Source organism: Companilactobacillus mishanensis (assembly GCF_003946505.1).
Classification (GTDB): Bacteria; Bacillota; Bacilli; order Lactobacillales; family Lactobacillaceae; genus Companilactobacillus; species Companilactobacillus mishanensis.
In genome coordinates this window covers 1-57,671 of the sequence record NZ_RHON01000003.1, presented here as the reverse complement: position 1 = coordinate 57,671, position 57,671 = coordinate 1, and the positions used below count along the sequence as shown (strand labels likewise).

The window sequence follows — 57,671 nt, the reverse complement described above, 5'->3', positions numbered from 1 at the left end:
CGGTTTTTAAATTAAATGGATTAACTAAGAATAAATTAACAGATTATCGTATTAAGCCAGAGGCATCGGTTTTGGTTTTGAATATTATGCCTAACAAAGTTGTTACGGAGAATCAAATCAGTCAGTTGTTTTCCGACATTGAAACGCCAGTCGCTGTTACTTTCATGTATCCAAGATCACATAATTGGCAACATGGTGACCAGCAAGATTTGGCATATCATTACGTGACGTTGGATGCAGTTCGAGAGCAATATTTTGATGGATTGATTGTTACAGGGGCCCCTTTAGAAAAACTTGAGTTCACGGATGTGGATTTCTGGGATGAATTTTTGGAAATACGGGAATGGAGCAGAACGCATACTAAATATCAATTGTTTACTTGTTGGGGCGCACAGGCTGCACTATTCACGGATTTTAATTTACCTAAGATAAACGTTGACAAGAAAATATTTGGTGTATTCGAAAATCAATTGAGTGACACTGAATTACCGAGTGGTTTTCGAATGCCTCAGTCTCGTTTCAGCAAAGTTGATTCAAGGATTGCTGGCGAGACTCCTAACTTGGAAATCCTTGGAGACAATAGTGTTAGTGGACCATTTTTCTTACGGTCAAAGGCTCAAAATAGTCTTTACGTTATGGGACATCCGGAGTATCAGGCGGACACTTTGGGGAACGAATACTACCGTGATTTACATAAAGGGACGCCAGTCGATCTACCACATAATTTATCGGTCGAGCATCCTGAAGAATCCTATGAACGTTGGCATAAGAACAGTATTTATTTATATCAAACATGGATAAACGAAATTTTGGAGGAAAAAAATTATGAGCGAAAACAATTACAAATTTGAAACTTTACAAGTACACGCAGGACAAACTGTTGATGAAACTGGATCACGTGCTGTTCCGATTTATCAAACAACTTCATACGTATTCAAGGATCCACAACAAGCGGCTGACAGGTTTGCACTACGCGACCCTGGAAATATTTATACTCGACTAACTAACCCTACAAATTCAGTCTTTGAACAACGTATCGCTGAATTGGAAAACGGAACTGGCGGTGTTGCCTTATCAACTGGTGCTGCAGCAATTACAGCTGCTATCGAAAATATTGCTAGTGAGGGTGACGAGATCGTTTCAGCATCAACTCTTTATGGTGGAACTTATAATTTATTCAATGTCACTTTACCTAAGTTAGGAATCAAAACTCATTTCGTAAATTCTGATGATCCTGAGAATTTTGAAAAAGAAATCAATGATCATACTAAGGCATTATATTTGGAAAGTATTGGTAACCCTGACATCAACTTAGCTGACCTTCCAGCAATTGCTAAAATTGCTCATAAGCATGGCATCTTGTTGATTGTAGATAATACTTTTGCCACGCCATACCTATACAGGCCATTAGATTTTGGTGCCGACATCGTTGTTGAATCAGCCACGAAATTCATTGGCGGACATGGAACTACCATGGGTGGAACGATTGTTGAGAATGGTAAATTTGACTATAAGGCATCCGGCAGATATCCAGAATTTACAACGCCAGATCCACAATATAACGGCTTAGTCTTCGCTGATTTAGGTGGCGGTGCTTTTACGACTAAAGTACGAGCTGAAGTTTTACGTGATACTGGTGGTGCAATCAGTCCATTCAATTCATTCCTATTACTACAAGGATTGGAGACATTGTCACTGCGTTTGGAAAGACACGTTTCAAATACTAGAAAAGTGATTGAATTCTTGAATAACCATCCAAAGGTTGCTTGGATCAAGTATCCAGAATTGCCAGACAGTCCATACAATGATTTAGCAAAACGTGATTTTCCAAAAGGGGTTGGCTCAATTTTCACGATTGGATTGACTGGTGGCGAAGAAGCCGGTAAATCATTGATCACGAAATTGAATATCTTCTCATTGTTGGCTAACGTTGGGGATGCGAAATCATTGATTATTCATCCTGCATCGACAACTCACGCACAATTGAATGAAGAAGAATTACGTGCTACCGGAATCACACCAGACTTGATACGTATTTCCATCGGTATCGAAAACGCTGATGACTTAATTGCTGATTTGTCACAAGCTTTGGATCAAGTTTAATATAAATAAAAAAAGCGAACAAAAGTTCGTTTCTTTTGATGGAAATAAGTATATATATGATATGGTATATTCAGACTTTGAAGTAGACTTAATTAACCTACGGAAAAGTTTAGTAAGTAAATGAATGATATCACCCCTCAATCAGTTAGCTGCTTACGGAGGTGATCATCACGAAAAAATTAAAATGAAAAGGTTGGATAGACTATAGAAATAGTCGTCTGTATCTGGATATTGTCAGAGGCATATTTAAACTATGTTAAAGCAATCCAGATACAAAAAAATCTAGACCAAAAGGACTAGATTTTTTCCACCATCATTCTAAGCTTACGTTTGAGGTCACTGGTCGCACCCAGTGGCTTCTTTTCTTTTATATAGTAACTGATATTTATGTTTATTTCAAACTGTTAGTAATACAAGTTCTACTGAATTTTGACTTTAAATTTACATTTACAACGTATTAATAAGTGGTTCTTGTTGTTAATATACTACTACCTAAGTATAATATGAGTATAAAAGCTACGTGGAGGTAATTATGATTAATAAACAATCACAAAAAAAGGCTAGAATTCAAGTCCAAGTTGATCAAGACTTGAAGGATAGTGCAGAAGAGGTTTTAAATGATCTTGGCATGAACTCTACAACTGCTATCAATGTTTTATTTAAGCGAATAGTTGCCACCGAATCTTTTCCAGTCAACCTTTCTTTAACTGAAAAGGAGAAAGCAACAAGAGAATTACAAAAATCAATTTCAAAGATTCCAGTAAGAAAAATACAAACTGATGAAGATGTAAGTAAGTGGCTAGACGAGACTTCTGATGATGAATAGTAATGACTTAATCATTTTATATGTTGCGTTTGCTAACAGTACATCTGGTAAAAGAAGACCAGTTTTGATTATTCAAAATTCTGAAAACAATGTGTTGTTTTTTAGGATTACATCCAAATTTGCCACGAAATCAAAATATTTTCAAAGCAAATATTATAGAATTAGAGAATGGAAATCAGCGGGTCTAAAAAAGGTATCGTATATAGACACTAGCGAAGTAATTGAATTCTCATTAGGAAAAATTCAAAAGATATACAAGATTGGTGAATTAAGTACGGGTGATATTAAAGGACTAAATGAATTCATTAAGAAAGGGTCCTAAACAAAAGGGCGACTGCAATAATATGCGGTCGCCCTTTGACATTGTTTTTATGTTTATTTCAAACTGTTTAATAATTAAGAATTCCCACTGGTTCTAATGAATCTTTAAAATCATAAAATTTAAATGTAACTCCAGGTAAATCCAAGAACTCAATATTGCTAATAGTATTTGATAAATCTAAATAGATTTCACTTTTAGTAACTTTGGAAATGGCGTCTTGTGATAACTTTGACACTTCTGCGAATAGGCCAGATAGGTTAACAAGTCTTTCGTCCAGTAATGTCTGCCTGATTTTTGTATCTGTGGAGTATTTTTGCATCAATTGATTATTCAATTCGGGATCATTCTCATCAGTAAGATTTTTGAACCAGTCGGCAACGAACAATCTATTTTCACTTTGAAAAACAACTGCTCGTTGATTCATTCCTGTTTCTCTTGAAGAATTTTCAATTACCCAGTTATAGCAGTAAATGAAAGTTTTTGCTTCTTTAGTATTCATAAGATAATTCCTCCTTATGAATAAACTATATTCTTCCTAGAGATTTATTTGTATTTATTGAATTTGAAAAATTATTTCTCTGAATCAAATACTTCTGGATGTTGGGCTATTAACTTATTGTAATAATTTGAGTAAGTGATTCCGTAGTAAGGTAGAATCCAGATATAGCCAATTCCTGAACTCATGTTACCTAAGATAAACCAGCCAATGAAACTTAAATTAAGTACGAAATATTCCCATTTGTGTCCACGCATCAATCTTCTACTCATCGTTATATATGAAATGAGACTGTATTTTTTAGCTTCATCTTCACCGCGACTTTGGACATCTTTATATAGAAAGAATGCTTGAGAATATGAAAACATTTTGATGATACCAGGAATAATTAGTAAAATTGACCAGAATATTACAAACATTGTTTGAAAAAACATAATTACGACTAATTGCCACCATGCTGTTTTCTTGAAACAACTGAAACTACTTTTTACTGGGTTAAATGACATTTCTGGATTTCTTATCCAATCTAAACCTGTAAATAAGATTGAATTTTGAAGTAACATTATTAGAGCTGAAAAAATAAACACTAGCAAGAACATTAAAATGGTCCATGCTCCGTGAACGGATTGTCCTAATGAGTAACCGAAACCGACGTATCCGAATTCCGGTGAAGATGGTGACACGCTGTTAGGTTGAACAAAAGTTAATGTCACTAAAAAGATAATCCCCAATATTAAGGGCACCAATGTGAGAAGGATACCTTTTTTCCAATTTCCTTCTAGTAAAGATTGAACCTCTTTTTTTATTTCAGCTCGATTTATTATTGTATCCATATTGATAAAATTTCCCCTTATTCTTTCCCTTGATTATTTCTTGGTTTGATAACGATCAAAACTATATCTACAAAAAAGTTGATGATATTAACATATGAATTAGATAACGATTGAAATACGAGTCCCCATTCGGATTTTTTGTTATCGCTTTGATGTTTTTCTAAATAATCAAGTTTCAAAAGTTGGTTGTTATAAGCAGTGAAAAGTATAGTTATAATCAAGTAAATAATAATAAAAAACACGAGTATCAATGAAGCCAGTGTAGAAACGAGTATTAGTGGTGTAATGAATAATAACGCAATAACGGCTTCTGCAATTAGAAATGGAAGTCTGGTTGAATCTGAATGTGTCAGGGCAGTAAAGAACGCGAACATAGCATTGACCCAAAACACCATTTCCATGGCGACTAGAGAACTCAAGATAAGGTACGACGTCATCGCATTGTTAAAACTTTCGAACAAGAGAACTGTAATTGGGAATAGCATGAGTATCCATCCAATCACGGCCATTAAAAGGCTGTCTTTTGATTTTGAAAGATACATTAATGCGATACTAATGACTAGCAAAATGTATGTGGACATGCCATAGTTGGCAGTCAAAAAATCCATTAGTGGAAGTTCAAGACCTTCCCTAAATGATATATAAGTAAAAAATGAAATGAGTCCAAGAACCATTTGTACGATAGTTAAAACTGAATAAAATTTGGCCAGGTGTAGTGAGAATGCATGATTTTCCTCACGTGATGGTTGAAATTTCATCATTTTGTTAATAAAGCCAAACTTTTCAGTATAGGCGTGATCCTTTTTTCCAAAGCCTTTTGCGAGCTCTGAATATGTATTAAACGTTGAATCTGACATATATATTATTGTCTCCCCTCGTGACATAAAAATTATTATATTATATGATTTATTTTATATTCAACATAAATCTAAATTTATAAGTAAAAAACGGTAAATAGTTTTGCGTTAAATCTTCAAAATGTGGGGAAAGCATAATGACAAAATTTTATATTGTCTTTGTCGTAGTTTGTATAATTCTTGGTAGGATCCAACAGAAATATACTGACAAGGATTATCGGAAATTTAAAGCTATGGTTAAATTTGCAAAAGGAAATGAGCCGGCAATCAAAGAGAAACTTATTTCTCAAGATATAGATAACAATATTACTTCGATTCAATTGAATTATCCGAAAACATTCAAGAAGCCACATGAAGTTTACGCAATTCCCGGATATGTTAATAATGATAAGAAATTGTCGTTTGAAGCTAATTTTGAAAAAAGTGAGCAGGGTGAAATAGTTTTGGATGATTATTCAATCAGTTTGGTTTTGAATAATTTGTTGAAGGATGAAGTTCGAACATTTTAGTTAGAGACAGATCGATTATTTTCAATTTATGGATTTGACACTAGGCGCAAAAAAAGATTAACAAACAATTTTGTTTGTTAATCTTTTTTGAGTTTAGTATGGTCTTAAATCTTTATATTTTTCTTTATCACTTTTAAAAATGTTCTCAGATTTTGGAATAAAGATTAAACTGCCATCATATGTTTTGGAAGCAATGTATTCAATACCTTCTTTAACATCAAACTTAGATGGTATTTCAATAAACAATTTGTTCTTTTGACGAGTAGTTTTCATATGGCATCTCCTCTTGTATGCGTTAAGAGTACCACCAAAACCTGTAATAAGCAGTTAAATTACGAGATTATTCTTCTAACTCACCAACAACATCATTATCTTCATCATCGACTTTTTTAGTTGGATGATTCTTAGCAAAGTAAATTATTGTCATAACGATCAAGAAGACGACTCCGACCATCAATGAGATTGTTGTTTCGGGATTCAAGAACATGAAAATAAGAATTATAAACAATGCAATGATTGATAAGTAGTTACTAATTGGGAACCAAGGCATTTTGAAGGGATGATCTGCCATTTTATCTTTATTGATTTTTCTAAACTTCAATTCACTGAATAAAATGACAAACCAAGGTACCATTCCTGGTAAAACACTGGAACTATACACGATAACGAAAACGTTACTTGATGTATGTAGGAGTACTGGCAATGAATAATTTAATATTAATCCTAACAAAATACCGATAGATATTGTCAAAACTGGAACCACGGGAACGCCATGTTTTGAAAGTTTAACGAATGATTTTGGTAAATGGTGTTCCAATCCTAATGTGTACAACATACGGCTGGAACTGAAGATTCCGGAGTTACATCCTGACATTGCGGCTGTCAACATAACGAAGTTGATGATCATGGCAGCTGCTGTGATACCAACTTTGGCAAATGTTTCAACGAAAGGTGAACCCATTGTTCCTAGCTTGTTCCAAGGATAGATTGAAACGATAACAAAGATTGCTCCAATATAGAAAATCAAGATTCTACCAACAATTGAACGGATGGCTCTAACAATATTCTTTTGTGGATCTTCAGCTTCACCGGCTGTGATACCGATAACTTCGATTCCTTGATAGGAAGCGACGACGATCGATAACGCGAATATGAATCCTTTGATACCACCTGTGAAGAAACCTCCGTTAGTCCAAAGGTTGCTGATACCAATTGGGTGTCCATGATTACCGACACCGAAGATAATTACTAATAGACCGAAAATGATCATCATAATGATTGTGACAACTTTGATCAAAGCAAACCAGAATTCCAATTCACCATATGCTTTAACTGAAGTTAGATTGGCAATACAGAGTGTAACGACGACAACAACGCCGGCGATCCATTCTGGCATATTTGGCCACCAGAAGTGTAGGTAAGTACCAACGGCAATAACCTCACTGATACCAACGACTAGATATTGGAAAACATTGCTCCAAGCAGTCAAATACCCAACTACCGGATGAATATATTCTCGTCCATATTTGGCAAAGGAGCCAGTAGATGGATCGACATATAACATCTCACCCAAGGCACGCATAACCATGTACAAAATAAGTCCCGCAAGTCCATAAGCAAGTAAAACTGAAGGACCTGTCCATTTGATTGTTGAAGCTGAACCCATAAATAGACCGACACCAATAGTTCCCCCGAGTGCGATCATCTGCATTTGTCTAGAAGATAAACTTCTACGTAGTGTTTCTTTAGCCATAAAAAACGTTCCCCTCAAAACGTGTTCACTATTTGTGAACATCTGTATAAGTATTGGGTTCTATATTACACTTTTGAACTTATAATTCAAATAATATTTAAAAAGTTTTTAATTGGTCACTAATCAACGTTTCAATAATTTATGAACATATTGAGTAAAAATACTGTCAGATTAAACCTCATGCTATGATTTTTACATAACAAATTGTGGGGATCAGGGATGAATAAAATATTTAAGGCAGGTGTGGTTGCAGGTTCAGTTGCAACATTTTTTGTGTTGGCTGGTTGTGGTAGTCAGTCGTTAGAAAAACAGGATCCAGCTTGGTCAATGTCGACCAAAGTGGATGATAATCATGATGATGAAAAAGTTAAGGAAATAAAACTAGCAGATAAAGGTTCACTTCATAAAAAGAAAAACAAAGAAAGTAAGATCAAGATAAAAAGTTTGTCAGAAGCTAAAAGTTTAGTATCAAACGTTGTAGGTATGAGTACTGAAAATAATGAAGCCTATACAGGTGCCAAAAAAGGCAGTAAATATTATGTGTATATTGGCCAGGCGAGTGTCAGTGAACCCTATGTCGTGAAGAAGAATGGCGATATTGTCGACAAAAATAATGTGCTGAAATACACCTTTGCTCAAGCATCGGTTGCTACTGTTACCAATCCCGATGGCTGGGGAAAATAATTCTTTGAGAATATAAATTTATTTGTTATCTTATTTAATAGAAGATTTCAGGGGGATTTATATGAAGGATTTTAAAGCAGAACACCTTAACAACCGCATTATTTCTTGGGTTGTTGGTGTTGTAATGGGAGTAGTGATACTTGGCGGAGGAGCATTCTTTGCTGTTTCGTCATATATGGTGCGACCAAACCCAGATAACATCATGACTTATTGTGGGAAAACAAAGAATGTCGATGAGGATATTTTATATACAGCATCATTAGCAGCACTAAAGTATGATCTTTCTGGTGATAAAGTTATTTTCAATAAGTTAAAAACAAGTAATATTCTGTATGTGGTCAGAGATAATCAAAATAATAGTGAAGTATTCAGGTACAAGGGCCGTAATGTATACATGATCAAGCAAGTCGTTGGCTATAAAGAAAGTGGCAAGCAACGGTATAATTTTCTAGCTGTCGGTATCAAGAAAAACAAAAATGGCAAGGTATTCAAAGAACGGGTAATAAGTGACAAATATTTTGATGATAGATCAGTTGAAAATGCCAAAGGTTATACGTTAAGGCAATACGGTAAACTTTCAAATCAAAATACAAAGGGTAAAACTTCAGCATCATAAAAAGACGCCATTATATATGACGCCTTTTTTGTTTACTCAAAAATTTAAGTATTTATTTTCGATATTTTAGGTAAAGTTTAACTAATATATTGTCGTATTAATTTATTTATGTAAAATATTTGTAGTGTGAATAAATCAATAATTCGGGGGAAATTATGAAACGTAAGGGATTAAGTATATTTGCTATGCTTGCGCTAGTTTTAGTTGTTTTTGTTTCTGGATGCTCGTCTAGTAATAAAGGATCTGGCTCAAATGATGGAGTAAGTGTAAAGATACTCAGAAAACAAGTCATGGTCAGAGATGATTTGACTGCTAAAAAGGGCAAAAAAGTTCTAGCTTTTAAAGTCAAAGTTAAAAATGAAGCAGACAAAAAATTGATTTTTGGTGCCAGTGATTTCAAGTTGAAAGATAGTGCTGGTAATTCAAAATCTACTGCAATCGTTGATTTTAGTTATCATGCCAAAGAGAATATTAAAGACATCGATGTAGGTAATATGTCCAAAGGGGAAAGCAAAACTGGATATGTATTCTTCGATGCCAAGCCAGGTGCTAAGTATGATTTAGTATTCAAACCAGTTCTCGGAGATAAGAACTCTACAAAGGACGTAACGGTTGAACAGCAAATAAATACTGCTGGTATCAAAGATGAATCAACGAAGGCTCAAAAAGCCGGTGACGCATATGTTCAGGCTGTGTTCTTTGACAATAACACTTCAAATTATAAGAAATACGTTGCCAACGATTTGAAAAAAGATCGTACCACATATGATAATCATGCAGCAGAACAATTTTTAAATATCGGTGGATATTCAATGGATCTGAGTGATAAAGAATCTGCCGATGTTATGAGAATCTACAAATCTGTAAACAAAAAGAAATCAGATATCAAAACAGACCTAGTTGCGATGAATGGTAAAACTGCCGTTTTACAAATTTCTGGTAAAACAGTCAAAGCTGATTCTGTTTTCGAAAAATACCATGATAAGTATTCAGATGAGGGTGACATTAATTTGGGAACTCTCTTGGATCAATATACAGATTTGATGGATAAACAAAGCACTAAATCTTTCATGGAAGCTGATTTAATCATGAAGAAAGATGGAAGTAAGTGGAGAATCGTCAACAAAGGGAACGATTACGAGTTGGTTGGCAACATCTTTAATGGAGATATCTTATAGAGTCTGGGGAAAATAAATGAAACAAAAGCGAGTTGAAATACTTCTTCTGGCGATTTTCGGAATTGTACTGTTTATTTCCGGATGCTCCAAAGAAGGAACCAATACAACAAATCAATCTAGTTCTAAAAATGTTACTTTAAAAGTCAAAAGTGCCCAAGTTATGGTTGCTGATGATGGTAATGACAAGGAAAATTTAATTGCTGTAAAAGTAAAAGTTACCAACAATGCCAAAGATGATCTTGAATATTCTCAAACTGATTTTGGTTTAAAAGACAGTCAAGGAAACGTCAAGTCTGGTATCGACACCCCATTTTTTGGAGATGCTGATGGCAGTATCAATGCTATTGACATGGGACAACTTTCGAATGGTGAAAGCCAAACTGGATATGTATTTTTCAAGGCTAAGCAAGGTCCCAAGTACACTGTTACATTCAAAGGAACACTCGATAATGACAATTCTGACGATGTAAAAATTTCGCAAGGATTGAATACAAAAGTAGTTATTGATAGATCTGATAGCTCGTTGAAAGCTGCAAAGGCCTATATCCAAGGAGTATTCTTCGGAGATCAGCCTGATGATTACGATGATATTGTCGAAAACAATGTTATCAAGGAATCTGCTACTTTTAATAAAGAACTAGCATCCAATATTTCAAAGCGCGGCTTCTTCAACAATGAGTTCTCTGATGAAGAGGATGACACCTTAGTTAAGGCATATCAGACTGCCAATGCAAAGAAAACTAGGATCAAGCCAACATTGAAATATTTGACTGGTAATACTGCAGTAGTAAACATCTCTGGATATACTTTGAGTTTGTCAGATGTTTATGACACTTATGATGATAAATATGATTCGGTCGAAAATGTTGATAACAAAACAGTTATTGACCGAGTTACAGACATCTTTAGTTCAGAAAAACCAGCTAAGATAAAAAATTCCGATGTCGATCTAGTACTCAAGCGACATGGGGATAAATGGGAAATCGATACTTCATCTAATCAATATGACGAAGTTGTCGATACATTTGCTGGAACAGGATTTTAATAATTAGATAGTGGGGAAATATTTTGAAAAATAAAAAGCAAACAGGAATAATTGCTGGCGTAATTGTTCTAATAGTAGTTATTGTTGCAGCTGTAATTGGTACAACTGTTCATAAACAAAATGTAAAAAAGGCTGACGAAAGAGCTGCACAAATTTATCGTGACAAGCATAATGTTAGTAAAGTTGTTCCAGGCAAAGTTTACAAGTTTTCAAGAAAATTTGGTGATAAAGAATCTAAAGGATATCTTTATTTCGGTGATAAAAAGACAAAGCATGCAGTTCTTGCATCAGTAAAGAAATCCGACATGAAAAATGGACTTAAGAATAAAAAAGATTTCAGTGATTCTGTTGATATGAGTGTAAAGTCAAAAACAGTTTATACTGCTTCTAAATCAACGTTGACTATCAAATCTCCCAAAGCAAAATTTACTGATTTAAAGGTAAAAGATAATGGCAATATTTCTGGAAAAGTTGAATCAAAATATGATTTAACTATTAGCCTTAAGCCAGTTAATATGAAAGTTGCTGAATATACAAAATAAAAAATGTCTAACCGTCAGGTTAGGCATTTTTGCTTAGATAACATCAAGTGGAGTTTCATGAGTTGGTTTTGGATAATAGCTATCCAACAGATCCAATTCATCTGGAGTAAATTCGATTTCAAGAGCTTTTAAATTATCTTCAAAATGAGATAAAGAACTAGTTTTAGGGATACTTAAGACATCGTTATTGCGTATCGCCCAGGCGAGTAGAAGTTGGAAAACAGTCACGTGTTTTTGCGCTGCAATATCTTTGATCTCAGGCTTTAATTTAAGAAATTCGTTTTTATCTGAGCCAAAAGGTGAGTAGCCAACGAAATCCACGTTGTGTTTCTTTTGCCAGGGCAGGATGGAGTATTCAACACCACGGCTAGTTAAGTTATAGAGATTTTCGTTGACGACACAATTTAGACCATCTGGAACTGAAGCTAATTCATTTAGGTCGGATAAATCAAAGTTGGAAACACCCCAATCTTTGATATATCCGGCTTTTTTGACATCTTCCAATCCGGAAACTGTCTCAGCTAAAGGAGTATTACCGCGCCAATGTAGAAGGTATAGATCCAGATAGTCAGTTTGAAGCCTGTTTAAACTTTTTTCAAGACTAGCTTTGATCAATTTGGGAGTAGCGTGATAAGGATAAAATTTTGAAATAATTTGGAAATCAGACCGGTCAAAGCTCTGAGTAGCCTTGCCAACAAGAGTTTCGGCTAAACCTTCACCATACATCTCAGCAGTGTCGATCACATTGATGCCATGATTCAAGCCGTAATGAATAGATTCGATTTCTTGTTTAGTAGTTTCAGCATTACCTTCACCAACACGCCAAGTTCCCATGCCGATTGGTGCAGTTTTTTGATTATGAAATGTAATTTGTTTCAAATGATCATCTCCTGCCATTAAGATATCATTATCCAATAAGGCTGTCAGTTACTTTTTCCCATAAAAAGTGAGAATATGAGGGTACGAATTATAATTTTAGGAGTAACTCATTATGAAAATTGTATTGGCACCCGATTCATATAAAAATTCGTTAACGGCAAAACAAGTTGCTGAGTCTATGCAAAAAGGATTGGAAAAAGTTTTACCAGAGGCAGAATATGTTCAAGTACCGATGGCTGACGGTGGGGAAGGTACAGTTCAATCGTTGGTCGATGCCAAGAAAGGACAGATTCTGACGGAAACAGTTACTGATCCATTAGGTAAGGAAACGCAGGCTCATTATGGATTGATAGATGATGGAAAAGTTGCCGTGATTGAAATGGCGGAAGCAAGTGGGATTCAATACATCAACAAAACCACAGCGAATCCTTATATTACGACTACTTATGGCACAGGAGAGCTTATCAAAGCAGCTATTGCTCACGGTGCCAGAACAATAATAATTGGCTTAGGTGGCTCAGCAACCAATGATGGTGGAGCAGGAATGGCTCAAGCATTGGGAGCACAACTTTTAGATAAAGACCAACAGCAATTATTGTATGGTGGAGAAGATTTGATCAATTTAGATCGCATCGATACTAGCAAAATGTTGCCAGAGTTAGCTGAAACAAAAATCGTTATTGCATCAGATGTTACCAGTCCACTTACCGGTGTTTTTGGAGCCTCATATGTTTTTGGAAAACAAAAAGGTGCCGATGAGCACATGATAAAAGTACTGGATCGAGCTTTGACTCATTATTCTGAAGTTATCAAACGAGACCTCGGTAGGGATGTAGCAAAGATAGAGGGAGCCGGTGCGGCAGGTGGTTTAGGTGCAGGACTCTTAGCATTCACCAATGCAACGATTCATTCCGGAGTCGAAATAGTAGTTGAATATACCGAATTGAAAGAAAAACTAAAAGGTGCCGACTATGTATTTACCGGAGAAGGTCAGATAGACTTTCAAACAAAATTTGGAAAGACACCATTTGGAGTTGCACAAGCAACCAAGTCAGTTGATCCAAAAATAAAAGTTATCGGAATCGCAGGTAGTGTCGGTGATAAAATCTCAGAATTGTATCCAACCGGCATAGATGCAATATTCAGCTGTGTACCTGGAGTTGAAGATTTGAATACAGCAATAGCTGATACAGATAAAAATTTACAACAAGTATGTGAGAATATCGGACGCTTGATTAGATAAAAAAAGACACCTGAGAATGAGATTCTCAGGTGTTATTTGTTATTAAAAAATTTTGTGATTTCAGAGCTGAACATTGCAATCAAAATTCCAGCTATAATGGCGACAATAGTAAATGAATCATTCATAAATATTCCCACGATCACAAGAAGCATACCCAATCCCATCAAAATTTCCGCATGATTATTTTTGCCAGTAGATTCAGCATCATCACTAGGTTTCATAAGATCGTCAATTGAAATATTATAGAGATCACTGATAGCAGCAAGACTGTCGGAGTCAGGAATGGTTTTACCAGTTTCCCAATTAGAAACAGTTTGGCGAGAAACATGAAGTTTTTCAGCAACGTCATCTTGCGTAAGATTCATTTGAGTACGACATTTTTGCATACGGTCTTTTAAGTCCATAATATTCACCCCTTGAATAAATCATACATTTAAGGCAGATTTTGTCTATCAAAGCCGTTTGACATACGAATGTTATAACACTAACAATTAAGCAATAGCCCTGATAGTGATAGAAACAATCAATCCGAAAATGATCAAAGAAGGAACGACAACCAAAAGAGGAATCAAAGAGCGAGTTTTAAATTTCTTATAGAGAAAAATGTTTACAGCCAACAAAATTGCAATAAGGAAGAAAGAATTCCATTGACCTAAAAACGATTCAGAAATAATCGCCGATGCAGTAAGGATAAAAATCAATCCATAATCGAGAGTGACAGCTAGAGGTTTCATTAATATCTCCTTAATAGTCTTTGGAATATTAAGATACCATATTTTTGATGAATGGGAAAATCGAAACAAGTAAAATAAACATACAGAAATATGAGGAAAATTTTTATTTATCGAGAGAGTCTAGATAATTACCATTTATAAAATGCCAAAAGTAATCATATTTGAGTGATATAATTATTTTTATAATGTGTTAAAAGGGGATATATTATGGAAAAAAGTATTATCACTTTGGGATTAATTTGTGCATTGGCACTAACAGGGTGCAGTAATAATAGTAGTTCTGAATCCAATGACAAAAATTCAAGTAATGAGAAAACAATAATTAAGAAGGATGCAGTAACAAAGTATTATCAAAACTTGAGTAAAGCTGATAAAAAGAAAGTTAATTTTAAATTTAGTTTAAAAAAGACGGAGAGGTGGCATTCGGTTTCAGTCAAAATCAGTAATAATTCTGATAAAACTGTTAAATTTAAATTGAATCAATTTTTTATTTCAGAACTGAATGGGAATAAAGTCGCCACTTTGAAAGAGGGAACAATTACAGTAAAGCCAAATAAGAGTCTTACTTATGATAAATTATTCGGTGAACTATCTTCCCAAATAATAAATAAAAAAGATGTATATTTTATCTACGTTGATCTTAATAATAAATTGGCAAAACTCAACTTCAGCATTCCGGATGATAATCCGAATAATTCTAATTCAAGTAATTCTAATTCAAGTAATTCATCAGAACTTAAAAAATCGACAACAGATCAAGCAACAAAAAAATCCGGTCATGTTATTACAAGTGCAGACATGGCTGAAAAGTTATATATGCATGCAATGTGTAAAGCACCTGGTATGGAGAAGTATCTAACTGTAACTGAAACACCAGCTGGATATAAAATTTCTGACAGTGATGCTATTCCTGCAGACATTACATATATCGATTATAAAGGTGAAGCTCAAGATGATCAGGGAAATATCACTGGTACATATGATCAAATGGTCGGACCGACTCAAATACAACCAGAAGGATTCGTATACAACGGACACCATTATATGAATGATAAATAGTCGAAAATTAAAACATGACTAAACCCCAATTTATGAGTTTTTCGTCATGTTTTTTTAGATTCTATTTAGATGTAGAAGACGAATAGATTTTGGCTCAGCAGCCAAATTTGACTTAGACTCGGAACGAGTCTTAGACAAAGATGCAGTTTGGAGACTCCCTGAACCTTGGGAGGCTACAAATGTATCGGCTGCGTTCCAGCCAAAAAATCTATTCGTCTTCGGAATCGGCATTACACATAAAACTACCAATTCTAAAGCAACATATCAACCAACTTCTTCAAATCCTGCTTTGCCGGAATATTAGGCAACATATTAATATCAAAAACAGCTTGGTCCTTATACTCCTTAACCATAACCTGAGCCGCATCAACCCCATTATCGATGATATACTCAGCAGTTTCAGCCAAAGCCTTATCGCCAGTGCGACCAGCTTCAGCAACCTTATTCATAAAATCAGGACCAGCTTTAGCCACAGCAAAAATGGTAGGTAAAGTAAACTCGCCACTTTGTAGCATATATAAAGGACCAAATTGATCTTCAGTAGTATTGATACCTATCAAATCCAAAATTTCACTCTTGATTTGGTAAGCCAATCCAATAGTGCGTCCGATTTGACCAGCAGAATCAATCAAAACATCGTCAGCGTGAGTAGCTTGAGCACCAAATCGACAGGCGAACTCAAACATAACGGCTGAACGTGCTTCAATACGTTTGATATACTCGCCAACATCTTCAACGGGTTTTACCATTTGTTCGTCGGCTAAAAGCTGATTAGTCGTAATTTCTTGAACAGCATCGATTTTTCCTTGTAGATCATCATCGTCTGCAGAACATTTTCTGAATTCAACATCGATCAAGTCAGAAAAGTACTCGACCATGAAATTCAATTTGATGGAGTCAGGTCCTGCGTTATGTTTACGCATCATTTCGTTTCTGATATAGAAGAGTTGCAATGCTGCAGCAGCAGATTGTAGGGAGTTGTCTCGTAAATCTTCAGAATCGGCATCCCCGAAATCGGAAAATAGATAGAAGAATGCTGCATGTAAAAAGCGTGAAGATTTTAGATATCCCTGAGCCTCATTGATAATATCGTCATGATTCAACTCAATCAGATGTAGCATATAGTCTTCAAGCCCAAGTAATTTGACATTTAATTTTTGAAATTGTTTAAAAGGTGATTCGGCAGCCATTTTTGTACCCCTATTTAAATTTGTCTACTTCTACTTCAAGGTTTTCAGCAATTGGTAGAAAGACATCATTGAAGAATTTTGCAACATTGAACTTTTCATTCTTTTCGATAATATCGTTACATTTTTTCCAAGCGTCAGTTCTCATCAAGGTAGCGAGATTCTTACGAATAGTATTCAGATGCTTTTTCAAATTAGCATTTGTACTTCCGAATGCTTGGATATAGAAATAGATAATTTCATTGAAGGTATTATCCAATACCCAGAAGAAGGTGTTACGTACTTCATCCAAATTCATCATTTGTGGGAATGGCATATCCTTGAGAAGTTGGCCTTTAACGAATTCTCCGGATGAAACCAAAATTGAGTTAACTTGAGCTAAATCAGCGATGTATGTGGCATAGTGATCGAATTGTTCCTCGCTTAACTTATAGCCAAGTTTCTTTTCCATTTGTTCATCAGTCATATTTTTGAGTTGTGTTAAATTAGTTTCTTTGACTTCTTGGCTCTCTTCGACTAATTTCTTTTCGATGTCACGAAGGATGGTTTGATTAGTATTCAAATATTTCATAACTACAGGCCAAAGCTTGTCATTAAAGGCATCGTGGAAGTGTTCGAATAAATCATCCGTATAAATATCCAGAATTTGTTTTTCTAATTTATATTCTTTAACGTGCGGGTCAAATTGGACGACAATCGGAGTTCCTTCTTTTTCATCACCGGTGGCGTAAGTCTTGCCACTTTCAGCACGTTTTTTGTTTTCCCATTCCTTCAACTCATTCAAATCAAGTAGACCCAATGGCATGATAGTTATTTCTGAATGTGTTGCCATCAATTGTAAAGCAAATGGAGTATCAGGCTTTTGAGTTTCGATGAATGACTTCAACGTAAGTCTTAATTTTTTTTGATTGTCTAAGTGGTCCTCTGGGTCAGCGTAAAATGCTGAAGATTGAATCGGTGTATTTTCGAAACGATCATTTATTTGGTTTTTTAAATCATTGATGTCCATAAATGCTACTCCTTGTTTGTATCTAATTTGTCTTTAAGTTCTGCTAAGTGTTTTACGCCAGCTTCAGTGAGTTCTGCTGTCTTCAAAGTGGCGGTTGCGAGAGGATAATTTTTGACGGTTTGTAGTTCAAGTTTATTGAACCAGCCCTTATCTTGAACCTCTTCAATTGTTTGATAGAGCATGGAGTTCTTATTTAATTGTCGATTAGATGTGAAGTAATTACGATCGACATCTTTCAAAAGTTGATAAATTGATTCTTCCATAGTTACGTTTTTAGCCATAATATTGAAATCCTCCATTATTCATTAATTATATTCTAAAGTCTTTTAGAAAATTTTGAAATTGGTAATATTACTAACTTAAAAGTGAATTAATGTTTGTTAGAATAGAGTCATCTTAAAAAAGGGGATATTTTATATTATGGCAAAGAAAATTTTGATCAGCGGTTTAAAATGTGAAAATTGCCCACGTCACATTGCAGAAAGATTGAGCGATGTAGATGGTGTCGACAAAATTGAAAAAGACATGACTAAGATGACTGCAACAGTTCTTGGAAATGCAGATGTTGAAGAAGTTCGTGATGCACTAGCAGACAAGCCTTTCACAGTTGAGGAGATTGCCGACTAATGAGCAACGGTTCTACAAATACAAAAAAAGCTCAACGCTTAGGGGTTGAGCTTAATTTAATTTCACTACTATTTAGTAGTATCAGTCCAGTATTGAACAAATTCTCGTTGGTAAGTTTGAACCCCATTATTGGTGGTGTATTTACCAGTGTCTTTGCTGCAATATTCAACTTTATTTTGATTTATATAATGTATCGTGATTTTTCCGTTATTAAAGATAAATGGGTCATTGCACTTGGAGTTACCAATGGTATTGGAGTTTTGCTCCAGTATGTGGCACTCTCATTGCTAAGTCCAGTAACAGTTACGTTGATTGCTAGAATTTATCTAGTGTACGTATTCGTGCTGTCGTATTTATTTTTGAAAGAAAAATTGACAGCAATGGATTATTTAGCAGTTGCAATGTGTATTACCGGATCAATTTTTGTTTCATCCGGTCGTATGGAACTCGACAACGTTTGGGGAATCGTCTGTGCCTTTGTTTACCCATTCATGTATGCTGCCAATAACATCATCGCTAAATATTTAGTTGAAGATAATAATCCCGGCAACGTGCTATTTTACAACCACGTTGTTTCAGCAATTTTCTTGTTAGTAACCGGATTATTCGTTAACGGAACATTCTCAGGAATCCAGGCCAAAGCAGTTACATTTAACTTCTTCGGTGCTTTCTTCAATGGTTTCCTATCACTGTTATTGTTCTACACTAGTTTGAAATTCATTTCGGCTGGTAAGGCGAATATTGTGCGTGCTTTGGGACCTATCGTAGTAATTATTTATTCATACTTCTTCTTCCCAATTGCCATCACAGCAAACATTATTATCGGTGCGATCCTATTGATTGCATCAACAGCAATCGTTACATTCACTAAAAATCGATCAAGTGATGCTGCATAGCAAAGTGGAGTAACTCACGTCTTGTCGAAAAACCTAATTTTTTCATGATATTAGTTTTATGTGCTTCAATGGTTTTTCTGGTAACAAATAATTTTTCGGCTATTTCTTGATTAGAAAAGCCCAAACATATTAGTGGTAATACTTCACGTTCACGTCTGGATAAGTTGATAAAACTCAACTTATCCAGTTTTTTTTCTTCAACTTCATGTTGTTCTTTGATACTTTTGTAGTCGTTTTGTGTCATTACAATGTTTTTATCGATATATGATTCATCCACATCTGCATGATCAAGCGCATGCAAAAGTTCCTGTTCATCAGAACTTTTTAAAATATATGACAACGCACCATTGGCAATAGCTGTGTTGATATATTCCGGTTCCTCATGCATGGACAGGACGATTTGTTTAACTTCTGGATGATAGTCATGTATCCGTTTGATAGTCACCAAACCACTCTCCCCGGGTGGCATGCTGATATCAATGATCACGATGTCGATGTCTTGGTTATCAATGATGGAATATGCCTCATTGCCATCATTTGCCTCGGCTGCAACGTGAAACTTGTTGGTGTTATTTATTGTATAGGCGAGACCTTTACGCAAAATCTTGAAATCATCAGCAATTAATACGTTTTTCATATTTTAATCATTCCTCGTTTTTGGTCGGTAAAGTTTTTATTACTCTACCTTTGTACCTTCATACGGAAACTCTGCGGAAATAGTAGTTCCTTCATTGATCTTAGAATCTACGAGGAAATACCCGTTCAATGATTTAACACGTTCGTTCATGTTGATCATTCCTAGGGAAGATCCATTATAGGATTTTTGAGTGTACATTTTGAAACCGACTCCGTCATCAATTACTTCAAGAGAAATCTTATTCTTGTGTGAAACTAGCATGATAACGATTGAACTAGCTTTTGAATGCTTGATGGCATTAGTCATGGCTTCTTGTACGATACGGTAAAGTGTCGTCTGAATATCCCCCGATAATTCAGATGTATCGCCGCTACGATCAATAAAGTCTAATTCTATATCTGTACTTGGTTGCATTCGTTTGATCAATGCGTGAATTGCTGGAATGAGACCAAAGTTGTCCAAAACAGCTGGTCTAACATCGACAGCTAAACTCTTGATATCGCTGAGAGTTCCACGTAGTTGTTCTTGAACTTGTGCAATCATTTTATCTTTTTCTTCGTCACCTGTTTTCATTCGATTCAATGTCATGATCGATGAATAAACTGATTGAGCCACACTGTCATGTAGATCCTCAGAAATACGTTTACGTTCGTTCTCTTGCGTACGATTGATCTTACGAACGATATCGTGGTTGTCTTCCATTTTCTTGAGTCGATCGACTGTGGCATTATTTCTGATAACGACCGAGTAAACATCGTTTTCAGAATCGATCAGATAGTAATCTAAAGTAAATGTCAGCTTTTGTAATTGATTTTTATCCATCACGTCGATTGGGACAGAATTGTGATGCATTGTTTCTTTAACAACACAGTTAAAACAATTGTTGGTAGCCGACTGATTTTCTGCCATGTCAGTTTGAACTAATTGAATCAAATAATTCACGTCAATATTTAGACCGTTGATCAATTGTTGGGCAGCATTATTAACTATAACTACCTGAGTGTCTTGCACAATCAAAGTAGCATCAGGTGAGTCCAAAAAGTTTTTTTGGATCCAAAGTGTGTCACTATTTTTCATGGGTATCATCTCTAATATTGAATTTCTTGATCAGCAAAGCTTGGGTCAGCAAATTGAGAATAATGTTCGTAATCTTTTTTGATCAACATTATTCTACGTTCCAATTTGTCGATAGCTTGGTCTTGTTCAAGAGTTCTTAAATCATCACGTTGCTCTTGCATATCATTTTCCAAAAGAGTGCGTTGGATCGTTAGATCGTTCATGCAAATGCGAATTAATTTTTGGAAGTCGCCGTCGCTCATTTCAGACTTGTTTTTCATTGTAGATCCTCCTGATAATTGATGTTCTTGATGTTTGAATTAGCTATATAAACAGTCTCACAGTTAGAAATTCTAAGTATATTTTGCCAACGATAGTTACGATTCCGCATTTGACGCCTGAAGTCATTGGAATTGATCTGGATGTGGCAGAACGTGTAGTAAGACTCTTCGCCACATTGAATGTAAGCGATTTTGTTGCTTATCAATTTTAGCACATTTTGATCAATATTTTTGTAATCAGTTGCAACAACTAACAAGTCTGCATCTTGATTGCCTGTTTCTTGAAAATATGACCATAAGGCAGAAACTGGTCCTTTGTCTATTAGTGGGGCTTGATCTTGTATAGTCGAGACACGATTGACGTTGAAGAAAAACTGTCTGATTGGTCTATTATTCGTTTCGTTGGTCGAAACATAGCAGTGTTCGACGAATGGTAGAACTTGTTTGGTCGTGAATTCGACATTTGTTAACACTCTAGTATTGAAGTGTGCCAGAGCTTTGTCACTTTGGTAGCGGGTGGATCTTCCGCCTGCCAAAATCAATCCATCTGTCATTGTATTTCCCTCAAAAAATTAATAATGAATTTTTTACGTTCGTCAGTATCCATCAAAGAAATGATATTTGATTCGTCTTTTTGGATACTAGCGAAAACTAATATTTGTGATATATCTGCGAAATCTGACTTTACTTCGTCTTCTTTAAGCAAAGTAATTTTGGGATAATCCAATTCTTTTAAACCTTCGATGATCAAAAAATCAGCGGGGCTATTTTTTTGCAATTCTGTAATTTGTTCTGAGGCAGTTTTAGCAATTTTTCTTTGGTAATGAATTGTTTGGCTGTCGTTTAGAAGTAAAACATCATCTGACTGCTGATAAAATTTTCCGGTGTCAGTATTGGCCGGGATATCCACCGGTCCATGAGTGTGCTTGACTACACTGAAGCTGTAACCAGCTGCTTTACCAAATTTGAGAAAGTCGTTCGTCAATGTAGTCTTGCCACTTTTTTTGTGCCCGATTATTTGAAAGGTAGTAACCATGTTCTAAGCACGCTTCCTGCGGGAGTTACTGAATCACCACGTGGTATTTCAAAGAAGCAAGTTGCTCGTTGTAAGTTATTTAGATTATCAGATTGGTCTCCACCAACTCGACCGACTTCAATGTGATCTGAATCGATATGATATTGTCCTCTGAGAATACGGTCATACATATTAGTTTTGGTATATTCTTCGTTCAAAGTACCTTGACACTCGATGCAACGGCTCTTTTGCTTTTGAAGTACGCGAAGGGCATATTCAACGTATAAATAGAATCCTGTGAAGCAGGCACCGGGGTTACCTGAAAGCCCAAAGTAGATGATACCTTTGTCAACGAAGGCAGTAGTAACACTACCAGGGCGCATTTGAATCTTGTTGAAAAGTAACTCGTCAGCTGACTTAGCAAGATCGGCGATAATATCGTAGTCTCCGACTGAGACCCCACCGTTTGTAATAATGACATCACATTTTCCTTGTAAGTCTTTAACAGCTTGTCTGAGTAATTCAGGATCATCTTTTATTTGTGTATATCCAACGACATCTGCACCATTCTCAGTACAAAGAGCTTTGATCAAGGGACCATTACTGTTGAAAATTTTACCGTTAACGATGTCTTCACCGGGATGTAATAGTTCTGAACCGGTAGTGATAATACCGATTCTTGGTTTCTTGTAAACAGTGATTTCGTGAATATCGAAAGCACTTAGTAAGCTTATTCCGCCGGGGTTGATTTCAGTATCCTTTGATAGTAAAACGTCACCTTGTTTGAAGAAGGAACCGATTTGGGTGATATTATCACGTTTTTGACGTTCTGAGATTTCCAAAGTGTCATCATCCAACATTTTGGTAGTTTCTAACATGACAACTAAATCTGCACCATCTGGAACGTAACCACCGGTCATTATTCTGACTGCTTCGCCAGAAACTAATGGACGGTCAAAATTTGCACCAGCAGGGATGTTTCCAACGACTTTTAGTTGGACTGGAAAACTTGTTAAATCGGAACTCAATAATGCAAATCCGTCATAACCTGAGCGACGAAATGTTGGTAGATCATGAGTGGCTGTCACGTCTTCAGCAATAATTCGATGATCTGAATTATCGACGTTCACCTTTTCAGTTCCTAAAGTTAGTTTTGACATACTTTCAGCAATTCGGTTTCGGGCCTCGTCGATAGTTATGTCATTTCTTTTGTCTACTGGTGTGTACATTATTTGGTTATCTCCTTAATTAAATGATCTAGGTCGGGTAAAATTACTTTTTCTAAAGCTGTTTGGCAAGCGTTGGTTGATCCTGGTAACAAGTAACACAATTGATCAGTTGCAGTGATACCAGCAGTAGCACCTGAAGCTAGAGCTCTAGTTCCGATTTCATCAAAACTTATTCGACGGAAATATTCCCCGAAGCCAGGTATCAATTTCACAAATTGTGGCTCTAAAGTTTCAATCGTGACATCACGGACAGCAATGCCGGTTCCCCCATTGACTAGTATCAATTCACAGTTAGTATCTATTAATTTATTGTACGCCATGAGAATTTCTTTGGCGTCATCTTTCACAATATATTTTGTAACAAATTTATTGCCAAGGGAAGTTAGCTTGTCCTGCAAATACTTACCAGATTTGTCAGTTTCCTCGGTTCTAGTGTCACTAACAGTGATAATTCCAAATTCGATCATTAATTATTTTCCTCCACAAATTGGGCAGTTTGATTGTTTCTTGACGTGTATTTTTCGGAAATCAAAATTCCAGTTGTCGATGACCATCAAATAACCTGGCTTGACTGATTCTGGAGAGGTGAGAAATTTGAGAGCCATTGATGCTTCCAAACTTCCTGAAAGAGCGACGATCATTGGATTAGTTCCAATATTCTTACTCAATCCTAAAGTCGAAATATCTTGATGTGGATAGAGACATTCTAGACAGGCACTGCTTTCTGAATTTACGAACATTACTTGACCTTGATTTCCGGCGCAAGTTCCAAAGATATAAGGCATTTTCTTATCAAAACAGTCTTTGTTTATTTGGTATTTAACTGGGAAATTGTCAGTACAATCGATCACTAGGTCATATTCGTCGGTTATCAAGTCGGCTGAATATTTTTGGTTTTTCACAATGATTGTAACGTTACTATTTGCGTCTTGTAAATGTTGTTTCATGGCGACTAGTTTATCTAAATAACGATTTACGTCATCTTCGGTATATAAATTCTGACGATGTAAGTTGGTCAATTCCACTTTGTCGAAATCAACTAGTGTAATTTTGCCGATACCAGCTTTAACTAATTCTGAAGAAACGTAACTTCCTAAACCACCAACTCCAATAACTAATACGTGAGATTTCTCGAACTTTGCTTGCCCTTTTTCACCTATTTGTTCGATTTTTAACTGTCTATCATATCTACTAGTAACCATTTACAATCCCTCCAGATTCGTGTTTATCAAAAAGGTTAGGGAAAATCCTAATCGAAGTCAACTCAAATACGTGATAGATTTATCATAAGTAAAAAAGTATTGATAAATTAGGATATTGGTAGGGAAATTGCATATGCTAAAATCGAAATTTTTTAAAAAAGTCGAAAAGTTTAATGGGAACTTCACTCAACTAGAGGAAAACTCTCGTCGTTGGGAAAAGTTATACAAGAAACGTTGGGCACATGATAAAGTTGTCCGCACGACTCACGGTGTTAACTGTACGGGTTCTTGTAGTTGGAACGTGTACGTTAAGCAAGGTGTTGTAACGTGGGAACATCAATCAACTGACTACCCATCTTGTGGACCTAACATGCCAGAATATGAGCCACGTGGGTGTCCTCGTGGTGCTAGTTTTTCGTGGTATGAATACAGCCCTCTAAGAATCAAATATCCATACATTCGTGAACGTCTCTGGAGAATGTGGGACGAAGCTAAGAAGAATACTGATAATCCAATCGATGCATGGGAAAGTATCGTTACAGACCCTGAGAAGACTAAGTCATACAAGTCTGCTCGTGGTCATGGTGGATTGATCCGTGTTAAGTGGCAAGATGCCAGTGAAATGATTTCTGCAATGTTGATCTATACCATCAAAAAATATGGTCCTGATCGTATTGCTGGATTCTCACCTATTCCTGCTATGTCGATGTTGAGTTACGCATCTGGAGCAAGATTTATTTCAATGCTTGGTGGAGAAATGCTTAGTTTCTATGATTGGTATGCCGATCTACCACCAGCATCTCCTCAAGTTTGGGGTGAACAGACAGATGTTCCTGAATCAGCTGACTGGTATAACAGTCAATACTTGATGATGTGGGGTTCAAATGTTCCATTAACTAGAACACCGGATGCTCATTTCATGGTTGAAGCACGTTATAAAGGAACAAAAGTCGTTTCAATCAGTCCAGATTATGCTGAAAACGTTAAATTCGCTGATAACTGGTTGTCTCCACATCCTGGTTCAGATGCCGCATTGGCTCAAGGATTCACTCACGTTATCTTGAACGAATTTTATAATAAGAAACAAGTACCATACTTTATTGATTACTCGAAGAGATTTACTGATTTACCATTTGTCATCATGCTTGATCAAAGTGAAGTCAATCCAGAACACGTTACTTCAGGAAGATTCCTCAGAATTTCTGATATTTCAGATGCTGAAGAAGTTAATGCTGAATGGAAACCTGTATTAGTAGATGAAACTGATCAAGAAATGGTCGTTCCAAACGGAACAATCGGTCAAAGATGGGAAAAGGGTAAGAAATGGAATCTTGATTTAACAGCTGAAGATGGCCATCAAATTGATCCTAAACTTTCATTTATAGATGAAGGAAAAACAGAAGTCATCGATATGCCAAGTTTCGATGCTGAAGGAAATGATGTTTTCCAAAGAACACTTCCTTATCATGAAGTCACTTTGAAAGACGGCACAAAACAAAAAGTTGCTACTGTCTTTGATTTACTTATGGCTCAATATGGTATTGCTCGTGTTGATGGTGATCCATATGCTGCCAAAGGATACGACGATTTGGATAGCTTGTTTACACCTGCTTGGTCAGAAAAAATCACTGGTGTACGTAAAGATATGATCGTCCAAATTGCCAATGAATTCGCAGAAAATGCTGCTGAAACAAAAGGTAAGTCAATGATTATTATTGGTGCCGGTGTTAACCACTGGTTCAACTCAGATATGACTTATCGTGCCGCTATCAATATGTTGCTATTAACTGGCTGTATTGGTGTGCAAGGTGGTGGCTGGGCTCACTATGTTGGACAAGAAAAACTTCGTCCTGCTGAAGGCTGGGCAAATATTGCATTTGCTAACGACTGGCAACCAGGTGGAGCACGTCAACAACAAGGTACATCATTCTTCTACTTTGCTAGTGACCAATGGAAATACGATGAGCTTGATAATGCAGCTCAAAAGTCACCTGTCAAAACTATCTCTCACAGTTACAAACATCCGGCTGATTACAACCAAATGGCTATCAGATTAGGATGGATGCCATCATATCCACAATTCAACCGTAATAGTTTGAGTTTCGTGGATAAATACAATACGAGAAACATGGATGAACTTTCAAAACATGTCGTTCAAGAGTTGAAAGATGGTAGCTTACAATTTGCTGCTGAAGCTCCTGATGAAGACATCAATCAACCTAAAGGTATGTTCATCTGGCGTTCAAACTTATTCGCATCATCTGGTAAAGGACAAGAATACTTTATGCGTCACTTGCTAGGTGCTGAAAATGGTTTGCTTGCTAAAACAAATGGTAATTTCAAGCCTGAAGATATGGAATGGGATGACCACAGTATCGACGGTAAATTGGACCTAGCTGTTACATTCGACTTCAGAATGGTAACAACTCCACTTTATTCAGATATTGTTTTACCAGCTGCAACTTGGTATGAAAAAGAAGATCTTTCAAGTACTGATATGCATCCATTTATTCACCCATTCAATAAGGCTGTTGATCCACTTTGGGAATCTAAGAGTGATTGGCAAGCCTTCAAGGGTATTGCAAAGACATTCTCAGAAATGTCGAAGAAGTACCTAAGTGGTGTCAAATATGATTTGAAGACTCAACCACTTGGCCATGATTCACAAGGAGAGATTTCACAACCATTAGGTGAGATCAAAGACTGGAAGAAGGGCGAAATCGAAGCCATTCCTGGTAAGACAATGCCTAGTCTTTCACTTGTTGAACGTGACTACACTAAGATTTATGACAAATTCATTTCACTCGGACCTAACGCTCGTGGAAAAGTTGGAGCCAACGGATTCAGTTACAGTGTTGCCGATGAATATGATGAATTGAAAGACATCATCGGTACATACACAGACGGAATCGAAAAGGGATGTCCTAAACTTGATCAAGATATGAACGTTGCTGAAGCGATTCTTCATCTATCAAGTGCTTCAAATGGACATGTTTCTCAAAAGGCTTGGAAGAATGCCGAAGAGATCACAGGTGAAAAACTTGCTGATATTTCTGCCGGACAAGCTGAAAAGCAAATGACCTTCAGAAGTATCACTGCTCAACCTAGTGAATCTATTCCTACTCCAATTTTCTCAAGTGCTAAACATGATGGAGATAGATATTCACCATTCTCAGTAAATATCGAACGTAATGTTCCATTTAGAACACTTACTGGTAGACAGTCATATTACTTGGATCACGAGATTTTCCAAGAATATGGTGAAGAGTTAGCAACATACAAACCAACACTTCCACCATTCGTAATGGCACCTACTGATACACATGTTGAAAAAGCTGATAAAGAAATCACTCTTCGTTACTTAACACCTCATGGGAAGTGGAATATCCATACTACTTACCAAGATAATCTTTACATGTTGACCCTATTTAGAGGTGGTCCAACAGTTTGGTTGAGTTTAGACGATGCCAAGAAGATCGGTGTTGAAGATAACGATTGGGTAGAACTTTACAACAAGAATGGTGTTGTTACAGCCAGAGCTGTTGTTTCTCAAAGAATGCCTGATGGAACAATGTACATGTATCATGCTCAAGATATGGAAATTGAAGAACCACTTTCAACTATCACAGGTAACCGTGGTGGTAGTCATAATGCGCCAACTCAAATCCACGTTAAACCTACACAAATGGTTGGTGGATATGGACAATTAAGTTACGGATTTAACTACTACGGTCCAATCGGTAACCAAAGAGACTTATACGTAAATGTTAGAAAATTAAAGGAGGTTAAGTGGAATGAAAGTTAAAGCACAAATTTCCATGGTCTTGAACCTGGATAAGTGTATCGGATGCCATACTTGTTCGGTAACATGTAAGCAAACTTGGACTAACCGTCCCGGTGCTGAATACATGTGGTTTAACAACGTTGAAACTAGACCTGGTGTTGGATACCCTAAAAAATGGGAAGATGAAAGTCACTACAAGGGTGGCTGGAAGTTGAATAGAAAAGGTAAATTGGAACTTCGTGCTGGTAGTAAACTAAACAAAGTTTCACTTGCTAAGATTTTCTACAATCCAGATATGCCTAACCTTGATGACTACTACGAACCATGGACATACGACTATAAAACATTATTTGGCAAAGAATCAAAGCATCAACCAGTTGCTCGTGCAAAATCACAAATTACTGGAAAACCAATGAAGCTTACTAATGGTCCTAACTGGGACGATGATTTAGCTGGATCAGACCGTAGTTTTGGTGAAGATCCTAATATGCAAAACATCGAAGCAGATATCAAAGGTAACTTCGAAAAAACTTTCATGATGTACTTACCTCGTTTATGTGAACACTGTCTTAATGCTGCTTGTGTTGCTTCATGTCCAAGTGGTGCTATGTACAAGCGTGACGAAGATGGTATTGTTTTGGTCGACCAAGAACGTTGCCGTGGATGGAGATTCTGTATGACAGGATGCCCATACAAGAAGGTTTACTTCAACTGGAAGACTAACAAAGCTGAAAAATGTACTTTCTGTTATCCAAGAATCGAAGAAGGTCTACCAACAGTTTGTTCAGAAACTTGTGTTGGCCGTATTCGTTACATCGGTGTTATCTTGTATGATGCTGATCGTGTTGCAGAAGCATGTGAAGAACCAGATGATACAAAGCTATATGAAAGACAATTAGATTTATTCCTAGATCCGAATGATCCAGACGTAATCGACCAAGCACTCGCTGACGGTGTGGATATGGAAACAATCAGATCTGCTCAACGTTCACCTATTTATAAGATGGCTGTTGAAGAAAAAATTGCATTCCCATTACATCCTGAATACCGTACAATGCCAATGGTTTGGTATGTGCCACCGCTATCACCAATCATGAATTACTTTGAAGGTAAGAACTCAATCAAGTATCCTGAACTTATCTTCCCAGCTATCGAAGAAATGCGTATCCCTGTTGAATACTTAGCAAATCTTCTTGCTGGTGGAAACACTGAAGTAATCAAGAATGCGTTATATAAATTAGCAATGATGAGGCTATATATGCGTGCTAAAACAAGTGGAAAAGATTTCGATCCTGAAAAACTTGACCGTGTTGGTTTGACAGAAGAATCAGCAACTTCACTATATCGTCTATTGGCAATCGCTAAATACGACGACAGATTCGTTATTCCTAAAGCTAAAAAGGAAAAAATCGAACATGTTGAAGACGATCAAGGTGGATTAGGTTACGAAGAATGTAACGGCTGTGCCTTAGCTCCAGAACATGGCAGCATGTTACGTAAAGCTAAAGCAGGAATGTCATCAAAAGATATCTATGCAGAAAGTTTCTATGGAGGAATCTGGCGTGATTAATATTGAAAAGTTGGATAGTATGAAGGGCGGATTTATCTATTTATCTCGTTTGATAGATTACCCAACTCAACAAATTCTTGAACCTCAGTTTTTGGATGATTTTAAAGCAAATTATTCAGATACTCCGGAAAAGGATGAATTGATCGACATTATCACTGCAATGGAAGCTTATTCACTTGAAGAGATAAAAACTCATTATGTATCGCTTTTTGAATTGAATAATCGTTATACTTTATACATGACGTATTACAAGATGACTGATTCCAGAGAACGTGGCTCACTTTTGGCAAAGCTGAAAATGCTTTACGAAATGTTTGGAGTCCAAATCGATGGAACTGAGTTATCGGATTATTTGCCACTGATGCTTGAGTTTTTGACGTATAGTGATTGGAACGACGACTATCGTCAACAAGATTTGGATTTGTTGTTCTCTGTTATTGAGGACGGAACATACAACTTATTGCAGAACTCAAAAGAAGAATCTGATGATTTATACTTTAGAGTTATCAGCATAATCAGAACTGAATTAAGATCATGTGTTGAACAATCTCAGTCTGAGCAATCAGGTATTACGCAAACAGGGGGAGAATAAGGATGAATGATATAGGAGCTTTCTTGTTATGGTGTGTCTTTCCGTATCTTGCACTCGGATCATTTATTTTTGGAACTATCATCAGATTTACTTGGTTTAGAGGCGGTATTACTGCCAAATCAAGTGAGTTACTTGAGAAAAAACAATTGATGATCGGAAGTATATTGTTCCATGTCGGAATCATTTTCGTGTTTTTCGGACATGTTGTCGGTGTACTTATTCCAAAAGCTTTTACTGACTGGCTGGGTATTCCAAATGAGGTCTATCATATTGGAGCCTTAGTTATGGGTGGACTCGCCGGATTTATGGCTTTGGCAGGTATGTTATTACTGACCCATCGCCGTTTCGCAAATAAGAGAGTATTTTCTGCTAGTTCATTTAGTGATTTAGTAGTAAATCTTTCACTGTTGATCATTATTATTTTAGGATTGACGGCTTCCCTTGTTGAAGGACCATTGCATCCAGAGTTTAATTATCGATTAAATCTCTCAGTTTGGGCCAGACAATTATTCTACTTCAGACCAGATTTTCATCTGATGTTGCAAGTACCAATTGTATTTAGGATCCATGTTATTTGTGGATTATTGATATTTGCATTCTTCCCATACACGAGACTTATTCACGCTCTAACATTGCCTTGGCAATATATCTTTAGACGTCCAATAGTTTATCGTAGAAAACCAAGTATTAGAGGGGATCAAAATCGTTAATAAAAGTCACAAGGACAGAGTATTCATGCTATTAGCAGGATTGCTTCTTGTTGTATTGATCATCATCTCAATGATGATGGGGCGATATAATTTGTCCGTAAGCGATGTATTCAAATATTTTACAGGTAGTGCAAGTAGCTCAACACAGTTGATACTTAAACTACGATTCATCAGAATTATAGCTGTTATATTAGTTGGCGCGGGTCTTTCCATGGCCGGCGCCACTTTTCAAGCTGTTTTTAATAATGGATTAGCCTCTCCAAACATATTAGGCGTAGCGACGGGATCTAGTGTAGGTGCCGCCTTTGCTATTTTATACGGGATGCCAATTTATGTTATTGAAATCAGTGCCTTTGTTATGGGCCTTATAACAGTCTTTTTAACTTTGCTGATAGATAAATTTTTACACAGTAATTCAGGAATAAGTTTAATTCTAGCCGGAATTATTATTGCTGGTTTAATGCAATCCATTTTGGGATCAATCAAGTATATAGCTGACCCGGAAGACCAATTACAAAGTATCGTTTATTGGGAATTAGGAAGCTTTATGAAAGTTGATCTCAATGCGCTTATTTCAGTGGGTCCAATTTTAGTTATCGGAATCGTCTTTTTGATATTGGCTAGATGGCGCTTGAACGTATTATCGTTGGACGTTGCTACTGTCAAAACAATCGGTATCAATCCCAAATTGAATCGCAACTTAATGATATTGTTTGCGACATTATTAACAGCTGCTTCGGTTTGTTTATGCGGGGTCATCGGCTGGATCGGTTTGGTAGTTCCTCATATTAGTCGCAGTATCGTTGGCGGAGATAATCGAGTTTCCGTACCTATGACAGGTATCGTTGGAGCTATTTTGTTAGTGATTGCAGATACGTTGGCACGAAGTATTTCAGTCAACGATATTCCTTTGAGTATCGTAACTGGTTTCATTGGAGTTCCAATATTTATTTTTATTCTACTGAGAAGGAAGAGTTCAATTGTCTGAGATATATACAGAAAATTTGAGTTTTGCATATCAAACTGAAAAAATTATCGGCAATGTCGATCTCAAAGTAGATAATGGGCAAATTTTAGTTATTTTGGGACCAAATGGAATTGGTAAAAGTACACTACTGAGTTGTTTGAGTGGTCTGCATGGCAACTACCAGGGCAAAATCCAATTAGAAGATGAAGAATTAAAGAGTATTTCTAGTCGAGAGCTTTCACACTCACTGGCGTTTGTCAGTCAGGGTGTTAATGCCAAAAGTAATCTGACACTTTATGATTATTTGCTACTTGGAAGAAGTTCGTTTCATTCAATTTTTAGTCAACCAGATAAAAAAGATCGAAAAAAAGTTGAAGCTGTTTTGGAACAAATTGGATTATCTCAATATCGGGCTAAAAGTGTGTCGGATATGTCAGGCGGACAGCGTCAGCTCACTCAAATTGGACGTGCCTTAGTTCAGGAACCAAAACTGTTGATTATGGATGAACCTACTTCAGCTTTGGATTATAAAAATCAAATATTAGTTTTAAAATTAATAAAAGCCCTTTCACAAATTGATATTTCTATTATAATAAGTACACATGATCCAAATCAGGCAATGATGGTCGGTGACCAAGTTGGACTGTTAATTAATAACCAGACATACTTGCAAGGTGAGACCGAGGAAGTTCTTACTGAGCAAAATTTGACTGATTTGTATAAGACACCAATCGTTTCAACCTATAATTCAAAACTCAAGAGGGACATCTTTGGAACGAAGATGGAGTAGAGGTAATTATGAAAAAAAGGAAACTAATAGTATCTGTCTTGTTGACAGTTATGCTATTTTTCACATTCAGTGGTGTACACCAGTCGCTTGCGGCCAGCACCAGAACTGTGACCGATAATACAGGCAAGAAAGTTAAAATACCCAAGAAGGTCAAACATATCGCTGACCTTTGGCACGCCAACAATCCGATTTTGTTGATGCTAGGTGGAGAAAATAAGCTTGTCGCTACAACCAAATTGACACACGACAATGCTTTATTGACGGACCTTTATCCTAAGGTCAAAAAGTCTGCTGTTCCTTTTAATGGAGAGAGTGTAAACACAGAGGAACTGATCAACCAAAAGCCAGACGTTGTTATTAGTGCAGATAAGGGACAAATAGAAACAATCAGAAAAGCTGGTATTCCAGCTGTGAATTCGATGTTCCAAGACTTTAAAGGTTTGAAGAAAACGGTTACATTAACTGGTAATGTGTTAGGTGGTAAATCTAAAACTAATGCTAAGATTTATAATGAACAATTAGATGATGATATTGCCGATGTTAAGAATCGTGTGAAATATACCAAAGAACCAACAGTCTTGCACATTGTAAACAAGACAGATTTGACCAAAGTTGATGGACGAAACACAATCGTTGACGAATGGATCAAGACTGCCGGCGGAAAAAATGCTATGAAGTCTAAAGGCAATATGATCGAAGTTTCTGCTGAAGAAATAATCAAGGCAAACCCAGATGTGATTATTGTTGGTAATACAACTGACAAAGCAGCGTTGAAGGCATTGAAGAAAGATTCACGTTTCAAAACCTTAAAGGCAGTCAAGAACAAAAAGGTTTATGGAAATCCAACTGGAATATTCCAATGGGATCGCTACAGTGCTGAAGAAGATCTTCAAATTTGGTGGGCAGCTACCAAATTACATCCTTCAGAAATGCGAGATATAAATATCAATAGTAAAGTTAAAGCGTTCTACCAAGGATTCTTCAATAAAAAATTCAGCAATAAACAAGTTAAGCAGATTCTTAACGGGGAGGTCATTAAATGAGCCTCATTAAGATCGTAGATGAACCAATAGATACAGAAGTATTGACGAAAAGCTTGATCCATAACGAGTTCGGTGGTGTCGATATTTTTATTGGTAACATTCGACAATATACTGACGATATCGAAACAGAAAAAATTGAGTATAGTACTTACAAAGCTATGGCCGAAAAAGAAATGCAAAAATTGGCCGACACAGTTTTAGCTAAAGGGATGGATGTAGTGATGGTTCATCGAGTTGGCGAATTACAACTTGGTGACATTGCAGTATTCATCGGAGTGGCGGCACCTCATCGAGCGGAGGCGTTTGAAAATTGTCAGATGCTGATCGATAGCTTGAAGAAGACCGTTCCAATTTGGAAAAAAGAATACGATAAAGACAAGATTCGCTGGGGAGGCCTTGAATAATGAAAGTGAAATTATTTTCAGTTTTGGCAGAAAAGATCGGTCCAACAATTGAGTTAGATTTACCACAAGTATTTAAATCTTCTGAAGTTTTGGATCAAATCAAAGAAAAGCATCCTGATTATGCTGATGTTTTGAATCAATCGCTTGTCGCAGTTAACGAAGAATATACCAATGAGGAAGATATTTCTTTAGACAGTGTTGATGAGATTGCAATTATTCCACCTGTTAGTGGTGGCTAGAATTAATTAAAGAGGGGTATGTAACATGGAAAGTAAGAGTAAATCGATACTTGCCTTAACGATGGGTACACTATCAATGATGGTTTGTTTTATGGTTTGGCTAAGTTTGTCACCAATGGTCGATCCTATTTTGGATAACGCTGGCGTACATATTTCTGAATTCCAACGTTCATTCTTATTAGCTACACCAATTTTGTTAGGTTCAATTATGAGAATTCCAATGGGTATTCTTTCCGATAAATACGGTGGTAAGAAAACATATATTGCCCTAATGCTATTCTTGATCATTCCAGTTTTGATGCTACCAAGAGTACATTCATACGGAATGTTGATTTTTACGGCACTATTGCTAGGTATGGCCGGTACATCTTTCGCTATCGGTATTTCTTACGTAACAGGCTTCTTCCCACCAGAAAAACAAGGACTAGTTCTTGGTATTGCTGGTGTTGGTAACATTGGTACAGCATTTTCAGCTTTCTTCTTACCAAGATTTATCAAGACAATGGGCCTTGTAGATATTTTCTATATTCTCGTTGCTTTGCTAGTAATTTTTGCTATATTGATGATTTTCTGTCCAGAGTCTAAGACTAATAGTGAGGCCAGCATGGCAAAGTCACTATCAGTTGCCAAAGAAAGAGATACTTGGTTCTTGGCATTGTTTTACTTCTTAACATTCGGTATGTTCATGTCAATGACTAACTTGTTACCTACTTTCATGACAAAATTATTCAGTAATTCATTGGTTGAGGCTGGAATTTGGGCTGCTATTTTTGCAGTTATCGGTACTTTATTACGTCCAGTTGGTGGATACTTATCAGATAAGATCCGTCCAATGACATTGTTGAAATATGATTTTATTTGTTTAATAATTGTCGCAATCGTTCTTGGTATCTTCTTGAAGACACAAGGAATCTTCCTAACTATTGTTGTCTTGATCGCAATTCTAGTTGGTTTAGGAAACGGAATTATTTTCAAAATGGTTCCATTCGTTTCATCAGGTAACACTGGTGCTGTTACAGGATTTGTTGGTGCCATGGGTGGCCTAGGTGGTTATTTCCCACCTATCGTTTTAGGTGTTATCAAACAATCGACCGGTGGTTATGAAATCGGAATCTACCTCATTGCAGTTGTAGCCGTAATTAGTTTAATATTGTTACAGAAGGAATATATTTCCGGTAGCCGCAAGATCGTTAAATAGGAATGAGGTTTAAATATGAATGAAACAGAAACAAAACAAGCAAATGAAGTTATGGATGCACTAGAAAGCGTTATTGATCCGGAACTTGGTATTGATATCGTTAATTTAGGATTGATTTATGGGGTCGAAGTTGAGGGGACACAATGTACTATCACAATGACTTTGACAACTATGGGTTGTCCTTTGAGTGACATGATCAATAACGATATTACCCAAGCTACTGAATCAGTTGATGGCGTTGAAAGTTGTGACATCAATTTAGTTTGGTATCCAATTTGGGATATGACGAAAATGAGTCGATTTGCTAAAATCGCTCTTGGAATTCATGGATAATATTTTGCATAATAAAAAAACTTGCTGACCTTTTTGATAGGTGAGCAAGTTTTTTATGCTAGATACCGGTTTCGACTTCTCGATCCGGTTCGTGCGTTATTCGATTTCTGAAATCACGTCTGAATACTTCAATTGTCCATGCCCAAACGGCGTGGCCAAGTGCTTCAGAGAAATGTTCTGAAAGTGGTTGGTTCCATACAGCAGGAACAGTTCCCATTAATGGCATAATCAATAAGTGGAATGCGATCCAGATTACGATACCATAAACAGTACCTTGTCCCATCTTGACCTTTGGAAAGTACTCTGCGAGTACACAATAAATAATGGCAAAAGTAATTGAAAATCCAAAGTGCATGATGAAACTTACCCATGGCATTTGTTGACCAGAATAAGTGTAAGTAAGGTGTGTGATTTTTTCTGGCATACCAAATTGTTGCAATAATTCTTGTGGAGGATTGGTCAAATTTCTAGCAATCGTACGTGGTGGAAGCAAAACTTCCCAACCAAGTTTGACGATACCGGACATGATACCTCCAAGAATACCGGCAATAACTGCGGCCCAAATTCTAGGCTGTCTTTTTCCGGCTATGTTCATATTAAAGCCCCCTAAGTGTGGTACAACCTTGTTTATACAACTTTTTGGAAGAATAAACAATTTAAAGTAGTGAATAATTTAACATTTTTTAGTAAAATTTATATAATGATAAAAGATGTATAGACCGTTTTTTAAATAATATAGTGTTTCGAGGAGATAAAAATGAAAGCAGTAGTAATCAACGAATATGGTGATCGTAGTAAGTTACAGATGACCAACATTGCAATTCCAGAAACTGCAGATGATGAGGTGTTAGTCGAAGTTAAGGCTACCTCAGTCAATCCGATCGATTGGAAATTACGTGAAGGATATCTCCAAGAAGGCATTCCTTTGAAGTTCCCAATTGTTTTAGGATGGGATGTTGCTGGTGTTATTACCAGAACAGGTTCTGAAGTTAAGGACTTTCATACCGGGGATAAAGTATTAGCTCGTCCAGATTTGACTAATCGTGGTACATACGCAGAATATACCGCTGTAAAAGAAAATAAGTTGGCCAAACTTCCAGACAATGTCAGTTTCGAAGAAGCCGCTGCACTCCCACTTGCAGGATTGACTGCTTGGCAAGGAATCTACGATAAACTTAAAGTTGAGTCAGGTCAGACAGTTCTTATCCAAGGTGGTGCCGGTGGTGTTGGTATCATTGGAATTCAGTTGCTCAAGCATATCGGTGCTAAAGTTATCACAACAGCTAGTGCCGCTAATACTGACTTTCTTAAGGGTCTAGGAGCTGATCAAGTCATCGACTATCATACTGAAGATTTCAGTGAAATTTTGCATAATGTTGATGCTGTATTTGATACAATCGGTGGCGATACTTTGACCAAGAGCTTCGACATTATCAAACCAGGTGGACGTCTAGTTACAATATCTGGTCAAATCGATGAAGCTTTAGCTAAAGAAAAACAAGTTGAGGCTGAGAGCATGTGGTTGATACCTAACGGTGAACAACTAACTGAATTAGTCAATTTGGTTAGCGAGGGAGTCGCTAAAGTAGTAATCGATAGTGTTCACCCGTTTAGTGAAGACGGTGTGAAAGCTGCTCAAGAAGTCAGTGAATCACATCATGCTAAAGGTAAAATTGTTATCAAAATGGCTGATTAGATGCGTAAAAAGTTAAAAAATTAAAGATAAAGTTTCGATTAATTTCGGAACTTTATTTTTTGTGTAAGAATTAAGTATTTTATTGTTAGTTACCTATACAGATTTTAATATGGGTGTACTGAATATTTTATTTTTAGAGGAGCAAGTATGAAAAATAATAAATCATCTATCTTAAAAGGTTTGCTATTTTCTGGTGTCATTTTGGCTTCATTTGGTATCTCCACAAATGTCGCTCAAGCTGCTGACACATCAAATACAAGTACAACTACATCGGCTGATACAAAGACCGCTAAAGTTACAAACTCAATTATTTTTGAAAGTGGTGGTACAGAAATTGGTACCTCTGCACCAACAGTAACTGGAGCAAAAGTCGGCGATTCTGTCGATATTTCCAAAATTATTCCAAGTGGATATCAAGTTGCTGACGGATCAACTTCTGTTAAGCTACAAGCAAATGGAACTAGCCAAGCTGTGAAATTAACAAAAATTGCTACCGTAACTGCCAGAGTTCATTATATCTATAATAGTGGAGTCGTTGGCACTGAAGAGTTAACAGGTGCCGCTGGAAGTACAGTTGCAGTTTCCAATGTGCCCGCCGGATATTTCTTAACAAATAAGAATACCGGAAACGTCATCTTGGGATCAGGAACTTCTGATGTCTATCTTGATGTGACTCACGAAATCAGCAATAGCGTGAGATTTGTTTTGGATGACACAGCTAAAACTGAAGTCGGTTCAACAACAATTGTTGGTGAAAAAGCTGGCGACAAAGTTACTATGACCAGTGACCAAATCCCAGCCGGATATGCTTTGAAGAACGCAGCTGACATGACAGTGACATTGCAACCAGATACAAACCGTCAACAAGTGACAGTTACAGCAGTTTCAACAACTGAAGATTCAAAAGGAACAATAGCAACAAAGAATTCAACCGCACCATTGTATTCAGAAAGTGGAGCAAAACTCGGTTCAAGAGCCTTGGGGGCAAATAGTGACTGGGCAACCGATAAAAAATTAAGTTTGAGTGGACAAACATATTATCGAGTATCAACTTCAGAATGGGCAAGTGCTGGGGATGTTTACGTATATACATCAAATCCCACAACAGTTACCGCAAAAGCTGGAAGCATTAGATATTTGTATGATATCGATGGAAAGAAAATCGAAACAAGAGCCGTAGCCGGAGGTTCCGCATGGTATTCAGATAGAACAACCATGATCAATGGCCAAAAGTATTATCGAGTATCGACATCCGAATGGTTGTCAGCTGAAGATGTTCAATAGAATAAAGTAAACTCCTCACCTTTTGGGTGGGGAGTTTTTTTGTAGATATATGAATTGTGAATATAAAATATTTCTCTGAAAATAATGTGAGTGATGAATTTGACATATTGAAAGTTATCATTAGCATAAGTAATTTCTTTAACATATATTGTAATTAGTGATGTTAAAAATCACAATAAAATGTGGGTGGAGAAGAGATGAAAAAGAGAAATATATTTGTAAGTACCATGCTTTGCGGAGTTGTGATGAGTTCCGTAATTACTCCTAGTGCTGTTCAGGGAGCTGCTGTTTTGGATAGTGGTGAGGTTGGTAATCAAGAAAATTTGGTTGTCACAAATAAAATTCAATTTCGAAATAATAATGGCTCAAAATTTTCCGAAAGTATTATTCAGATTACCGGAAAGATTGGTCAAACAATTTTGCCGGATCAAATTAAAGTTCCAAATGGATATGAGATATCTGACGTTTCCAATCTTGGGACATTAATGGAAGATTCAGAATACGTTCATAATATAGTAATTGAGCCTGTAGAAAAAAGCAGAATTGTAAGATTTGTTGAATCCAGAACTAACAAAATCATCTCTGAGAAAATCATTCGAGGTAAGATTGGTGAACAAATCCGATTAAATGAAAAGATGCTCATGAAGGGATATCGATTTAAAAGTTCAAACATTGTTACAATTTCTGATAAAAAAGAAATTGAGTGTCTTGTTGTCAATAAGGCAAATTTAATTGAAAAAGAAATACAATTTGTAACCTCAAATAATGAAATAATCGGATCACCCAAATACTATTACGGTGAGGATGGTGAATATATAAAAGTAAGTACAGATGATATTCCGCTTGGATATCAATTAACACGTGATGAGACTAAAATACATTTTGATCGTAATAGTTTTATTCAGAAAATATTGGTGGAACCGAAACAAGTATCCGTAAGTATAGACTTTGTAGATATTGATACTAAAGAAGTAATAAGTGAAAAGAAAAATGTTACTGGTGTGGTTAATTCAAGATTATTGCTGGATTTGAAAGATATAAAAAATGGGTATGAATATGTTAATCAAGAACAAATATTATTAAATCACGAATACACTAAAACATGGATATTCGTCCAACCCAATAGGGATAATTATGTTGTATATGTGCAACGAAAATTGAATACCAATCGTGTTATTATGGAAAACCGATTAGGAAATAAGGTTGGAGAATTTGTTGCAAGAGGTAAGGAAGGTAAAACCAAGATAGAAATTCCAGAATATTTAAACTTTAAAGGAATTGATGACACATATATAGCAAAAGATAAATCCGTTGTTTATTTGAAGGTTAAAAATTTATATGTGAAAAAGAGGTTATCTTTTGTGACTCCTGAAGGACTAGAGGTAGAGTCACTAGATTTCTCAAAATTGAAAGTAGATAATTTTCAAAGAATTGATATAGCTTCAATTTTAGAAGGCTATGAATTAGGTTCATCCAGTCCTGATTTCAAGGGCTTCAATGTTGATGATGATGGGGAATCTGTTATTGAAGTTCAGGTAGTTGCCAAAACAATCTCAAAAAAAATTAAGATAGTTGATTACGAGAACAAAAATAAATGTTTTGGAGAAATTATTGTTTCTGGAAAAATGGGTGAGTACATTGAAATACCCTCAAATAAAATACCTGCCGGATATGCACGAGTTGCAAGAGATATTTTTGGAAATTATGACGAAGAAGAACAAACAATTTATGTTAGCAAATGGATTATGAATTTTGTCCAATTTGTTTCCGCGAATGGAGAATTAGTACAGGAGAATAGTATCTATGGAACAATAAGAGATAAAGTAAAAATTTCTGTACCAGAGGGGTATACTCTAATATCAAGCAAGGACGAGCTACTCCATATGCTAAGGGATAGATCAATAAATATTGTTCTGGTACGTCCAATCCGTAATCCGATAAATTCCAATAGTAACAATAATTTTCCTTCATCACAGGAATCAATAAAGGATAATCAAAAAAAAGAAACAACAATAACTAATGTAAAAATGGTAATATCAACTCACCTTGATATGGTTACAGATGTTTTCAATATCAAGGGTAAGCACACTGGACGTAATCTAGCTAATAATACTGACTGGGCCGTTGATAAAAAGGCAATGATCAGTGGGGAACTTTACTATCGTGTCTCAACCAGTGAGTGGATCAAGGCTGCACAAGTATTTGAATATAAAAATAAGATTCAAACTGTGATTACTAAACATGGGGATGTTTCTTCACTCTACAATTCTCGTGGCGAAAAGATACGTGCTCGTTCTTTAGCAAATAATACAGGTTGGTATTCTGATCGGACTGCAATGATAAACGGTAAGTTGCATTATCGTGTTTCTACTGCAGAATGGTTGTCAGTTGAAGATGTTCAATAGAATAAAGTAAACTCCTCACCTTTTGGTGGGGAGTTTTTTTGTAGATATATGGATTGTGAATATAAAATATTTCTCTGAAAATAATTGAAAAGATGAATTTGACATATTTTCAATTATCATTACCATAAGTAAATTCTTTAACTTATATTGATATTAGTGATGTTAGATTGTCACAATAAAATACAGGCGGAGAAGAAATGAAAAAAAGGGATATGTTCATTTGCACCATGCTTTGTGGTGCAGTGTTGAGTACCACAATTACTCCTAGTTTAGTTAAAGGGGCAGATACGTTTGATAGTATTCAAAATAGCGAAATGCCACAACAAATACTACCAAATGATGAAGAAACTGAATCTGACAACCAATCAGATTCCGGTGAGACTGAAGAGATAAATGCAAGATGGGGTATTGGCCTTCCTCACTGGGAGCTACCGGATATTCTAAAAAAAGACATTTCCAACAGAATTCAATTTGTTACAAAAGGAAATGTACCCGTAGATGGCAATATTTATACTGAGGATGGTAAAGTTAATAATGAAATCAATTTTAGAAAACTTATTCCAAATGGATATGAGCTAGTTGATAAAGATCTTGTTGTAAAGTTCAATGACAGTAAGGATTATCTTTATAAAATATTGGTTAAGCCTATGAAGAAAACTCAACATATAAATTTCATAGACTCGGTAACAGATCAGATCGTTGGAAGTACCGAAATTCAAGGATTTGTTCGAGAAGAAAAATCTTTATCATTTCAAATGCTACCAGATGGTTATCGTCTTCCTCAAAATATTAAGCAACCAATTATTATTTCACCAGATAAGGAATCAATTGATTATCCAGTTGTTCATGAATCATTAATTATACAAAATGAAGTGAAGTATGTTGATAAATCGGGATTCCCTGTATGGGGTGGGAAACAATATTTTCATGGACAAGTGGGTGAGCAAATTGACATTAGACCTATTGATTTACCTCAGGGATACGAATTTGCAGATGATAAGCATGGGTTTAAAATTGACAAGCTTGATACTCCACATAAAGTGGTCGTAAAAGGTAAAGAAGTAAAATTGACGGTCAGATTTATCGATGCGGAAACTAGGAAACAAGTTGACGAAGATAAAACGATTAACGGAAAAGTCGGAGGTTACGTAAAACTTACTCTCTCTGATATATCCTCTAAATATGAATTTGAAAGTAATGAGTTAGAGAATGAGTATGAACAAAAGGGTCTTTATATCACCCAAGATAAATCTGAATATGAGATTCTTTTAAGAAAAAAGCGGATAACTAATACAATTGTCTTTCTTGATAATCTTGGAAAAACGATACACTCTTTTGAAATTAAGGGCGATGAAGGTGATTTAATTAACGACAAATTGAGTGGCCATGTTAGCCCTGATTGGCATATTTCAAATGACAAACAATATTTCATGCAATCTCAAGGGAAAACTGTAAATATATTCATAGATAGACTTAACGTGTTTAAAAGTATAAAATTTTTGGATTCCCAAAACAAAGTGATATCAGTTCAACCCACTACTAAATTTAAAGTTGGATCAACCCTTACAGGTATTGAAGATTTAATACCAAAAGGATACAAACTTCCGAAAACTTATCATTCTATTCAGATAAAAGATGATGGAGCTGAGAATATTGAGATAAAACTTGATCCAGCGGAAATTAAAAATCACATCAAGTTGATTGATAATGAAAATAAATCTGACGTTCTAAAAGAGATTGATTTAGTCGGAACGGTTGGAACCTCAATTAAATTAACGAAAGGGGAATTGGTTGAGGGTTATAAGCAAGTCGGTCCATATTTGATAACCACCAATGATGAAGAAAAAATTATCTACGTCAGTAAGATAATTTCCAACACAATAAATTACTATGATCAACAAGGCAAATTGATTGTTTCTAAAGTAGTTTATGGATCTTTGCAAGATACAATTAAACTGAATACTCCAAAAGGTTATATTAATCCAGATAATTTTAATGAATACATACCTTTCAAAAAAGATAAAACTATAAGAAATATTAGGGTTGTTCCCAAAATTGCGACTGGTTCGACATCAGTGACGGATAACAGTGGAGAAGGTACAACTACTGAGACAAACGGTAGTAATAAACCGGAAGGATCAACGCACTCATCAAATAATTTTACCGTGAATGAAAATAGTTCAAGTAATAGTTCATCGCTTCCGAATATAAGCGAGACGAATTCTGGAACAAATGCTGCAAATAATGTTCCGGATATGAATTTGGATAAGAATATAGATGAGAAAGAAGTAGAAGATTTTGAAACTGTAGTTTCAACCCATATGATGAATAATTCTATTCCTATTTTTCAGATCAATGGTAAGCAAAGCGGTCGAAATCTTGCAATCAATACTGATTGGGTCGTTGATAAAAAAACCATGATTAATGGTGAACTTTATTATCGTGTTTCAACAAATGAATGGGTCAAAGCGGCCCATGTTTTTGAATATACAAAGGTAATTCAAAACGTGAATACTAAGTCAGAGGGCATCTCATTCCTTTATAATTCTCGTGGAGAAAGGTTGACTGCGCATTCATTAACTGCGAATACTAGTTGGTATTCTGATCGAACTGCAATGATAAACGGCAAATTACATTATCGTGTTTCTACTGCAGAGTGGTTGTCAGCCGAAGATGTTCAATAATTATATTCACCCGTCATTTATGACGGGTATTTTTTTGTTTATCCAAAATATTATAAATTTTTGAATTGAAAAAATTTCAGAGCATAAAAGACATCATAAATTTGGGAAATATATGTTAGTAATGCAACAATAATACGTAATATGTCTATTAAATTAATTAGATATTTCAATTATCAATTTTTTAAACTAATGGAAAATATTCGAAATATATAATTTAAGAATTCCCGATTTTTCAAGGTTTTTCCGGTCATTCATAACGTTATATAAGAAATAAATTATAGGTGCATTTTTTCACTAAATTGAAAATTCACTCAATATTTATATTCAAATAATAGTCTAATCATTGATATATTAATAAAAAGTAACTAAATAAGAATGTTTATTTATACTATTGTATCTTTCTTATAAGAATAATATATTAGTTATGCCTTATCAATTAGGCACAATTACTACCAAAAGATTGGGGAACGAATACTATGAAAAAAGATAGAGGCTTTTTTCTTAGATCAGTTCTAGTGTCAGGAATTGTTCTAAGTTCAGTCGTTACTGGCGCTGTTATGCCTTTGGAAAATGCCAAAGCTGCAGAAGATGCAAGTAATGCTACAAGTGCTGCTTTACCACCAGCCTTGCAAAATAGTTTTGATGAAGTACAAAAAGAGTTAGGCACATCCTACGTTGGAGGATCAGCCCAAGAATTTTATTACGGACCTAGTGAAGCTGCTAAATTGGGAGAGTCTGATGGCGTATTTTCACAAAGGTCAGAGGAGAATCCTGATTCTGTAGAGGTTGATTCTGCTACCACAGATCAACCATATTCAGGTAATGAGGAAGCGACAGCAAGAGGATTGTTAGGAAGACAGGAGACAATTCATTTTGTTGACGAAGCCGGACATTTCATTGTACCTGCTGTAGAAGAATCTACCCCTTGGGGGGACGTTAATGTAAAAAAACACGTTCCTGATGGATATCAATTGGTAAACCAAAGCGATGCTCATTTCAACGTGTTTAAGCATGGTGGTCCATGGGCAAACAAAATCATCAATGTTCAAATTAGTAAAAAAGCAGTGACGAATACTGTTGTTCTTTACGAGAAGAAAAAGGGTATGATATCTTCGTCAGAAAAGGAAATCAAAACGATTACTGTTTCTGGAAAAATTGGAGAGGTTGCATCAATTGATAAGTCACAACTTCCTGAGGGATACTTTCCTGCTGAAGGATTTGGTTATAAGTTAGTTATCGGAATTGGCGATGTGGATTCGAAACATAGAGTTCAAATTGTAAAAGCTTATACTAACAAAATTGGATTTTACAAAGGTTTCGGCGTTGGTAAATTTAAAATTTGGAAACATGTTGGTGATGTTAATGTTACTGGTAAGGAAGGGAGTTTGGTCGATTTTACTATCCCTTCAGGATATGTGTTGGACACAAATGAATTTGTAGATGGTTTTAGAATTCAAAACCCAGAAGGTCATAATGACTTCGGTATTCACGTTCGAGAAAATAAAGATGTCAAGATTCCTACCATAATTAAAGCAAAAGTTTCTCCGGATCCTGATGAAACAATTCAAGGAAACACGCAACATTATATTCCTTGGGATCCAACTACATCCTCGGGACATGTAGGCTTAGTGAACGGTATGTTAAACGTTCTAGCTCCAAGTACTTTGTTCGGTGCAGGCCAACAAATAGTTGAATTCGTTGTCTCTTTTGTTAACAAAATAACAGGGGCAATTGAGGGGATTCAAAAGGTTACTGGTACTGCCGGATCGTTACTCCATTTACTTCTACCAAAAGGGACTACTTTAAGTGGTGCTATTGGTAATCTGACTACATTGATCGGTGCGGGTAACAAACTTGTTGTTCCAATCCTAAATCAAAGTCAATCTTTCAATCCTATCAAGGTTCTTGGTAACATTTTTATGCATAAGCCAAGCGCACGTACTAGATCAATCAACACATTTAGTGACGACGGTGTGATGAATGGTCGAGGTATAAATCCAAATACTTCTTGGAAATACGATGCTAAACAAGTTATTGATGGCGTAACATACTTACGTGTTGGTGATGATAATTGGATCGATGCACAGGATGCAATTGAATATCAACCAGTTTCAAAAACAATAACTACGTTGGGTGGCAATTCCAAGACATTATTCAAATCAACTGGTAACTATGGAACTCGTGGATTAGATCATGATACGGCATGGCACACTGACCGTACTGCTACAATCAACGGGGAAACATACTACCGTGTTTCGACTGATGAATGGATTGCGGCGAAAGATGTAAAATAATTTTTATGATATTTTAGTTAGATTCGCGCATACACTTGTATGCGTGTTTTTTTTATGAGTATAATTATGGTACTAAACATCAAGAATGTCGGGGAAATCACATGGTATTGAACACTATTTTAGTTTTTGCAATTATGATTCTTCAGTATCAATTTGGGAGGATTCACAGCATTATTCTAGGCTTGTTAATACCCATAATTTGGGTCGCAATTTATGCGGTGATTTTGTATTATAATGACGTGAAATGGTATTCAATAGACTGGTTGTTTCCTGTTGTTATGTTAATAATACTCTGGGCACTATGGCGTCTTGGTAGGGAAGACCATCTCAAGAAAATCAATCAAAATAAGGCAAAATAAAAAGGACATCGAAATTTTCGATGTCCTTTGTTGTTTATATATTTTATCCAAAGAATAATGACCAAACTTGTACGGCGCAGATACCACCTAAGATTGGTGCTAATACTGGAACCCAGCTGTATTCGAATTGTGATGAACCTTTATGTTTCAAAGGTAAAATTGCATGTAATAGTCTAGGTCCGAGATCACGTGCAGGATTCAAAGCTGGTCCTGTTGCACCACCTAATGAGATAACTAAGACCATAACGAGTAGTCCTAAGGCAATGAAGTCTGCTCTTGGATCGATTTTTTCACTTGTTAATGCTACTGCACCTAGTACCAATACGAAAGTGCCAAGGAATTCGTTGATAAATCCATTTAAGCGGCTATGTGCGTTATCGATTGTAGCGAATGTTCCGAGAATTGAATCGGCATTCATTGTGTTGTTGTAATAAGGCTTGTAAGCAGCAACGACACAGGCTTGTCCGAAAATTGCTCCCAACATTTGGGCTAATAAGTATGGTCCAACTTCTGCCCAAGGGAATTCATTGTTAACGGCTAATGCTAAAGTCATTGCTGGATTGATTTGTGCTCCGGAAATTGTTCCGAACATCATAGCAGGAATCATAACACCGACACCGTATCCGAGTCCTATCAAGACCCAGCCCCCATGGTATCCTTTGGTTCCTTTTAATTCTACGTTTGCAACAGAGCCATTACCGAGGGCGACCATTAATGCGGTCCCGATAAATTCAGCTATGCAGCGAATAAATAATGTGTAGTGCATCGTTTCTGTACCCCATAAACATTTATTTGCACAGCCAAATTTTATCCAGTTTTCAAGACACAATCAGACCGCAACGATTAATTATAGCATATGATATACGGTCGAATATGCTGTGATTATTAGTTTTTAAGAATTTTTTGTTGAATTTGTAGCGGAGTTTAAAATTATCATGGCAATAATCAAAAACAGCAATAATAATATAAATGAGTTTTGAGATCCAATGGCAGTTCTTGCTGCGTAACTTTTAGCCGCGGTGGAATTTTGAGAGAGTGCCACGATTGTCGATACAATGGAAGTTCCAACAGCTCCAGCAAATTGTTGAACCGTGTTAAACCAGCCGTTACCGTCCGCGTTCTTTTCAGCAGGCAATTGTTGGAGTCCGTTCGTCATGGTATTTCCCATTACTAATCCCATACCTAACATGAAAAGAATATAGAAAATAAGGATAGTAGTTTCAGAAAGCTGTCTTCCGAAGATTGAGTAAAGTACCATTGCCAATATCTCGAAGATTATGCCGATCATGATTGGCTTTCTGGCTCCAAATTTATCTAAAATTGAACCACCAAGGGGAGCAAAGATGGCACCTAAAGCGGCACCTGGCAATACTACTAAGCCGGCTATAAGTGCTGTTTGATGATTTACTAGTTGAATGTAATTAGGAAGCACAAATGACATTCCTAATGCCCCAATTTGGACTAAGAAAAATGCTCCTAAATGTTGACGATATTTCTTGTTTTTCATCACAGATAAATCAATTAATGGGAAATTACTGTTTTCAGAAAAATGAATGAATAACAATAAACTTATTATTCCCACTAACATTGGAATCCAAAATCCTAGAGGATTTTTTCCAACTGACGAAAGATTTGAAAAACCCAAAATAAGACCGATAAAAGCGATTGAAATAAATAATAGTCCAACTATATTCAATTTAGTTTTAACAGGCTCTGAGACCTGATGAATGGCATATGAGCCCATGATCAGTGCTAACAGCACTATCGGTATCAATATAATGAAAATACTTCTCCATCCGAGCACATTTACTACCAGTCCACCAAAGGTAGGACCGATCGCTGGGGCAATTGCCGTTATCAGTGTTCCGATTCCCATTAGCAGTCCGATTTTTGAAGATGGGGCTTGTTCCAAAATGATGTTGAACATGAGTGGTAATGCGATACCAGCGCCGATTCCTTAATAATTCGGCCAAGCACTAAGACGGGGAATATTGGTGCAGTTGCATCTGCGATGAGCCCAATAAGAAATAGTACAGCCGCAGTGATGAAAAGCTTTTTTGACGTAAAATTGTGCTTTAAATATGCTGAAAGTGGCATCATGATCGAAGCCACTAACAAGTAACCAGTCGTCATCCATTGAACGGCAGATGTGTTGACGTTGAATTCGTTCATTAATGTTGGAAAAGTGACGTTTGTCGCTGTCTCTACGACTACTCCGCAGAATGACATTAAGCCGGTTGCGATAATCGATAGACTGAGTTTTGAATTTAATTTTTGTTCCATATTCCCTCCTAATTGTTAGAATTCGAACTAATCCAAATAGTTATAACATAATTACAGAAGGTTGTGCTAGTATAAATTTAGTTAGAAATCAAACTACGAGGCTAAATAATGGATAGAATATTTGGAATTTTAATCAAACAAGCAAACAACGTTATTGCTCGTGATGCTGATAAATTCGCGCAAACACTTGATTTGACTGGTATGCAAATTAGTATCATTGATTACATATCACGTTATGAAAATGATCAGAATATTTTTCAGAAAAATATCGAAAATGAATTCAATATTCGTCGTGCCAGTGCAACAAGTGCGCTAAAATTAATGGAGAAACGTGACCTGCTAGTCAGAGTTCCAATGCAAAATGACGCCAGGTTGAAGAGATTGATTTTGACGCCAAAAGCACGTCGATTATCAGAACAGATACATACTTATTTCTCTAATACTGAAACAAAAATTTCTGAAGCTGTTGGTGTAGAGAATGTTGCAGCTGTGAAACAGGGGCTAAAGAATATTTCAGGGATTTTTGAGGATTAGAAAATAGTTCAGGGGGACAAGGATAATGTCAATACTTATATCTTCTGGAGTTATCGTTATTGCGATTGCCATAGCAAATATTTTGGCAAAGTTTACTCCGGGAATATCAAACACATACATAAATCTAGCGATGGGAATCCTCTTGGGGCTTATTCCATTTACAGATAAACTAATTTTAGACTTTAATAATGAAATATTTATGTTTGCAATCATTGCTCCATTGCTATTTTTCGAAGGTCAGGGGACTAGAAATTTCACCGTGAGGACACAAGCAAAAACCATTATCGGAATGTCAGTCGTTCTTGCAGTTGTCACGGCGATTTTAGTTGGATGGTCGATCAATTTGGCTTTTGGATTAGTATTTCCATTTACGTTGGTTATGGCTGCCATCAGTACACCTACAGATGCCACCGCGTTTGATTCCGTAGTTGAAGGACGAAAGATTCCTGAAGGAGTCGGAAATAATTTGAAAATGGAATCATTATTCAACGATGCAACTGGAATTATCTTGTTGGCAGCTGGGCTTACATGGCTACAAACTGGGCATCTATCATTCGGATTGAACGTATCCAACTTCTTGATTTCAGCAGTTGGTGGGATGGTTTTTGGAGGCGTGTTCGGTTATTTAGTCATGCTGTTTAGACAAATGTTGGTTCGTACGAAAGTAAACGTAATTTCATCACAGACGATCATCTTCTTGCTAACACCGTTTCTGGTTTATTATTTTGCTGAAGAAATACACGTTTCCGGAATCATTGCAGTCGTTTGCGCCGGATTGATCAGCAATAGTGAAGCTAGTCGTAGTCGATTTTCTTCATCGCATCAATTTCATTTGGGAACTCAGTTGATGCTATTTATTTCAGAAGTTTTGAACAGCTTTGTTTTCGTTACTTTAGGTATCACATTGGTTCGCATCGTCAGAGATAACTTTCATGAAATTACGGACTCCCTGGACTGGCTGTGGATCGGAATTATTATTTATCTAGTTTCACTGATAATAAGATTCGCTTATGCAAAATTTATCATCCACAATACTGTTAATGATGCGGTCGTTTTTGCACTTGGGGGAATTCATGGCGCCGTTACACTGGCAATGGTATTCAGTGTAAGTAGCCAAGTTGTGGGTAAAACTAACTATGATTTATTGATTTTGATTGAAACCATCGTAATAATTTTGAGCATGATAGTCCCAACCATATTGTTCAAATTTATTCTTCCTGGGATTCCAGATGATTCAGACATATTGAAGCAAGTCGATGAAATTCGTGATGAAATGGTCAAACGAGGAATTGCTTGTGTTAATGAAATGGATATTGATAAAAATGTTCGTAAGTCTGTCATTTATGATTTAAGAGATCAAAATACTAAAAATGGTATGCGTGACTTTTTACATCAGTGGCGTGCGGTCAATCAGAATAGATTCAATTTTGATGAAAAACAGCGTCTAGATGAAAGACGTGCTTTGATGTATGCATTCGATGTTGAACGTGAATATTTACATGATGTTTCGTTAGAACATCGTTTTGACAATAACTATCTCTACGCATTACACAGTGAAATCCTTTTATCGGAATCATTAGTGTTGGATCCAATAAATCAACAAGATTGATATTTCATTTGACAAAATTAATAAAGAAATATAATGTTAACTCATAAATCAACTGGAGGAGTTCAATTATGGCTTACACAAACGTACAATTTAATAATTGTTGTTGTGGCTCGCATCTTATGCGATCCACTGGTTTGTGTGCCTAATTTTCTCTTTAGGTAAAACTTTAAATCAGACAATCGTGTAGGGTGCAGATTCGTAATCGAATTTGCACCCTTTTTGTATCTTTTGAAAATTGGAGAGGGAAAAATGTTAGTAAATAATATTTATCAAACAATTGGTAATACGCCATTATTAAAGTTAAATATTGACGCACCCAATAACATAAAGATTTTTGCGAAATTAGAAATGTTCAACCCTGGTGGATCTGTTAAGGATCGATTGGGGATGAATCTGATCGAGAACGGACGAAAGATTGGCAAGATAAAAGATGGTACTACAATCATCGAACCAACTGCTGGAAACACCGGCATAGGAGTTGCTTTGGCAGCTCAACAATATCATTTACCAGTTAAGTTGGTTGTTCCTGAGAAATTCAGTCAAGAAAAGCAAACCTTGATGAAAGCTTTAGGAGCTGAAATAATTCATACTCCATCAGAAGATGGAATCAAGGGTGCGATGGCTAAAGCAAAGGGACTTTCAGCTGAAATTGATAACTCATACGTGCCAATGCAGTTTGAGAATCCTGCCAATCCAGAAGCTTATTACAAAACATTAGGTCCCGAAATTCTCGATGATTTAAAAGATACAACGATTGATGCATTTATTGCTGGTTCAGGAAGCGGTGGAACATTTGTTGGTGTAACACAATCACTGCAAGAAAAGTTTCCTGATATGAAGGCAGTTACAGTTGAACCTGAAGGCTCGATTTTAAATAGTGGTGAGGAACATGATCATCGCACTGAAGGTATCGGGGTGGAATTCGTCCCACCATTTTTCGAAGATATCACAGTTGATTCTGTTAAAACTATTAGCGATGACGATGCGTTTTACTATGTAAAATGGTTGGCTGACAATGAGGGAGTGTTTGCTGGTAGCTCCAGTGGAGCGGCTTTAGCTGCGGCCATGCAACTCGCAGCAGAATTACCGGAATATTCTACCATCGTTACAATTTTCCCAGATTCAAGCGAACGTTATTTAAGTAAAAAAATATATGGATAAAGAGGAGAAAACTTATTATGAAATTCAATACTAAATTAATTCACGGTGGCATCAGCGAGGACAAAGAAACAGGAGCAGTTTCAATCCCAGTTTATAGATCATCAACTTTCCATCAACACGTGCTTGGTGGCGAGCCCAAATGGGAATATGGTCGTACTGGAAACCCTACAAGAGCAGCTTTGGAAGCCTTGATTGCTGAAATAGAGGATGGAACTGATGGCTTTGCTTTTGCTTCTGGTTCAGCAGCAATTCATGCAGCATTTTCATTGTTTTCAGCTGGAGACCACATTGTCGTTGGTAACGATATCTATGGTGGAACATTCCGTTTGATCAACAAAGTTTTGAAGAGATTTGGACTGGAATTCACAGTGGTCGATACTACAAATCTTGACGAGATCCGCCACGCTATCACTGATAAGACTGTTGCAGTTTATCTAGAAACGCCAACTAATCCTTTATTGAGAGTTTCTGATATTGCAGCCATTGCTAAAATCGCTAAATCACATGATATTAAGACAATCGTTGATAATACATTTGCCACACCATACAATCAAAATCCATTGACTCTTGGAGCAGATATCGTTGTTCATAGTGCTACTAAATATCTTGGTGGTCACAGTGATGTTGTCGCTGGTTTGGCTGTCACAAATGATCCAAAGATTGCCGAAGGATTGGCTTTCTTACAAAATTCTATTGGTAGTGTGCTTGGACCTGATGACAGTTGGCTATTGATGCGTGGAATCAAGACTCTGGGTGTCAGGATGCGTGTTCATCAAGAAAATGCCAAAGCTATTTATGATTTCTTGGATAAAAACGATAAGATTGCCAATATATACTATCCTGGTAATCCAAACAGTGCTGGCTTCGAGATTGCCAAGAAGCAAATGAGTGGATTCGGTGCAATGTTGTCGTTTGAACTTCAACCTGGTTTGGATGCTAAAAAGTTTGTTGAAAGTCTTCAAATCATTGATTTAGCTGAGAGTTTAGGTGGTATTGAGAGTCTTGTTGAAATTCCAGCAGTCATGACTCACAGTTCAATTCCACGTGATATCAGAATAAAAAATGGTATCAAAGACGAGTTGATCAGACTTTCTGTCGGAGTTGAGGATGAGGAAGATTTGATTGAAGATATTAAACAAGCGCTTTCAAAAATTTAACAAATTGTATTGTTTTAAAAAAATATGAGTGCTAGTATACAAAATAACAACTAAATAGATTTCTTCGGGGCAGGGTGAGATTCCCGACCGACGGTAAAAGTGTAAGCTTAAGTCCGTGACCCATGCTATGCGTGGTTGACCTAGTGAGATTCTAGGACCGACAGTTAAAGTCTGGATGGGAGAAGAAAAAATGTAATTTTTCATACCATAAGTGGCGAATTAGAGTCACCAGGTTCTCGTATGAAATCTTATTTGGCTTATATAAATAATGTGGCCCCGCATTTCTATGCGGGGTCTTTTTTTGTGAGGTGAATGAGATTTTGATCAATCAAAGTTTTATGGATTTAGCGTTTGAAGAGGCAAAGCAAGGTGAATCTACTTGGACCAATCCCCAAGTTGGTGCGATTATTGTCAAAAATAATCAAGTTTTAGCAAAAGGTCATCATGAGAAATTTGGTGGTCCTCATGCCGAAGTCAACACGCTAAATCATTTAGAAAATATTAAGGATGCCGAAGATTCCACAATGTATGTCACATTGGAACCTTGTTCTCATTTTGGGAAGACTCCTCCGTGTGTGCAAAAGGTAGTCGAAGTTGGAATCAAACATGTCGTGATTGGGATGCAAGATCCGAATCCAATAGTCAGTGGGAATGGTATCAAATATTTACAGGATCACAATGTGGAAGTTGATGTCCTAAATCAAACGGGTGGAATCAACGAAGCATATATTTTTTATTATCAAAATAAGCGTCCGCTAGTAACCGTTAAATATGCGATATCTCTGGATGGCAAGATAAACCAGTCTAACCATGAAAGAACTATTTTGACAGGAAAAGCGGCATATCTGGATTCGCAAAATGTTCGCGCAGCTAATCAAGCAATTATGATCGGTCAACACACTTTGGAGATTGATGATCCGTATTTAACAGTTCGCAATCAAGATTTGGATTTTCCACCGATAAGAGTGGTTGCAGTTTATGACGTTAATAAGTTGAGTCAGGATTTGAATATTTTTAAACCATCTGGGGCTAAATTATGGATCTTGAGTCGCACCGAATCTAATCGGAAACTCCCTGACAATATTGAAGTTTTTGTCAGTGATACTTGGACTCCCGATAAGGTCGTCAAGTTGTTAGCTAAAAACAATATTGAATCATTGCTAGTTGAAGGTGGAAGTAGGATACATGCAGATTTTGTCAAAGAAAAATTAGTCGATAAGATCATTATTTATCAAGCACCGATTATCCTGGGAGGCCATGGTTTACCAGCAGTATATGCTGATTACCCATCTTCAGAAATTAAATTTGATAAAGTTCAAATTACCCAACTAGGCGACGATTTTAAAATCGAATCACGGAGGTCAGAATAATGTTTACTGGAATAATCAAAGATGTTGGAACTGTTTCTGACATCAAGAAAAAGCAAGAAACATTCGAATTGTCTGTTAAATTACATCAATTGAGTTCAGCTGATATGAATTTAGGCAACAGCATCGCAATCAACGGAACTTGTTTAACAGTCATCGAAAAACTGACTAATGGTTTCAAAGTTGAGGCAATGCCAGAGACTTTTCGTCGTACCAATTTGGGCAATTTAGAAATAAATGACCACGTGGATATCGAACCAGCACTTGGTGCCAGTGACAAGCTGGATGGACATTTTGTTCTTGGACACGTTGACACAACGATGGCATTGGTCGATAAACAAACAGACCAGAATTCTAGCGTTTTAACGTTCAAAGTTCCAGAAGAATATTGCAAATATATCGTTGAAAAAGGTTCAGTGGCGATCGATGGAGTAAGCCTTACCGTATCTAGTGTGGGTGATGATACGTTCCAAGTCTCACTGATACCTTTCACACTGGAACATACCGTTTTGGGTAAATTAAAAATTAATCAAACAGCAAATTTAGAAGTAGATATTTTAGGAAAATATATTTTAGATTCGAAAGTCGGAGGTTACGATTATGCAAAGTAAAGAAATAATTTCAACAGTAGAGAGTGCTCTAGAAGAATTGAAAAAAGGAAAATTGATCATCGTTGCTGATTCCCCTGACCGAGAGTCTGAAGGAGATATGGTCGGTTTAGCAGACTTTGCTACAGGCGAGACTGTCAATAAAATGATCACACATGCCAGAGGTTTGTTGTGTGTCCCAATGTCCCATGAATATGGTGAAAGATTGAAATTGACACCGATGGTGCCAGATGGCGAAGATGCTTTTGGTACCGCATTTACTATCAGTACTGATGCGAAAACAACTACTACCGGAATTTCTGCTTTCGATCGTGCAAAAACAATCAACGCTTTAGCAAATCCCAATAGTAGTTACGATGACTTTTTCCATCCAGGGCATATTTTTCCACTGATTGCTGCTAAGAATGGAATCTTCGAACGTACCGGACATACTGAAGCTGCGGTTGATTTGGCAAAATTAGCTGGCGGTTCTCCCGTTGCATATATTTGCGAAGTCGTAAAGAAGAGCGGAACAATGGCTCGTTTGAAAGACTTACGAGTGATTGCCGAAGAAAATGATATGCAGTTGATCACAATCGAAGATATTATTGAATATCGTCGCATGAAAGATACTAGTTATATAAAAGAGATTGCTGACGTTAAGTTGCCAACAAAATACGGCGATTTTCAGATGAAAGCTTACAAGGTGAACGAAACTGACGAGCCCACATTATTGATTTCCAAAGGTGATATCAAGGGAGCAGATCCACTACTTTTCAGGATGCACTCAGAATGCTTAACTGGAGATATTTTCGGATCAAAACGATGTGACTGCGGGCAACAATTACAGACAGCCCTAGAAACAATTGAAAAGAATGGATCAGGAGCTGTTCTGTATCTCCGGCAAGAAGGCAGAGGCATTGGTCTAGAAAACAAACTGAAGGCCTATGAATTACAAGAACAAGGCTTTGACACTGTTGAAGCAAATGTAAAACTTGGATTCAAGCCAGACGAACGTGATTATGGTTTAGCTGCATCTATTTTGAAAATTCAAAACGTTGATCACGTTGAATTGATGACAAATAATCCTGACAAAGTTGAAAAGCTCGAAGAATTAGGAATTAAAGTTGATAAAAGAATTCCAATCGAGACAAAGCCAACAAAGGAAAATATCAGATATTTAGAGACTAAGAAAATTAAGTTTCATCACTTATTAAGCGAGGTAAATTAGGATGGCAGAAATACGTGGACAAATTGACGGCAAAGGCTTAAAAATTGGAATAGTAGTCGCACAATTCAATGAATTAGTAACAGGTAAACTACTTTCCGGAGCACTCAATGAGTTGCAAAAATATGGCGTAGCAGAAGATGATATTACTACCTTGTGGGTGCCAGGTGCAGTTGAAATACCAAGAGTGACAAAGAAACTATCTGATAGTGGGAAAGTTGACGGAATAATTACCCTTGGGGCAGTAGTTCGTGGGGAAACAGCCCATTTTGATTATGTTTGTGCTGTGTCTGCGAATGGTATAGCTGAAGTTTCGTTGCATGGGGATGTTCCGGTTATGTACGGCGTTTTGGCTACTGATGATATGGATCAGGCACTCAATCGAGCTGGCGGTAAGGTTGGCAACAAGGGTTCCGATTGTGCTTCAGGTGTTTTAGAGATGATTAATTTGGAAAAGAAGATTTGAAGTTGGCTTCCGATTCCAGAAAATTAATTTTTAGACATGTGGTCTTAGGTCAAGGCCCATGTCTTTTTTTCTATTCAAAATATGAACGATTTTGGGCACACTTAAATAA

Annotated in this window: 59 protein-coding genes, 1 pseudogene and 1 riboswitch (1 of these 61 running past the window's edge); of the genes and pseudogenes, 38 read left to right on the top strand and 22 right to left on the bottom strand. The window is 36.5% G+C overall.

Features of this window, described 5'->3' with window-relative positions:
- From EKM63_RS04800 to EKM63_RS11590, 4 genes are all read left to right on the top strand, one after another.
- Positions 1–851, top strand: the 3' portion of a protein-coding gene (locus EKM63_RS04800) for a homoserine O-acetyltransferase/O-succinyltransferase family protein (RefSeq protein ID WP_125704274.1). The gene continues 4 nt to the left of window position 1, outside the view; 851 of the gene's 855 nt are visible here — the last part of the coding sequence; its start codon lies beyond the left edge, outside the window; its stop codon occupies positions 849–851.
- The gene (locus EKM63_RS04795; protein WP_125704272.1) at positions 826–2,103 is read left to right on the top strand and encodes an O-acetylhomoserine aminocarboxypropyltransferase/cysteine synthase family protein; all 1,278 of its coding nucleotides are present in this window, start codon (positions 826–828) and stop codon (positions 2,101–2,103) included. Before EKM63_RS04800 ends, EKM63_RS04795 begins: the two co-directional genes overlap by 26 nt.
- Before the next feature lie 532 nt (positions 2,104–2,635).
- Positions 2,636–2,929, top strand: coding sequence for a type II toxin-antitoxin system RelB/DinJ family antitoxin (locus EKM63_RS04790; RefSeq protein WP_125704270.1), 294 nt, complete (start codon positions 2,636–2,638; stop codon positions 2,927–2,929).
- On the top strand, positions 2,919–3,251 hold the full coding sequence (locus EKM63_RS11590) for a type II toxin-antitoxin system PemK/MazF family toxin (protein WP_125704268.1): 333 nt from the start codon (positions 2,919–2,921) through the stop codon (positions 3,249–3,251). Before EKM63_RS04790 ends, EKM63_RS11590 begins: the two co-directional genes overlap by 11 nt.
- A gap of 67 nt (positions 3,252–3,318) precedes the next feature.
- On the opposite strand, the gene EKM63_RS04780 is transcribed toward EKM63_RS11590, so the two are convergent.
- The 3 genes from EKM63_RS04780 to EKM63_RS04770 all read right to left on the bottom strand — a co-directional run bounded on the left by EKM63_RS04780 (position 3,319) and on the right by EKM63_RS04770 (position 5,437).
- Entirely contained in the window at positions 3,319–3,750 is a 432-nt protein-coding gene (locus EKM63_RS04780) for a hypothetical protein (RefSeq protein ID WP_125704267.1), read from the bottom strand.
- Between the two features lie 71 nt (positions 3,751–3,821).
- A complete protein-coding gene (locus EKM63_RS04775; protein WP_164504908.1) occupies positions 3,822–4,460 on the bottom strand; it encodes a DUF975 family protein in 639 nt (212 codons plus the stop codon).
- Positions 4,461–4,597: 137 nt separating this feature from the next.
- Positions 4,598–5,437 carry a hypothetical protein gene (locus EKM63_RS04770; protein WP_125704263.1) on the bottom strand — a complete coding sequence of 280 codons (840 nt, stop codon included), beginning with the start codon at positions 5,435–5,437 and terminating at the stop codon, positions 4,598–4,600.
- Positions 5,438–5,574: 137 nt separating this feature from the next.
- On the opposite strand from EKM63_RS04770, the gene EKM63_RS04765 reads away from it, so the two are divergent.
- On the top strand, positions 5,575–5,946 hold the full coding sequence (locus tag EKM63_RS04765; RefSeq protein WP_125704261.1) for a hypothetical protein: 372 nt from the start codon (positions 5,575–5,577) through the stop codon (positions 5,944–5,946).
- Between the two features lie 93 nt (positions 5,947–6,039).
- Here the strand turns inward: EKM63_RS04765 and mazE are convergent, their stop codons facing one another.
- Together mazE and EKM63_RS04755 are read right to left on the bottom strand one after the other, a co-directional pair.
- On the bottom strand, positions 6,040–6,219 hold the full coding sequence (mazE, locus tag EKM63_RS04760; protein WP_125704259.1) for a type II toxin-antitoxin system PemI/MazE family antitoxin: 180 nt from the start codon (positions 6,217–6,219) through the stop codon (positions 6,040–6,042).
- Positions 6,220–6,286: 67 nt separating this feature from the next.
- Positions 6,287–7,699, bottom strand: coding sequence for an amino acid permease (locus tag EKM63_RS04755; RefSeq protein ID WP_125704257.1), 1,413 nt, complete (start codon positions 7,697–7,699; stop codon positions 6,287–6,289).
- A gap of 219 nt (positions 7,700–7,918) precedes the next feature.
- On the opposite strand from EKM63_RS04755, the gene EKM63_RS04750 reads away from it, so the two are divergent.
- The 5 genes from EKM63_RS04750 to EKM63_RS04730 all read left to right on the top strand — a co-directional run bounded on the left by EKM63_RS04750 (position 7,919) and on the right by EKM63_RS04730 (position 11,764).
- Positions 7,919–8,383: a hypothetical protein gene (locus EKM63_RS04750; protein ID WP_125704255.1), complete on the top strand. Its 465-nt coding sequence runs from the start codon at positions 7,919–7,921 to the stop codon at positions 8,381–8,383.
- Positions 8,384–8,444: 61 nt separating this feature from the next.
- A complete protein-coding gene (locus tag EKM63_RS04745; RefSeq protein ID WP_125704253.1) occupies positions 8,445–8,999 on the top strand; it encodes a hypothetical protein in 555 nt (184 codons plus the stop codon).
- Positions 9,000–9,154: 155 nt separating this feature from the next.
- Positions 9,155–10,177 (top strand): DUF5105 domain-containing protein, encoded by a 1,023-nt coding sequence (locus EKM63_RS04740; RefSeq protein ID WP_125704252.1) that lies wholly within the window; start codon positions 9,155–9,157, stop codon positions 10,175–10,177.
- Positions 10,178–10,193: 16 nt separating this feature from the next.
- The gene (locus EKM63_RS04735; RefSeq protein WP_125704250.1) at positions 10,194–11,222 is read left to right on the top strand and encodes a DUF5105 domain-containing protein; all 1,029 of its coding nucleotides are present in this window, start codon (positions 10,194–10,196) and stop codon (positions 11,220–11,222) included.
- A gap of 23 nt (positions 11,223–11,245) precedes the next feature.
- Positions 11,246–11,764 (top strand): hypothetical protein, encoded by a 519-nt coding sequence (locus EKM63_RS04730; RefSeq protein ID WP_125704248.1) that lies wholly within the window; start codon positions 11,246–11,248, stop codon positions 11,762–11,764.
- Between the two features lie 33 nt (positions 11,765–11,797).
- Here EKM63_RS04730 and EKM63_RS04725 read toward each other — a convergent pair whose 3' ends face one another.
- Positions 11,798–12,643, bottom strand: a complete 846-nt coding sequence (locus tag EKM63_RS04725) for an aldo/keto reductase (RefSeq protein ID WP_377768683.1) — start codon at positions 12,641–12,643, stop codon at positions 11,798–11,800.
- 112 nt (positions 12,644–12,755) lie between these two features.
- Between EKM63_RS04725 and EKM63_RS04720 the strand changes: the two genes are divergently transcribed.
- Positions 12,756–13,886, top strand: coding sequence for a glycerate kinase family protein (locus EKM63_RS04720; RefSeq protein WP_125704244.1), 1,131 nt, complete (start codon positions 12,756–12,758; stop codon positions 13,884–13,886).
- A 32-nt stretch (positions 13,887–13,918) separates the two neighbouring features.
- Here EKM63_RS04720 and EKM63_RS04715 read toward each other — a convergent pair whose 3' ends face one another.
- Together EKM63_RS04715 and EKM63_RS04710 are read right to left on the bottom strand one after the other, a co-directional pair.
- Positions 13,919–14,290 carry a helix-turn-helix domain-containing protein gene (locus EKM63_RS04715; protein WP_125704242.1) on the bottom strand — a complete coding sequence of 124 codons (372 nt, stop codon included), beginning with the start codon at positions 14,288–14,290 and terminating at the stop codon, positions 13,919–13,921.
- Positions 14,291–14,377: 87 nt separating this feature from the next.
- On the bottom strand, positions 14,378–14,620 hold the full coding sequence (locus tag EKM63_RS04710) for a hypothetical protein (protein WP_125704240.1): 243 nt from the start codon (positions 14,618–14,620) through the stop codon (positions 14,378–14,380).
- 207 nt (positions 14,621–14,827) lie between these two features.
- Between EKM63_RS04710 and EKM63_RS04705 the strand changes: the two genes are divergently transcribed.
- Positions 14,828–15,679 carry a hypothetical protein gene (locus EKM63_RS04705; protein WP_125704238.1) on the top strand — a complete coding sequence of 284 codons (852 nt, stop codon included), beginning with the start codon at positions 14,828–14,830 and terminating at the stop codon, positions 15,677–15,679.
- Between the two features lie 251 nt (positions 15,680–15,930).
- On the opposite strand, the gene EKM63_RS04700 is transcribed toward EKM63_RS04705, so the two are convergent.
- From EKM63_RS04700 to EKM63_RS04690, 3 genes are read right to left on the bottom strand one after another with little or no spacing between them, the layout of a single operon-like run.
- Complete coding sequence (locus EKM63_RS04700; protein ID WP_125704236.1) at positions 15,931–16,869, bottom strand: polyprenyl synthetase family protein; 939 nt, start codon at positions 16,867–16,869, stop codon at positions 15,931–15,933.
- Between the two features lie 10 nt (positions 16,870–16,879).
- On the bottom strand, positions 16,880–17,875 hold the full coding sequence (locus EKM63_RS04695; protein WP_125704234.1) for a hypothetical protein: 996 nt from the start codon (positions 17,873–17,875) through the stop codon (positions 16,880–16,882).
- 5 nt (positions 17,876–17,880) lie between these two features.
- Positions 17,881–18,156 (bottom strand): hypothetical protein, encoded by a 276-nt coding sequence (locus EKM63_RS04690; RefSeq protein ID WP_125704232.1) that lies wholly within the window; start codon positions 18,154–18,156, stop codon positions 17,881–17,883.
- 139 nt (positions 18,157–18,295) lie between these two features.
- Here EKM63_RS04690 and EKM63_RS04685 point away from each other — a divergent pair, with 139 nt between their 5' ends.
- Positions 18,296–18,502, top strand: a complete 207-nt coding sequence (locus EKM63_RS04685) for a heavy-metal-associated domain-containing protein (RefSeq protein WP_125704230.1) — start codon at positions 18,296–18,298, stop codon at positions 18,500–18,502.
- Entirely contained in the window at positions 18,502–19,398 is an 897-nt protein-coding gene (locus EKM63_RS04680; protein WP_125704228.1) for a DMT family transporter, read from the top strand. Before EKM63_RS04685 ends, EKM63_RS04680 begins: the two co-directional genes overlap by 1 nt.
- Here the strand turns inward: EKM63_RS04680 and EKM63_RS04675 are convergent.
- From EKM63_RS04675 to EKM63_RS04640, 8 genes are read right to left on the bottom strand one after another with little or no spacing between them, the layout of a single operon-like run.
- Positions 19,370–20,035 (bottom strand): response regulator, encoded by a 666-nt coding sequence (locus EKM63_RS04675; protein ID WP_125704226.1) that lies wholly within the window; start codon positions 20,033–20,035, stop codon positions 19,370–19,372. The genes EKM63_RS04680 and EKM63_RS04675 overlap by 29 nt on opposite strands.
- 39 nt (positions 20,036–20,074) lie before the next feature.
- Positions 20,075–21,112, bottom strand: a complete 1,038-nt coding sequence (locus EKM63_RS04670) for a sensor histidine kinase (RefSeq protein ID WP_164504907.1) — start codon at positions 21,110–21,112, stop codon at positions 20,075–20,077.
- A gap of 11 nt (positions 21,113–21,123) precedes the next feature.
- A complete protein-coding gene (locus tag EKM63_RS04665) occupies positions 21,124–21,372 on the bottom strand; it encodes a hypothetical protein (RefSeq protein WP_125704222.1) in 249 nt (82 codons plus the stop codon).
- Positions 21,369–21,926: an NTP transferase domain-containing protein gene (locus tag EKM63_RS04660; protein WP_125704220.1), complete on the bottom strand. Its 558-nt coding sequence runs from the start codon at positions 21,924–21,926 to the stop codon at positions 21,369–21,371. Before EKM63_RS04660 ends, EKM63_RS04665 begins: the two co-directional genes overlap by 4 nt.
- Positions 21,923–22,408, bottom strand: coding sequence for a molybdopterin-guanine dinucleotide biosynthesis protein B (gene mobB, locus EKM63_RS04655; protein ID WP_125704218.1), 486 nt, complete (start codon positions 22,406–22,408; stop codon positions 21,923–21,925). The genes EKM63_RS04660 and mobB overlap by 4 nt, the downstream gene beginning before the upstream one ends.
- Complete coding sequence (locus tag EKM63_RS04650) at positions 22,387–23,616, bottom strand: molybdopterin molybdotransferase MoeA (protein ID WP_125704216.1); 1,230 nt, start codon at positions 23,614–23,616, stop codon at positions 22,387–22,389. The genes mobB and EKM63_RS04650 overlap by 22 nt, the downstream gene beginning before the upstream one ends.
- The gene (locus EKM63_RS04645) at positions 23,616–24,083 is read right to left on the bottom strand and encodes a MogA/MoaB family molybdenum cofactor biosynthesis protein (RefSeq protein WP_125704214.1); all 468 of its coding nucleotides are present in this window, start codon (positions 24,081–24,083) and stop codon (positions 23,616–23,618) included. Before EKM63_RS04645 ends, EKM63_RS04650 begins: the two co-directional genes overlap by 1 nt.
- Before the next feature lie 3 nt (positions 24,084–24,086).
- On the bottom strand, positions 24,087–24,818 hold the full coding sequence (locus EKM63_RS04640; RefSeq protein ID WP_125704212.1) for a HesA/MoeB/ThiF family protein: 732 nt from the start codon (positions 24,816–24,818) through the stop codon (positions 24,087–24,089).
- Positions 24,819–24,951: 133 nt separating this feature from the next.
- Between EKM63_RS04640 and EKM63_RS04635 the strand changes: the two genes are divergently transcribed.
- The 11 genes from EKM63_RS04635 to EKM63_RS04585 are packed head-to-tail and all read left to right on the top strand — an operon-like array spanning position 24,952 to position 36,448.
- A complete protein-coding gene (locus EKM63_RS04635; RefSeq protein ID WP_125704210.1) occupies positions 24,952–28,623 on the top strand; it encodes a nitrate reductase subunit alpha in 3,672 nt (1,223 codons plus the stop codon).
- Positions 28,613–30,172: a nitrate reductase subunit beta gene (narH, locus tag EKM63_RS04630; RefSeq protein WP_125704208.1), complete on the top strand. Its 1,560-nt coding sequence runs from the start codon at positions 28,613–28,615 to the stop codon at positions 30,170–30,172. The genes EKM63_RS04635 and narH overlap by 11 nt, the downstream gene beginning before the upstream one ends.
- Complete coding sequence (gene narJ, locus EKM63_RS04625; protein ID WP_125704206.1) at positions 30,165–30,764, top strand: nitrate reductase molybdenum cofactor assembly chaperone; 600 nt, start codon at positions 30,165–30,167, stop codon at positions 30,762–30,764. The genes narH and narJ overlap by 8 nt, the downstream gene beginning before the upstream one ends.
- 2 nt (positions 30,765–30,766) lie before the next feature.
- The gene (gene narI, locus EKM63_RS04620) at positions 30,767–31,474 is read left to right on the top strand and encodes a respiratory nitrate reductase subunit gamma (RefSeq protein ID WP_125704204.1); all 708 of its coding nucleotides are present in this window, start codon (positions 30,767–30,769) and stop codon (positions 31,472–31,474) included.
- A gap of 25 nt (positions 31,475–31,499) precedes the next feature.
- Positions 31,500–32,462, top strand: a complete 963-nt coding sequence (locus EKM63_RS04615) for a FecCD family ABC transporter permease (RefSeq protein WP_125704202.1) — start codon at positions 31,500–31,502, stop codon at positions 32,460–32,462.
- A complete protein-coding gene (locus tag EKM63_RS04610) occupies positions 32,455–33,231 on the top strand; it encodes an ABC transporter ATP-binding protein (RefSeq protein ID WP_125704200.1) in 777 nt (258 codons plus the stop codon). The genes EKM63_RS04615 and EKM63_RS04610 overlap by 8 nt, the downstream gene beginning before the upstream one ends.
- Before the next feature lie 8 nt (positions 33,232–33,239).
- Complete coding sequence (locus EKM63_RS04605) at positions 33,240–34,274, top strand: ABC transporter substrate-binding protein (protein ID WP_125704198.1); 1,035 nt, start codon at positions 33,240–33,242, stop codon at positions 34,272–34,274.
- Entirely contained in the window at positions 34,271–34,678 is a 408-nt protein-coding gene (locus tag EKM63_RS04600) for a molybdenum cofactor biosynthesis protein MoaE (protein WP_125704196.1), read from the top strand. The genes EKM63_RS04605 and EKM63_RS04600 overlap by 4 nt, the downstream gene beginning before the upstream one ends.
- The gene (locus EKM63_RS04595; RefSeq protein WP_125704194.1) at positions 34,678–34,917 is read left to right on the top strand and encodes a MoaD/ThiS family protein; all 240 of its coding nucleotides are present in this window, start codon (positions 34,678–34,680) and stop codon (positions 34,915–34,917) included. Before EKM63_RS04600 ends, EKM63_RS04595 begins: the two co-directional genes overlap by 1 nt.
- Before the next feature lie 25 nt (positions 34,918–34,942).
- Positions 34,943–36,115 (top strand): nitrate/nitrite transporter, encoded by a 1,173-nt coding sequence (locus EKM63_RS04590; RefSeq protein ID WP_125704193.1) that lies wholly within the window; start codon positions 34,943–34,945, stop codon positions 36,113–36,115.
- A gap of 15 nt (positions 36,116–36,130) precedes the next feature.
- Positions 36,131–36,448 carry a metal-sulfur cluster assembly factor gene (locus EKM63_RS04585; RefSeq protein ID WP_125704191.1) on the top strand — a complete coding sequence of 106 codons (318 nt, stop codon included), beginning with the start codon at positions 36,131–36,133 and terminating at the stop codon, positions 36,446–36,448.
- Between the two features lie 58 nt (positions 36,449–36,506).
- Here EKM63_RS04585 and EKM63_RS04580 read toward each other — a convergent pair whose 3' ends face one another.
- Positions 36,507–37,043 (bottom strand): YagU family protein, encoded by a 537-nt coding sequence (locus EKM63_RS04580; protein WP_125704189.1) that lies wholly within the window; start codon positions 37,041–37,043, stop codon positions 36,507–36,509.
- A 162-nt stretch (positions 37,044–37,205) separates the two neighbouring features.
- Here EKM63_RS04580 and EKM63_RS04575 point away from each other — a divergent pair, with 162 nt between their 5' ends.
- The 5 genes from EKM63_RS04575 (at position 37,206) to EKM63_RS11430 (ending at position 46,811) form a co-directional block, all read left to right on the top strand.
- Positions 37,206–38,144, top strand: a complete 939-nt coding sequence (locus EKM63_RS04575; protein WP_125704186.1) for an NADP-dependent oxidoreductase — start codon at positions 37,206–37,208, stop codon at positions 38,142–38,144.
- 147 nt (positions 38,145–38,291) lie between these two features.
- Positions 38,292–39,428 carry an SLAP domain-containing protein gene (locus tag EKM63_RS04570; protein ID WP_125704184.1) on the top strand — a complete coding sequence of 379 codons (1,137 nt, stop codon included), beginning with the start codon at positions 38,292–38,294 and terminating at the stop codon, positions 39,426–39,428.
- A 197-nt stretch (positions 39,429–39,625) separates the two neighbouring features.
- Complete coding sequence (locus EKM63_RS04565) at positions 39,626–41,833, top strand: MucBP domain-containing protein (protein ID WP_125704182.1); 2,208 nt, start codon at positions 39,626–39,628, stop codon at positions 41,831–41,833.
- A gap of 197 nt (positions 41,834–42,030) precedes the next feature.
- Complete coding sequence (locus tag EKM63_RS04560; RefSeq protein WP_125704180.1) at positions 42,031–44,517, top strand: SLAP domain-containing protein; 2,487 nt, start codon at positions 42,031–42,033, stop codon at positions 44,515–44,517.
- Positions 44,518–44,993: 476 nt separating this feature from the next.
- Entirely contained in the window at positions 44,994–46,811 is a 1,818-nt protein-coding gene (locus EKM63_RS11430; RefSeq protein WP_125704178.1) for an SLAP domain-containing protein, read from the top strand.
- Between the two features lie 402 nt (positions 46,812–47,213).
- Here the strand turns inward: EKM63_RS11430 and EKM63_RS04550 are convergent, their stop codons facing one another.
- Both EKM63_RS04550 and EKM63_RS04545 read right to left on the bottom strand, forming a co-directional pair.
- The gene (locus EKM63_RS04550) at positions 47,214–47,936 is read right to left on the bottom strand and encodes an MIP/aquaporin family protein (protein ID WP_125704176.1); all 723 of its coding nucleotides are present in this window, start codon (positions 47,934–47,936) and stop codon (positions 47,214–47,216) included.
- Between the two features lie 126 nt (positions 47,937–48,062).
- Positions 48,063–49,453 (bottom strand): annotated as a pseudogene (locus EKM63_RS04545) (DHA2 family efflux MFS transporter permease subunit).
- A 108-nt stretch (positions 49,454–49,561) separates the two neighbouring features.
- Between EKM63_RS04545 and EKM63_RS04540 the strand changes: the two are divergent.
- The 8 genes from EKM63_RS04540 (at position 49,562) to ribH (ending at position 57,562) form a co-directional block, all read left to right on the top strand.
- Positions 49,562–49,987, top strand: coding sequence for a MarR family winged helix-turn-helix transcriptional regulator (locus tag EKM63_RS04540; RefSeq protein ID WP_125704174.1), 426 nt, complete (start codon positions 49,562–49,564; stop codon positions 49,985–49,987).
- A 25-nt stretch (positions 49,988–50,012) separates the two neighbouring features.
- Positions 50,013–51,596, top strand: a complete 1,584-nt coding sequence (locus EKM63_RS04535; protein WP_125704172.1) for a cation:proton antiporter — start codon at positions 50,013–50,015, stop codon at positions 51,594–51,596.
- Positions 51,597–51,845: 249 nt separating this feature from the next.
- Positions 51,846–52,757: a PLP-dependent cysteine synthase family protein gene (locus EKM63_RS04530; protein WP_125704170.1), complete on the top strand. Its 912-nt coding sequence runs from the start codon at positions 51,846–51,848 to the stop codon at positions 52,755–52,757.
- A 17-nt stretch (positions 52,758–52,774) separates the two neighbouring features.
- Positions 52,775–53,914 (top strand): trans-sulfuration enzyme family protein, encoded by a 1,140-nt coding sequence (locus EKM63_RS04525; protein ID WP_125704168.1) that lies wholly within the window; start codon positions 52,775–52,777, stop codon positions 53,912–53,914.
- 56 nt (positions 53,915–53,970) lie between these two features.
- A riboswitch (FMN riboswitch) is annotated at positions 53,971–54,105 on the top strand.
- A gap of 129 nt (positions 54,106–54,234) precedes the next feature.
- Positions 54,235–55,284, top strand: coding sequence for a bifunctional diaminohydroxyphosphoribosylaminopyrimidine deaminase/5-amino-6-(5-phosphoribosylamino)uracil reductase RibD (ribD, locus tag EKM63_RS04520; protein WP_125704166.1), 1,050 nt, complete (start codon positions 54,235–54,237; stop codon positions 55,282–55,284).
- On the top strand, positions 55,284–55,892 hold the full coding sequence (locus EKM63_RS04515; RefSeq protein WP_125704164.1) for a riboflavin synthase: 609 nt from the start codon (positions 55,284–55,286) through the stop codon (positions 55,890–55,892). The genes ribD and EKM63_RS04515 overlap by 1 nt, the downstream gene beginning before the upstream one ends.
- Positions 55,882–57,099: a GTP cyclohydrolase II gene (gene ribA / locus EKM63_RS04510; RefSeq protein WP_125704162.1), complete on the top strand. Its 1,218-nt coding sequence runs from the start codon at positions 55,882–55,884 to the stop codon at positions 57,097–57,099. Before EKM63_RS04515 ends, ribA begins: the two co-directional genes overlap by 11 nt.
- 1 nt (position 57,100) lies before the next feature.
- Positions 57,101–57,562: a 6,7-dimethyl-8-ribityllumazine synthase gene (gene ribH, locus EKM63_RS04505; RefSeq protein WP_125704160.1), complete on the top strand. Its 462-nt coding sequence runs from the start codon at positions 57,101–57,103 to the stop codon at positions 57,560–57,562.
- Positions 57,563–57,671 lie beyond the last annotated feature (109 nt).

Coding starts and splice junctions, on each gene's coding strand:
- EKM63_RS04530 (WP_125704170.1), top strand. CDS start 51,846: ATGTTAGTAAATAATATTTATCAAACAATTGGTAATACGCCATTATTA.
- EKM63_RS04650 (WP_125704216.1), bottom strand. CDS start 23,616: ATGTACACACCAGTAGACAAAAGAAATGACATAACTATCGACGAGGCC.
- EKM63_RS04565 (WP_125704182.1), top strand. CDS start 39,626: ATGAAAAAGAGAAATATATTTGTAAGTACCATGCTTTGCGGAGTTGTG.
- EKM63_RS04720 (WP_125704244.1), top strand. CDS start 12,756: ATGAAAATTGTATTGGCACCCGATTCATATAAAAATTCGTTAACGGCA.
- EKM63_RS04675 (WP_125704226.1), bottom strand. CDS start 20,035: ATGAAAAACGTATTAATTGCTGATGATTTCAAGATTTTGCGTAAAGGT.
- EKM63_RS04705 (WP_125704238.1), top strand. CDS start 14,828: ATGGAAAAAAGTATTATCACTTTGGGATTAATTTGTGCATTGGCACTA.
- ribA (WP_125704162.1), top strand. CDS start 55,882: ATGCAAAGTAAAGAAATAATTTCAACAGTAGAGAGTGCTCTAGAAGAA.
- EKM63_RS04525 (WP_125704168.1), top strand. CDS start 52,775: ATGAAATTCAATACTAAATTAATTCACGGTGGCATCAGCGAGGACAAA.
- EKM63_RS04690 (WP_125704232.1), bottom strand. CDS start 18,156: ATGGCTAAAAACGTAACTATGGAAGAATCAATTTATCAACTTTTGAAA.
- EKM63_RS04595 (WP_125704194.1), top strand. CDS start 34,678: ATGAAAGTGAAATTATTTTCAGTTTTGGCAGAAAAGATCGGTCCAACA.
- EKM63_RS04750 (WP_125704255.1), top strand. CDS start 7,919: ATGAATAAAATATTTAAGGCAGGTGTGGTTGCAGGTTCAGTTGCAACA.
- EKM63_RS04695 (WP_125704234.1), bottom strand. CDS start 17,875: ATGGACATCAATGATTTAAAAAACCAAATAAATGATCGTTTCGAAAAT.
- EKM63_RS11590 (WP_125704268.1), top strand. CDS start 2,919: ATGATGAATAGTAATGACTTAATCATTTTATATGTTGCGTTTGCTAAC.
- EKM63_RS04780 (WP_125704267.1), bottom strand. CDS start 3,750: ATGAATACTAAAGAAGCAAAAACTTTCATTTACTGCTATAACTGGGTA.
- EKM63_RS04515 (WP_125704164.1), top strand. CDS start 55,284: ATGTTTACTGGAATAATCAAAGATGTTGGAACTGTTTCTGACATCAAG.
- EKM63_RS04570 (WP_125704184.1), top strand. CDS start 38,292: ATGAAAAATAATAAATCATCTATCTTAAAAGGTTTGCTATTTTCTGGT.
- EKM63_RS04635 (WP_125704210.1), top strand. CDS start 24,952: ATGCTAAAATCGAAATTTTTTAAAAAAGTCGAAAAGTTTAATGGGAAC.
- EKM63_RS04585 (WP_125704191.1), top strand. CDS start 36,131: ATGAATGAAACAGAAACAAAACAAGCAAATGAAGTTATGGATGCACTA.
- EKM63_RS04605 (WP_125704198.1), top strand. CDS start 33,240: ATGAAAAAAAGGAAACTAATAGTATCTGTCTTGTTGACAGTTATGCTA.
- EKM63_RS04770 (WP_125704263.1), bottom strand. CDS start 5,437: ATGTCAGATTCAACGTTTAATACATATTCAGAGCTCGCAAAAGGCTTT.
- EKM63_RS04665 (WP_125704222.1), bottom strand. CDS start 21,372: ATGAAAAACAAGTCTGAAATGAGCGACGGCGACTTCCAAAAATTAATT.
- narH (WP_125704208.1), top strand. CDS start 28,613: ATGAAAGTTAAAGCACAAATTTCCATGGTCTTGAACCTGGATAAGTGT.
- EKM63_RS04735 (WP_125704250.1), top strand. CDS start 10,194: ATGAAACAAAAGCGAGTTGAAATACTTCTTCTGGCGATTTTCGGAATT.
- EKM63_RS04600 (WP_125704196.1), top strand. CDS start 34,271: ATGAGCCTCATTAAGATCGTAGATGAACCAATAGATACAGAAGTATTG.
- EKM63_RS04790 (WP_125704270.1), top strand. CDS start 2,636: ATGATTAATAAACAATCACAAAAAAAGGCTAGAATTCAAGTCCAAGTT.
- EKM63_RS04685 (WP_125704230.1), top strand. CDS start 18,296: ATGGCAAAGAAAATTTTGATCAGCGGTTTAAAATGTGAAAATTGCCCA.
- EKM63_RS04550 (WP_125704176.1), bottom strand. CDS start 47,936: ATGCACTACACATTATTTATTCGCTGCATAGCTGAATTTATCGGGACC.
- EKM63_RS04745 (WP_125704253.1), top strand. CDS start 8,445: ATGAAGGATTTTAAAGCAGAACACCTTAACAACCGCATTATTTCTTGG.
- EKM63_RS04660 (WP_125704220.1), bottom strand. CDS start 21,926: ATGACAGATGGATTGATTTTGGCAGGCGGAAGATCCACCCGCTACCAA.
- EKM63_RS04795 (WP_125704272.1), top strand. CDS start 826: ATGAGCGAAAACAATTACAAATTTGAAACTTTACAAGTACACGCAGGA.
- EKM63_RS11430 (WP_125704178.1), top strand. CDS start 44,994: ATGAAAAAAGATAGAGGCTTTTTTCTTAGATCAGTTCTAGTGTCAGGA.
- EKM63_RS04575 (WP_125704186.1), top strand. CDS start 37,206: ATGAAAGCAGTAGTAATCAACGAATATGGTGATCGTAGTAAGTTACAG.
- EKM63_RS04615 (WP_125704202.1), top strand. CDS start 31,500: ATGCTATTAGCAGGATTGCTTCTTGTTGTATTGATCATCATCTCAATG.
- EKM63_RS04590 (WP_125704193.1), top strand. CDS start 34,943: ATGGAAAGTAAGAGTAAATCGATACTTGCCTTAACGATGGGTACACTA.
- EKM63_RS04755 (WP_125704257.1), bottom strand. CDS start 7,699: ATGGCTAAAGAAACACTACGTAGAAGTTTATCTTCTAGACAAATGCAG.
- ribH (WP_125704160.1), top strand. CDS start 57,101: ATGGCAGAAATACGTGGACAAATTGACGGCAAAGGCTTAAAAATTGGA.
- EKM63_RS04540 (WP_125704174.1), top strand. CDS start 49,562: ATGGATAGAATATTTGGAATTTTAATCAAACAAGCAAACAACGTTATT.
- EKM63_RS04680 (WP_125704228.1), top strand. CDS start 18,502: ATGAGCAACGGTTCTACAAATACAAAAAAAGCTCAACGCTTAGGGGTT.
- EKM63_RS04740 (WP_125704252.1), top strand. CDS start 9,155: ATGAAACGTAAGGGATTAAGTATATTTGCTATGCTTGCGCTAGTTTTA.
- EKM63_RS04670 (WP_164504907.1), bottom strand. CDS start 21,112: ATGAAAAATAGTGACACACTTTGGATCCAAAAAAACTTTTTGGACTCA.
- EKM63_RS04715 (WP_125704242.1), bottom strand. CDS start 14,290: ATGGACTTAAAAGACCGTATGCAAAAATGTCGTACTCAAATGAATCTT.
- narI (WP_125704204.1), top strand. CDS start 30,767: ATGAATGATATAGGAGCTTTCTTGTTATGGTGTGTCTTTCCGTATCTT.
- EKM63_RS04765 (WP_125704261.1), top strand. CDS start 5,575: ATGACAAAATTTTATATTGTCTTTGTCGTAGTTTGTATAATTCTTGGT.
- EKM63_RS04645 (WP_125704214.1), bottom strand. CDS start 24,083: ATGATCGAATTTGGAATTATCACTGTTAGTGACACTAGAACCGAGGAA.
- EKM63_RS04580 (WP_125704189.1), bottom strand. CDS start 37,043: ATGAACATAGCCGGAAAAAGACAGCCTAGAATTTGGGCCGCAGTTATT.
- mazE (WP_125704259.1), bottom strand. CDS start 6,219: ATGAAAACTACTCGTCAAAAGAACAAATTGTTTATTGAAATACCATCT.
- EKM63_RS04560 (WP_125704180.1), top strand. CDS start 42,031: ATGAAAAAAAGGGATATGTTCATTTGCACCATGCTTTGTGGTGCAGTG.
- EKM63_RS04535 (WP_125704172.1), top strand. CDS start 50,013: ATGTCAATACTTATATCTTCTGGAGTTATCGTTATTGCGATTGCCATA.
- EKM63_RS04710 (WP_125704240.1), bottom strand. CDS start 14,620: ATGAAACCTCTAGCTGTCACTCTCGATTATGGATTGATTTTTATCCTT.
- EKM63_RS04640 (WP_125704212.1), bottom strand. CDS start 24,818: ATGGTTACTAGTAGATATGATAGACAGTTAAAAATCGAACAAATAGGT.
- mobB (WP_125704218.1), bottom strand. CDS start 22,408: ATGGTTACTACCTTTCAAATAATCGGGCACAAAAAAAGTGGCAAGACT.
- EKM63_RS04700 (WP_125704236.1), bottom strand. CDS start 16,869: ATGGCTGCCGAATCACCTTTTAAACAATTTCAAAAATTAAATGTCAAA.